Genomic DNA, 57,671 nt, shown 5'->3' with positions numbered 1-57,671 from the left:
TCCTCGAACGGCTGCATGACGATGCCGAGCTCGTCCTGGTAGGCGCGCACCAGCTCCTGGGCGTCGTAGGGCCCGTAGAAGTCCTCGCCCTGGCTGTTCTTGCCCGGTCCCGCATGGTCGCGGCCCACGATGAAGCGCGAGCAGCCGTGGTTCTTGCGGATGATGGCGTGCCACACGGCCTCGCGCGGACCGCCCATGCGCATGGCCAGGGGCAGGAGGCTGAGCTGGGTCGTCTGCTCGGGGAAGTGCTTGATCACCTCCTGGTAGCAGCGCACGCGCACGAAGTAGTCCACGTCCCCGGGCTTGGTCATGCCCACCACCGGGTGAATGAGCAGGTTCGCCTCGCCCTTCTGGGAGGCGCGCTTGGCCAGCTCCACGTGGGCCCGGTGCATGGGGTTGCGGGTCTGGAAGGCGACCACGTTGGTCCAGCCCATCTTCGCGAACCAGTCGCGCAGCTCCCGGGGCGTGTGGCGCAGCTGGTTGAACGTGTGATGGGGCGGCGCCTCGATGCCCTCCAGGGGGCCACCCAGGTACACCGGGTGCGTCTGGTGGAACAGCCGGAACACCTCCGGGTGCGCGTCGTCCGCGGCGCCGAAGACCTGCTCGGCCTGCTTGCGCATGTCCGGGCGGTAGAGGTCGTCCACGGTCATCACCGCCAGCACCATGCCCTCGGGATGGCGCAGGGCGATGCGGTCGCCCGGGCCGAGGTCGCCGGCGAAGGCCTCGGTCACGTCCAGGTTCACGGGGATCGGCCACAGCGTGCCGTCGGCCAGGCGCATGTCGGCGCAGACGCGGTCGTAGTCCTTCTGCCGCAGAAAGCCGTCCAGCGGCGAGAAGCCGCCGTTGAGCAGCAGCTCGATATCGCAGACCTGGCGGTCGGTGAGATCCCACGACGGCAGCGACGCCGCCTCGCGGCGCAGCTCCTCGGCGCGCGCACCGTCCACCAGCAGCTCCCTGAGCGTGCCTCCGTGGGGCTGCGTCAGGTCCTTCCAGCCATCAGTCATCGCTTGTTACCTCGTGCAATCGTTCCGGATTCCGTTGCGCCCGCGTGACCCGGCCCGGGCGCCGCTGTTCAGAAGCCCCAGATCAGGGGAATGAGGACCACCGCGACCAGGGCCGTCACCAGGTTCAGGGGCAGCCCCATGCGCAGGAAGTCGGAGAAATGATACCCCCCGGGCCCGTACACCATGAGATTGGTCTGGTAGCCGATGGGCGTGGCGAAGCTCGCCGACGCCGCCAGCATGATCGCTACCACGAACGGCATGATACTGACATCCAGGTCCGCCGAGACCGCCAGGGCGATGGGGAACATCAGCAGCGCCGCCGCATTGTTGGTGATCACCGAGGTGAAGCCCGCGGTGAGCAGGTAGACGGCTGCCAGGTTCAGCAGCGGCTGATCCCCGACCAGGCCGATCACGCCCTGGGCGATGGCGGCCGCCACCCCGGTCTTGTCCATGGCCACGCCGAGCCCGAAGGCCGCGGCGATCACCAGCAGGACGGACCAGTCGATGTTGCGCCGGGCGCTGTCCACGCTGCAGCAGCCGGTCACCAGCATGCCGGCCGCGGCCACCAGCGCTGCTTCCAGCATGCTGAGCAGCCCCGTCCCCGCGGTCACCACCATGATCCCGAGCATCAGCAGGGCCGCCGGCGCGCGCTCGTGGCGGGGCGGCGAGGAATCCTCCACCTGGCTCACCAGGAAGAAATCCCGACTGTTGCGCTGCTTCTCCAGGAACGACGGCCGCGCCTCCAGCAGCAGCGTATCCCCCGGCTGGATGACGATATCGCCGATCTTGCCGCCCAGGCGCTCGCCGTTGCGGGCCACCGCGATGACCACGGCATCGTAGCGCGAGCGGAAACCGCCGTCGCGGATGGTGTGGCCCGCCACCGGACAGCTCCCGGAGACCACGGCCTCGACCATGGTGCGCTGGGAGCGATGCCCCTCGAGCTTGAACACCTGGTCCGTGGCAGGAGTCAGGCCGCGGATCTTCTGCAGCTCCACCACCGAGTCCACCACCCCCACGAACACCAGCCGGTCGTTGGCCTGGAGCTTCTCGCTGGGCGAGACCGCCGGCAGCACCGTGCCGTCGCGATCGATCTCCGCCAGGAACATGCCCGAGAGATGGCGCAGCCCGGCCTGCTCGATGCTGCGCCCCACCAGCGGCCCGTCCGGGTCCACCAGCATCTCCACGCTGTACTCCCGGGGGTCGGTCATGCCGCTCATGGGCGGCTTGCGCTCCGGCAGCAACCAGCGCGTGGTCAGCAGGATGAACGCCAGCCCCACCACCGCCACGGGCACGCCGACCCAGGCCAGGTCGAACATGCGCAGCCCGGTACCGGTGCGCTCGGCCAGCAGGCCGTTGACCACCAGGTTGGTACTGGTGCCGATGAGCGTGCAGGTCCCCCCGAGAATGGCCGCGTAGCTCAGGGGAATCATGAGCTTGGAGCTGGACAGGCCGAACTTGCGGGCCCACTCGTTGACCGCCGGGATGAGCATGGCCACCACCGGCGTGTTGTTGAGAAAGGCGCTGAGAAACGCCACCGGCCCCATCAGCTTCACCTGGGCGCCGGGCAGCGACCGCGGACGGCCCAGCAGCCGCTGGACGATCCAGTGAATGCCTCCGGTCTCCTGGATTCCCGAGACCACCACGTACAGCACCGCAACCGTCACCAGCCCCTGGTTGGCCAGCCCGCCGAAGGCTTCTTCCGGGCCCAGCACGCCGGTGACCAGCAGCAGGGCCACGCCGCCGAGGAAGACCATGTCCGCCGCCAGCCGCGTGAGCACGAGCACGCCCAGCACACCGGCGACAACGGCAATGGTCAACCAGGCCTCCCAACCCAAGGCGGCTTGCTCCTCTGGACTTCGTCAGCGTCGGCACCGGCGGGGCCGACCGCGTCGATCGCGGGGAAAGCGGCGACTCTACCGGCGCCTGATTAGAAGTGAAAGGAATGAATGGTCATACGGTCAGGCGCGCACGGAATATGGCGCTCAGATCGCCGTGACCACGCTCTCCCCCCGGCCAATGGCATAATACGTGAACCCGGCATCCACCATCCGCCGCGGATCATAGAGGTTGCGCCCGTCCACCAGCACCGGCTGCCGCAGGCCGTCGCGGATGCGCTCGAAATCCGGGCTGCGGAACTGCTGCCACTCGGTGCACACCACCAGCGCATCCGCACCCTGAAGGGCCTCGTAGGGCTGGCGGTACAGGGTGAGGTCGTCCCGGTCCCCGTAGATGCGGTGCGTCTCCTCCAGGGCCTCGGGATCATAGGCCTGGACGCGCGCGCCCGCCTGCCACAGCGCCTCCATGAGCGTCCGGCTGGGGGCCTCGCGCATGTCGTCGGTATTGGGCTTGAAGGCCAACCCCCAGATGGCGATGGTGCGCCCCTCCAGGTAGCCGTGGAAATGCGCGTGGAGCCGCTGGAACAGCACCTGCTTCTGCCGGGCGTTCACCGCTTCCACGGCGTCCAGGATCATGGGCGCGTACTCCACGTCCCGCGCCGTGCGCGCCAGGGCCTTGACGTCCTTGGGGAAGCAGGAGCCGCCGTAGCCGCAGCCCGGGTAGATGAAGTGATAGCCGATGCGCGGATCGGAGCCGATGCCGTGACGCACCGCCTCGATGTCGGCGCCCAGGCGCTCCGCCAGCCCGGCGAGCTCGTTCATGAAGCTGATCTTTGTGGCCAGCATGGCGTTGGCGGCGTACTTGGTCAGCTCCGCCGAGCGCACGTCCATGACCAGGACCTTTTCCTGCTTGCGGCCGAAGGGGGCGTAGAGGTCGCGCATGAGCTGCGTGGCCCGCGGGTCGTCGCTGCCCACCACCACGCGGTCCGGCTTCATGAAGTCGCTGATGGCCGCGCCTTCCTTGAGGAACTCGGGATTCGAGACCACGGCGTAGGGCACGTCGACGCCGCGCTCGGCCAGGGCGTCCTGCAGCGTCGCCCGCACGCGGTCGGCGGTGCCCACGGGGACCGTGGACTTGTCCACGATCACGCGGTAGTCGGTCATGTGCTCGCCGATGGAGCGGGCCACCTGCAGCACGTAGCGCAGATCCGCTGAGCCGTCCTCGTCGGAGGGTGTACCCACGGCGATGAACTGGAACAGGCCGTGGGCCACGGCCTCGCCCACGTCGGTGGTGAACCGCAGGCGCCCGGCCTCGCGGTTGGTGGTGATCATGTCCTCCAGGCCGGGCTCGTAGATCGGCACCTCGCCGCGGTTGAGCCGCGCCACCCGGTCGCCGTCGATGTCCACGCACAGGACCTCGTTGCCCGTCTCCGCGAGGCAGGTACCGGTCACCAGGCCGACGTAGCCGCTACCGTAGATGGTGATCTTCATGGGCGTCGCTGCCTCCTTCAGACCCGGTAGTAGTCCCGGTACCAGTCCACGAACCGGCGTACGCCCTCTTCCACGGGCGTATCCGGGCGGTAGCCCACGTCACGGACCAGCTCTTCGGCGTCCGCCCAGGTATCGGGCACGTCGCCCTGCTGCATGGGCAGCAGCCGCTTGTCCGCCTCGCGCCCGAGGCACTCCTCCAGCACCCGGATGTAGCGCATCAGCTCCACCGGGCGGTTGTTGCCGATGTTGTACAGCCGATAGGGTGCGGCGCTGCTGGCGGGATCCGGGGCATCCCCGCTCCAGTCGGGGTCCGGCGCGGCCACGTGATCCGTTGCGCGCACCACGCCCTGGGCGATGTCGTCGACGTAGGTGAAGTCCCGCCGGTGGTTGCCGTAGTTGAAGACATCGATGGGCTCGCCGGCGAGAATCGCCCGGGTGAACAGGAACAGCGCCATGTCCGGGCGGCCCCAGGGGCCGTAGACGGTAAAGAAGCGCAGCCCGGTCACCGGCAGGCCGTAGAGATGCGCGTAGGTATGGGCCATGAGCTCGTTGGCCTTCTTCGTGGCCGCGTACATGGACAGGGGATGGTCCACGTTCTGGTGCACGGAGAACGGCATGGCCGTATTGGCGCCGTACACGGAGCTGGTGGAGGCGTACACCAGGTGCTCGACCTGCGTGTGGCGGCAGGCCTCGAGCACGTTCATGAAGCCCACCACGTTGCTGTCCACGTAGGCGTGGGGATTCTCCAGGGAGTAGCGCACGCCGGCCTGGGCGGCCAGGTGGATGACCCGCTCGAAGCGCTCGTGCCGGAACAGCGCCATCATGCCCGCCTGATCGGCGACATCCAGGCGCACGAAGCGGAAGCCGGGATGCGGCTCGAGCCGCGCCAGGCGCGCTTCCTTGAGGGAGACGTCGTAGTAGTCGTTGAGATTGTCCAGGCCGACGACGGTGTCACCGCGCTCCAGCAGGAGCTGTGCCACGTGGAAGCCGATGAACCCCGCCGCCCCCGTTACCAGTACCTTCATGCTGCGCCAGTCCCTGTCCCCGCGGAGAAACCCGCCCGGCTGGGGTATGCGCCGGGCGGGGAGTCCGTATGGTACCGGGACGGCGTCGCTTCAGCTACCGCTCAGAAGAGCCCCACCACCTGCTCGTTCTCGTCGATATCGATGTGCGCCGCCGCCGGATCGCTGCCCAGGCCGGGCATGGTCCGGATGTCGCCGCACAGGGCGTAGACAAAGCCGGCACCGGCGGACAGCCGCACCTCCTTGACCGGCAGGGTCCAGCCCGTCGGCGCCCCCTGCTGGGAGGCATCCGCCGACAGCGACAGGTGGGTCTTGGCGATGCACACCGGCAGCTCGCCGTAGCCCTGGTACTGGTAGCTGTCGATCTGCTTGCGCGCCTCGGGGCTGAAGACAACGCCATCGGCGCCGTAGATGCGCGTGGCGATGCGCTTGATCTTATCGTCCAGGGCCATCTCGTCCGGGTACAGGTAGCGGAACTCGCTCGGCTCCTCCGCTGCCTCCGCCACCGCCTCAGCGAGCTCGGCCGCCCCCGAGCCGCCATCGCGCACGTGGGTGCACAGCGCCACCCGGGCGCCGGCGGCCTCGGCCACCTCGCGGATGGCCGCGTGCTCCGAGGCGAAGTCCGACGGGAAGGCGTTGATCGCCACCACCGGCGAGATGCCGTGGGCCCGGATGTTCTCGATCTGCTTGCGCAGGTTGGCCGCCCCGGCGTGCACGTCGTCCGGGTTCTCCACCGTCATGGCCTCGGGCAGGGGCCGCCCCGGCACCACGCTGAACCGCCCGGAATGGAACTTGAGCCCGCGCACCGTGGCCACCAGCACCGCTGCATCCGGCTCCATGCCCGACGCCCGGCACTTGATGTTGAAGAAGCGCTCGGCGCCCATGTCCGCACCGAAACCCGCCTCCGTGACCAGGAAGTCATTGGCGTGCAGGGCGATGCGATCGGCGACGATGGAGGAGTTGCCGTGGGCGATGTTGCCGAAGGGCCCGGCGTGCATGAGCGCGGGCGTGTGCTCCACCGTCTGCAGCAGGTTGGGCTTGAGCGCGTCCCGCAGCAGCACGGTCATGGCCCCGGCGGCGCCGATGTCCTCGGCGGTGACCGGCTGGTTACTGCGGGTGTAGCCGACCACCATCCGCCCCAGGCGCTGGCGCAGGTCGCTCAGCGAATCCGCCAGCGCGAGCACCGCCATGACCTCGGAGGCGGCGGTGATCTCGAACCCCGTCTGCCGGGTGAAGCCGTCCGCCTGTGAGCCGAGGCCGGAGACGATGTTGCGCAGGGAGCGATCGTTGATGTCCATGGACCGCTTCCAGGTGATGCGCTGGGGATCCAGATCCACGCCGCGCCGGTGATGCAGGTGGTTGTCGATCATGGCGGCGAGCAGATTGTGCGCCGCCGCCACCGCGTGGATGTCGCCGGTGAGATGGAGATTGATCCGCTCCATGGGAACGACCTGGCTGTAGCCGCCGCCGGCGGCGCCGCCCTTGATCCCCAGGGTCGGCCCCATGGACGGCTGGCGCAGCGCCACGGTCGCGGTGCGCCCGGTATGGTGGAAGCCCTGGGCGAGCCCGATGGAGGTGGTGGTCTTGCCCTCGCCCAGGGGCGTGGGCGTGATCGCCGAAACCACGACGTATCGGCCCCGCGGCCGTTCGGCCAGCGAATGCGTCGCCGCCAGGTCGATCTTGGCCACGTCGAAGCCGTAGGGCTCCACGTGGTCCGGATCCAGCCCCATGGCTGCCGCGATTTCCGCGATGGGCCGGCGCGGCGTGTGCCGGGCGATCTCCAGATTGCTCGGCGGCACGTCCGCGACAGCCGCTTCCACCTCTTTCATGCTCGTTGCCATGTTCCCTCCTCGTCGGGCGCTTGGTGCTCAACCGTGCAGCTGGGATTATCCGGGCACCCGCGGCGAATCGATTACTCGTGGGCGCCGTTCACGCGTTTGCCAGCGACAATGTCCCGTGATTGCTAGACTTAGGCGATGCGGAAAGTACGGATTTCGGGGCGTTCCGCCGCCGCCGGGCAACCGGGAGGCGTTAACAGACAAGCGGTGAGGACGTCGCTGCGGGATAACTCCGATGCGTGTTCAGAAAACAAACGTGCTTCCACCGAAACTGTCAAAAGGGACAGGCAACCAGGCCGCAAGGAGGAGACGTCCATGCCGCACAATGGCCGCCCGGCGAACATCCCGCAGCGCATCGGGTTCCTTCTGGTCCCCGGGTTCTCGCACATGGCCTTTACATCCGCGCTGGAGCCGCTGCGGATGGCCAATCAGCTCGCCGAGCGGGATCTCTACTCCTGGTCCATCATCAGCCGGGACGGTCAGCCCGTGGCGGCAAGCAACCACCTGCAGGTCGCCGCGGATGCCAGCCTGCGGACGGCGCCGGAGCTTGACCTGATCATCGTGTGCAGCGGCATCGATGTGCAGGAGCACCTGGACCGGGACGTGCTTACCTGGCTCCACCGGCTGGGCACGCGGCACGTTCCCCTGGGCTCGGTGTGTACCGGTGGCTACATCCTTGCGCGGGCGGGCGTGCTCAACGGCTACCGCTGCACGCTGCACTGGGAGCACATCTCCAGCATCCACGAGGCCCTGCTGTTCCCGGAGGTGGAGTTCTCCTCGGAGCTGTTCGTGCTGGACCGGGACCGCTACACCTGCTCCGGCGGCGTGGCGCCCATGGACATGATACTCACCCTCATCGCCCGGGAGCACGGTGCGCAGCTCGCCGAGAACATCGCCGAGGAGTATCTCCACGAGCGCATCCGCGACTTCACCGAGCGCCAGCGCACGCCGCTGAAGGTGCGCCTCGGCACCAGCCAGCCCAAGCTGGTGGAGGTCGTGACCCTCATGGAGGCCAACCTCCACGAGCCCCTGACGCTGGACGAGCTGGCCTCGCATGCCCGGCTGTCACGCCGGCAGCTGGAGCGGCTGTTCCAGCGCCATCTGGGGTGCGCGCCCACGCGCTACTACATGGACCTGCGCCTGGCCCGGGCGCGGCAGCTGCTGCTGCAAACGGAGATGCCCATTACCGACGTGGCGCTGGCGTGCGGCTTCGTCTCGCCGCCGCACTTTACCAAGTGCTACCACGAGCGCCAGGGCCGCTCGCCCTCGGAGGAACGCCGCCTGCGGCGGCAGCGCCTGCTGTCCGGCTCGGCCAACGGGCCCCAGGTGACGCCGGTGACCCCCGACACCATCGAGGACACCGGCGAGATCACCCAGCTGGACAAGGTCGAATAGCGTTGCGCACCCCGCGCCCCACGGCGCGGGCATTCAGTCGTCGTCCGATGCCACCGACGGGCGGATGACGAACTCACAGGCCTCGGCGCCGCCTGCGGCGCAGCACCGTTCCTCGGCGACCGGGGCGTAGTCCGGATCCGGACAGGCCCAGCCCATGGCCCCCTCCAGCCACGCCAGGAAAGTCCGGCACGCCGGCGGCCGGGCACCGGGGATGGCGGCAAAGGGCGAGTTGTAGACCCGCACCCCGGCGCCGCAGTCCTCGGGGCGACAATAGAGCAGCTCGAAGCGCCCCCACCCGCGATGGGCGAGGCTGTCCAGGTACCGCGTCAGCACCGTCACCCCGTCCGCACCGGTTGCGCGGGCCTCCTCGCGGCACCACTCGCGCGCGGCCTGCCGCGCCGCCGCCTGCCAGGCTGCCTCGCCTGGGCCGCCGGCGACGGCCCCCTGGAGGCGGGCCATCTCCGCGCGAGACAGCATCAGCACGGGGCTGCCGTGCAGCCACGACTCGCCCCGGGAGGCATCGAGTTCCACGGGTACGCTGGACGTTGCGGTCATGTCCCCTCCTGGCCCCTGCGGGCTGCTTCGGCGGTGCCCGGAGCAAGCCGGGCACCGGCGCACGGATGATTCCACCGTAGTGAATGCGTCTCCCGGCCCGCTGCCCGCGGGCGACGGTCCCTTGCTCGCCTGCGACAGCCCGCACGACACCGTCTTTGCCCGCGGCGACGCCCCGGCCGGCACTGGCGCAGCCAGGCAAGTGGCTGTCGTCCCGGGGGCGTTACGCCGCCGGTCGCGGCGCTAGTGTCCCCATCGAAGGCACGCGCCGTGCCGGCAGGGACCGGCGGACGCTGCACCGCATCCACGCACTTGCCGACCGAGGACCAACAACATGTGGCAGGCAACAGCGGAGACGATCACCGGCATGCCGCGGGGCTGCGAGGCCCTGGCACAGCCTCGCTACGAGGTCATTCCGATCCGCGGCGTCATGGACGAGACGCGCCGGCTGCCGCGGGGTGCCACCGTGACCGTGACCTGTTCGCCGAAGCACGGCATCGACGCGACCCTGGAGGTCGCCGAGGGCCTGGCCGCCGAGGGCTACGATGCCGTCCCCCACGTGGCCGCCCGGCTGGTGCGCGACCGCGGCGATCTGCGGCGGATTGTCGACCGCATCCACGCAGCGGGCCTGCACGAGGTCTTCGTCGTCGGCGGCGACGCGGCCGAGCCGGTCGGCCCGTACCCCGGAGGACTGGAGCTGCTGCGCGCCATGGCCGACAGCGGCAACCGCCCGCGGCGCATCGGCGTCCCGGCCTACCCGGAGCCGCACGCCAGCATTCCGTCTCCGGACCTGGCGGCGGCGTTCCGCGCCAAGAACGACCTGGCCGACTACGCGGTCACCCAGATCTGCTTCGAGGCGCGCACCGTCCTGGACTGGCTGAGCCGGGAGCAGGAGGCGGGGTTGCGGCTGCCGGTGTACCTGGGCCTGCCCGGGGTGATCGACCGCAAGCGCCTCATGGGCCTGGCGGTGCGCATCGGCCTGGGTGCATCCACGCGCGTGCTGCGGCGGCAGGCGGGCCTGGCGTCGCGGCTCCTGGGCGGCAGCACCTACCGTCCGGACGATCTGGCCGAGGAGCTGGTTCCGGCCTTCGACGGCCCACAGGGCAGGCATCTGGCCGGCTTCCACATCAACACCTTCAACCAGGTGGATGCGAGCCTGAACTGGGTGAACCACGTGACCGCCGATCTGTGCCGGCGCTACGCGGAACCGACCGAGAGCCCGGCAATGGCCGGCGCAGTCGCCCAGGAATACTCGGTGTAGCCCTCCCCGGAACAACCCCGCGCCCGGCGCGGGGTTTCTGTTGCCCGGAAACATAACACTGTTATTATAATAACGACGTTACCAATACAAAGGAGGAGCTTCGCCATGCCCACGGTTCTCTACGAGAAGGACGGCCGCATCGCCCGCATTACCCTCAACCGCCCCGAGGTCATGAACGCCATCAACGACGAGCTCCCCCGGGAGCTCGCCGACGCCGTCGCCCGGGCCAACCGCGACCCGGACGTCCGCGTGATCATGCTCAGCGGCCAGGGCCGGGCGTTCTGCGCCGGCTACGACCTGACCTACTACGCCGAGGCCAACGGCTCCGGCAACATCACCCAGGAAATGCCCTGGGATCCCATGCAGGACTACGCCTTCATGAAGGGCAACACCGAGCTGTTCATGAGCCTGTGGCGCTCCTACCGGCCGGTGATCTGCAAGATCCACGGCTACGCCGTGGCGGGTGGTTCGGATATCGCCCTGTGTTCAGATATCATCCTCATGGAGGACACCGCCGAGATCGGCTACATGCCGACGCGTGTGTGGGGCTGCCCGACCACCGCCATGTGGGTCTACCGGCTCGGGGCCGAGCGCGCCAAGCGCATGCTGCTCACCGGCGACCGCATCAGCGGCAGCGAAGCGGAGCGGCTGGGGCTCATCTACCGGGCGGTGCCGGCGGACGCACTGGACGCGGAAGCGGAAGCCCTGGCGCAACGCATGGCCACGGTGCCCGTGAACCAGCTCATGATGCAGAAGCTGGTGATCAACCAGGCCTACGAGAACATGGGGCTGGAGACCACGCAGATGATGGCCACGGTGTTCGACGGCATCACCCGCCACTCCCCGGAGGGCGTGAACTTCAAGCACCGGGCCGAGCAGGTCGGATGGAAACAGGCTGTACGGGAACGCGATCAGGGAAGTTATGACTGGACCAAGAATCAACCGTTCAACGGGGACGAACGATAAACCCAGCATCGCCACGGGCACGGAAGCGTCAGCCCATAGCGGCCAGGGACAGGCCGCGGACCGCCGTGAGGCCATCGTTGCCGCGGCGGCCCGGGTATTCCAGAGCCACGGTCTGGCCGGGGCATCCATGCGCCTCATCGCCCGGGAGGCCGGATGCACCACGGGAGCCATCTACCCGCACTTCGGCGGCAAGGAGGCCCTGTACGCGGAAGTCCTGGCCCAGTCCCTGCGGGCGCTGTACGACAGCGTGCGACGCGCCGCGCAGGAAGTGCCCGAGCCCCGGCGCGGGCGCGCCGCGGTCCAGGCCTTCTACGAGTACTATCGCGCCCGTCCGCTGGAGCTGAGCCTGGGGCTGTACCTCTACCAGGGGGCCCGCCCCGTGGGCCTGACCCGGGAGCTGGACCATTCGCTGAACCGCTCGCTGGAATCGGTCTTCCGCGTCATCACCGAGGCGCTCGCCGCCGGCGGCCACGACCAGCCCCGCATGCGGGCCACCGGCGGCGTGTCCCACGCCGTGGGCGTGCTCATCATGAATCAGACGGGGCGCCTGAAGGTGCTGGACACGGATCCCGACGAGCAGATGGCGTTCTATCTGCGGGACCTGTAGCCGTCGCGGAACGGGACTACTGGCCGGCCACCATGACGTCATCGACCAGCAGCGAGCCCGTACGCACGCTGCCCCGGGTATCCAGGTCCGCGCCCACCGCGCGGATGTTGCGGAACATCTCGCGCAGGTTGCCGGCCACGGTGATCTCCTCCACGGGGTGGACGATCTCGCCGCCGGCCACCAGGAACCCGGCGGCGCCGCGGGAGTAGTCGCCGGTGACGCCGTTGACTCCCTGCCCCATGAGCTCCGTGACCACCAGGCCGTCGCCCATCTCCCGGAGCAGGCCCTGGAAGTCCAGCGATCCGGGGGTCACGGTGAGGTTGTGCACGCCGCCGGCGTTGCCGGTGGTGGTCATGCCCAGCTTGCGCGCGGAATAGCTGTCGAGGACGTAGCCCTGCAGCACGCCGCGGTCCACCAGGACCCGCTCCCGGGTGGCCACGCCCTCGTTGTCGAACGCCGCACTCCCCAGCGCCCGCGGCAGGCGGGGATGCTCGCTCAGGGTGACGTGCTCCGGGAAGACGCGCTCACCGAGGCTGTCCAGCAGGAACGACGCCTGCCGGTACAGGCTGGCGCCCCGGACCGCGCCCAGGAAGTGGCCGATCAGCCCCCGCGCCATCTCCGGGACGTACAGCACCGGCATGCGGCCGGTGCCGATCTGCCGGCTGCCCAGCCGGCGCACGGCGCGCTGCGCCGCCTGCCGCCCCACCGCCTCCGGCGCCTCGAGCTCGTCGGCGTGGCGGCCCACCGTGTACCAGAAATCCCGCTGCATGCCGTCGCCCTGGTCGGCCACCACCACGCAGTTCATGCCGTGGCGGGTACCGGCGACGCCGCCGAGAAAGCCGTGACTGTTGCCGTACACCCGCATCGACCGCCCCGTGCTCACGCCTGCCCCCTCGGAGTTGCGGATGCGCTCGTCGGCTTCCAGCCCCGCCGCCTCGCAGGCAACCGCCAGCTCGATGGCCCGGTCGGGCTCGAGATCCCAGGGGTGGTCCAGATCCAGATCCGGGATCTCCTGCGCCAGCAGCGCCGGGTCCGCCAGCCCCTGGGCCGGGTCCTCCGAGGTGTAGCGGGCGATGCTGCACGCCGCCGTCACCGTGTCCCGCACCGACTGCGCCGAGAAATCCGCCGACGCCGCCGTGCCCTGACGCTGGCCGAAGTACACGGCCACCGCCAGGGAGCGGTCGCGCTCGTGCTCCAGCGTCTCCACCTCGCCCCGGCGCACGTTCACCGACAGCCCGGTCCCCACGCTCACGGAGGCCTCCGCGCTGCTGGCCCCCTGGCGCTTGGCCTCGTCCAGCACCTGCTGGACGATCTGCGCCAGCTCATCTTTCGCGGGCAACGCAGCACTGGCTGTCACGGTTGGTGTGGTCATGCGTTTCCTCCCGATGGAGTGCTTACAGTCTCATCCAGCCCGAAGCGCGGCCCGGAGACTCGTGTGCGCCGAACATGCCGTGCGCGGGCCGGGGAAATGTCGGTCTATGCCTCGGTACCGCCAACGGTCAGGGCATCCACCTTGAGCGTGGGCTGCCCCACGCCCACGGGCACGCTCTGCCCCTCCTTGCCGCAGACCCCGATACCGGTGTCCAGCTCCAGGTCGGTGCCGACCATGCTCACCTGCTTGAGCACCTCCGGGCCGTTGCCGATGAGCGTCGCGCCCTTGACCGGCCGCGTGACCCGGCCGTTCTCGATGAGATACGCCTCGTTGGCCGAGAACACGAACCGCCCCGAGGTAATGTCCACCTGCCCGCCGCCGAAGTTCACCGCGTAGATGCCGCGGTCCACGGAGCGGATGATCTCCTCCGGGTCGTGCGGTCCGGCGAGCATGTAGGTGTTGGTCATCCGCGGCATGGGCAGATGGGCATACGACTCGCGCCGGCCGTTGCCCGTGGGCTGCATGCCCATGAGCCGCGCGTTCATGCGATCCTGCATGTAGCCCACCAGGCGGCCCCGGTCGATGAGCACGGTGCTCTCCGAGGTCGCTCCCTCGTCGTCCACGTTCAGCGAGCCGCGCCGGCCGGGCAGCGTGCCGTCGTCGACCACGGTGCACAGCTCCGAGGCCACCTGCTCGCCCAGCCGCCCGGCGAACGCCGACGTGCCCTTGCGGTTGAAATCCCCTTCCAGGCCGTGGCCCACCGCCTCGTGGAGCAGCACCCCGGGCCAGCCCGGCCCCAGCACCACCGGCATGGTGCCGGCCGGCGCCTCCACCGCCTCGAGGTTCAGAAGCGCCTGGCGCACGGCCTCCCGGGCATACCCCAGGGCCCGGTCGCCGTCGGTGAAGAACGCATAGCCGTGGCGCCCGCCGCCGCCGGCAAGGCCGCTCTCCCGGCGGCCGTTGTGCTCCGCCAGTACCGAGACGTTGAGCCGCACCAGGGGGCGCACATCCGCCGTCAGCCGGCCCTCGTGATCCGCCACCAGGACCACGTCGTGCTCGCCGGAGAGGCTCACCATGACCTGATCCACCCGCGGATCCTGCGCCCGCGCCTCGGCGTCCACGCGCCGCAGCAGATCCACCTTGTCGGCGTCGCTCAACGACTTCAATGGATCCTCCGGCCCGTACAGGTCCAGGCCGCCGCCCCGCCGCCAGGCCTGGATGCGGCCGGCGCCGCCGGTGCGGGCGATGGCCCGGGCGGCCCCCGAGGCTTCCATCAGCGCCGGCATCACGATCTCGTCGGAGTAGGCAAATCCTGTCTTGTCGCCGCTGACCGCGCGCACGCCGACGCCCTGATCGATGGCGTGGCCGCCCTGCTTGATCAGGCCGTCCTCCAGCACCCAGGTCTCGTGACGGCTGGCCTGGAAGTAGAGGTCCGCGGCATCGATGCCGGGGCCCATGAGCCGCGCGAAGACGTCCTCCAGCGCGTTCTCGCCGAGCCCGGCGGGTTCCAGCAGGCGCTCGGTGGCAATGGCGACGGTTGATTCCATGGTCAGTCAGGCCTCCTTCTGGGCGAAATCGCTGGTGTCGCCGGTCAACGCGCCCACGGGATGGACGGCATCCGGACACGCCAGGCGACGGTGGCGCAAGGCCGGAAAACGGGAACGCACCTCATTGATGCGCCGGCGATCGATCTCCCCGAGCACGACCCCGGAGCCGCGCGCAAGGCTGTCCTGGACGCTGCCCCAGGGCTCCAGCACCAGCGAGTCTCCGTGGGTTTCGCGGCCGTTGACGTGGTAGCCGCCCTGGCCCGCGGCGACCACGTAGCAGAGGTTCTCCACCGCCCGCGCCTGCAGCAGCGGCCGCCAGTGCACCGCGCCCGTACGCGCCGTGAACGCCGACGGCACGACGAAGAACTCGGCGCCGCGCGCCGCCATGGCCCGGAACAGCTCCGGGAAGCGCAGGTCGTAGCACACGGCCACGCCCATGCAGCCGAACGGCGTATCCACGGTCACCACCGCATCGCCCGGCTCCAGCGTGTCCGATTCCGCGTAGGCGGCCTCGCCGGACACCTCCACGTCGAACAGATGCAGCTTGTCGTAGCGGGCCACGCGCACGCCGCGGTCGTCGTAGACCGGGCAGGCGGCCCGGGCGCGGGCGGGGTCCCGCCCGCGCAGGGGAATGGTGCCGCCCACCAGCCAGACGCCGTGACGGGCCGCCTGGCCCGCCAGGAAATCCTGGATCGGACCGGCCCCGTCGGCTTCCACGTGGGCGAGCTTGTCCGTGTCCGAAAGCCCCATGATGGCGACATTCTCGGGCAGCACCACCAGCCGCGCGCCGGCGTTCGCGGCCATGCCGATGAGCCGCCCGGCCTCGTGCAGGTTGGCCTCGACGCGGGGCCCGGATGCCATCTGGACCGCCGCGACCCGGGCCCGCTCCGTGGGGGATGCCGTCATTGTCGTCGCCTCCCGTGGTTGCCGCATCCATTGTACGCACGCACGGGCGCGACGTCCCGGTACGAACCCCGTGCGGCTACTGCAGCGGCGCGCCGATGGCCGGCGGGTCGCTCTGCCCGGGCGGCGGCAGGGGCTCCAGCACGGGATCGGTCCACGGCCCGGTGAGCCGGTAGCGAAGCTGCGCCACCTGGTCGAGCTGGTCGCTGAATACCTGCTGGGCGAGCAGCATGGCGGCGGCGCCGGCCGGCCCGCCGAAAACACCACCGAGCAGGGGCAGCGTCGTGGAGGCCTTCGGCGTCACGGTAATGACCTGATCGTAGGCACGGGCGGCGATATCCACGCTCCCGGTCGCCTCGACCCGCGCCGAGGGACCCTCCATGACCATCTTCTCGGGCTCGGCGATGCCATTACGGATGGTGAGATCGGCATCGATGCGGTCGAAGGCGAAGCCTTCCTCGAACACGTCGGAGAAATTGAGCGCCAGGCGCCGCGGCAGATTGGCGACGCTGAGCAGGCCGAAGACCCGGCCGGCACCCGGCTCCACCTGGGTCAGGTAGCCGTCGCGCAGGAACAGCTCGAACTCCCCGGACAGCGTGTCCAGCGCCGGCGGCAGCGGCGCCGAGCGCATGCTGAGATCCACGCTGCCGCGGCCGCTGCCGTCGCGGATGACGTCCTGATAGCCCAGCCCGGCCAGCAGGGCGCCCATGTCGTCGCTGCGGACGTCCAGCGCCAGCTCCGTGCGCTCGCCGCCGGCGTCCCGTCGCCAGGCGGCGCGGCCGGTGACGCTGTGATGATCGCCCCGGAGCAGGATATTGCCCAGGGCGTAGCCGTCCAGGTCGCTGTCGCCGAGCACCTGGAGACGCCCCAGCGGCATGCCGTTGAGCACCAGCTCCTCGACGCGCACACGCAGGCCCGGCAGCGCCGACGGCTCCACTCCGGCGAGCGGCTCGCGCCCGGAACCGTCCGCGGCCTCGGCAGCGGCCCCATCCGGCAGATCCAGGTGCAGGCGGTCCAGGTCCGCCTCCACGGCCAGCTCGGCGGAGGCCGGCCACTGCAGCGTACCCGCGAGCCCCTGCCCGGCGAGCTCCAGGGTCCAGCCGGTGACGTCGCGCTGGCCGCGGACCCGCTGATCCGTCCACGCCAGGTCGCCGACGGACAGGGTGCCCACGGTCACGTCCACGGCATCCACCACCGGCCCGTCGGACATCCCGTCGCCGGCGCGGTCGCCGAGCCAGCGGCGCCACGCCAGCACATCCAGCGCCGGCAGGGCGCCGTCGAGCCGCACGCGGCCGGACTCCGGCAGGGTGGCCGGCTCGCCTCCGAAACGCACCGCGCCGCGGCGCAGGCCGCCATCGGCGCCCACGTCCAGGCGGGCGTCGACGTCGTCACCGTAGCGCACGTGCAACGGCGCCATCGCGCCGGCGTTGACCGACGTCGCCACCTCGACGGCGCGCGCCGCTCCGGCCTCCTTGCCGAACGGCGCCGGGACGGTCACGGCCATGCCCTCCAGGTCGCTGCTCGCGCGCAGGGTGATGCCCGGCGCGCGTTGTTCACCGTCCCGGCCGAAGGCCGGGAAGCCGGCACGTACTTCCGCCGCCGCCCGGCCCCGGAGCATGCCTTGCGGCAGGGACAGCACGGATGCCAGGGGCTCGGCCGCAAGCTCCGGCAGCACGGCGGTCGCATGGATCCGCGGGCGCTCCACGTCGACGCCGTCCGTGCTCAGGTCCAGGCGCAACGGGCTGCCCAGGAACCGCCCGCGGACAGCCTCGGCCTCGATGCCGCGCCGGTCGAACCGCACCTCGCCCCGCAGCCCTTGCACGGACAGGCCCTGCTCCGGCAGGCGCAGCCGTCCGCCGTTGAGCTGCAGGCGTCCGTTCAGCGTCACCGGACCACCGCCCAGGGGCACTGCCAGGTCCAGCGCCAGGTCGTGCTCGCCGTCCAGGCGCAGTGGGGGCACCGACGCCAGCAGCTCGCGGGACGGCGGCATGGCGCGCAGGAAATCCAGGTAGGCATTCCCGGGCCCGCTGGCCCGGCCCTGCACCTCCAGGCGGCCGCCCTCGAGATCGCTGATGCTCGCCCGGGCCTCGCGGATGGTCGCCTCGCCCATGCGCCCGTGGGTAGCGTCGATGCGCATGGACCGCCCCTGGAATCGCAGGCGGCCGTCGAGATCGGTGAGCGACGGCCAGTCCCGCAGAAACGCCAGGCTCGCCCCGGTGACGTCCGCGGTGACCTCGAACCGCCCGGTGCCGTCGTCATAGGGGAAGCGGTCCGCGGGCCCGTGGATGAGCACCTCCGCCCGCTCGGCCGTGCCCGCGACGATGCTGCGGTCCAGCCAGTCCACCAGGTCCGGGGGCAGAACGCCCGCGGGCAGGTAGCGCCCGGTGTTGACGGCATTGCCCGGCCGGCCCTCGACACTGGCACGCACATCCAGGAACGGCGCCGCGCCCGGCGTCTTGTCCACGCGTACACGGCCGGTCACGGCGCCGTCCTCGTTGTCCACCGCCACCGAATGCAGGTTCACCATCCAGCCGTCCGCGCCCAGGCGCCAGTCCAGGCGTGCCTCCAGGCTGGCGAAGGGGATGGGCTGCCGGAACAGATACGGCAGCTCGGCACTGCCGCTGCTCGCCCTGAGCGTGACGTCGCCGCGGCGCTCGCGGCCGTCGCTCTGCGGCACGCCGCCGGGGAAACGCGCCCACGCCTCCAGGGAGCCGCCCAGGGCCACATACGGGGCTGCCTCCGGGCGACCCAGCAGTCGCTCCATGACCACCGGTTGCACGGATTCCCCCCGGAGGTAGACCTCCAGGGGGCCTTCCGTCACCGGCGCCGCGGCGGTCTCCGCCCACCGGGTGACGAAACGGACACGCTCGCCCCACGCCTCGGGCAGCGTGGCCGTGCCGGCGAACCGTCGCTGCCCTTGGTGATCGTCCACCGCCGCGTCGACCTCCGGGAACCGGTAGGTGCGCCCGTGGATGCGGTCGCGCAGCTCGAAATAGCCGTCGGCGATGCGCAGCCGCCCCGGCTGGGCCATGAGCGCATCCAGGATTTCCAGCCCGGGATCGCGGGCGGCCAGCCCCGCCAGGCGCAGGCTGCCGTCCGCCTCGCGCACCGCGGCAACGCGGGGCTCCACGATCACCAGGTCGCGCACGCGCGGGGCGCCGGCGAGCAGCGAGGCGTACAGGTCCAGGTTGATCTCCAGGCGCGGCAGGGACAGCCGGTCGACCCCCTCACCCAGGCGCACCCCCTCCAGCGTGATGCGCAGCTCGCTCCAGACCCACGCGGCGTCCAGCGCACGGATCTCCACGGTCTGCTCGATGAGCGCGCCGATGCGGTCCTCCACTTCGGCGCGGTATTCCGGGAGGAAATGGACGCCCGCGCGCACCAGCGCCAGCGCCACGGCGAGCAGCACCACCGCGGCCGCCAGCACCGCCGCGAGCAGGCGCAGCAGCTTGCGGAGCAGGGTCACGGCCGCGCTCCCGGGGCACGAGGCCTACCGGCACGGCCGGGTGCACGGGGACAGGAACAACACAGGCGATCGGTCATGGCACGGTACTGTCGCAGCGAAGCATCCGGGCGGCGGGCCCGTTCGGGCGGTCCCGCTACATCAGGACGACGTCGAACTGGTCCTGGGCGTACAGCGGCTCGGCCTGGAAGGTGATGGGGCGGCCGATGAACTCCTCCAGCTCCGCCACGCTCCGGCTCTCGTCCTCGAGCATCAGGTCCACCACCGGCCGGGCGGCAATCACCAGCAGCTGATCCGCGTCGAACTGCCGCGCCTCGCGGATGAGCTCCCGGAAGATCTCGTAGCACACCGTCTCCGGGGTCTTGATGAACCCGCGGCCGCCGCAGGTGGGACAGGCCTGGCAGAGCACGTGCTCCAGGGACTCCCGGGTGCGCTTGCGGGTCATCTCCACCAGGCCCAGGGCCGATACGCCGCTGATCTGCGTGCGCGCGTGGTCCTTCTCCAGGCTCTTCTCCAGCGAGCGCAGGACCTGGCGCCGATGCTCGGCGTCCTGCATGTCGATGAAGTCGATAATGATGATACCCCCCAGGTTGCGCAGCCGCACCTGGCGGGCGATGGCCTGGGTGGCCTCGAGATTGGTCTTGAAGATGGTCTCTTCCAGGTTCCGCCGCCCCACGTAGCCGCCGGTATTGACGTCGATGGTGGTCATGGCCTCGGTCTGGTCGATCATCAGGTAGCCGCCGGACTTGAGCTCCACCTTGCGCGCCAGGGCCCGCTGGAGCTCCTCCTCGACGCCGTAGAGGTCGAACAGCGGCCGCTCGCCGGGGTAGGCCTCGACCCGGGCGCTCATCTCCGGGAAGAACTGGTCGCAGAACTCCAGCACACGGTAGTAGTTCTCCCGGGAGTCCACCCGGATGCGTTCCACCTCGCTGCTCATGGTGTCGCGCAGGGAACGCAGCACCAGGGGCAGGTCCTCGTGGACGCAGGTCCCGGCGGGCGCCTCCCGGGCGCGGCCGGCGACGTTCTCCCAGAGCTTGCAGAGAAAGCGCCGGTCGGCCTCCAGGCCTGCCTCGGGAGCGCCCTCGGCGGCGGTACGGACGATGTAGCCGCCGGTATCGCCCTCGTCCAGAAAGCGCTGGCCGATCAGGCGCAGGCGCTCGCGCTCCTCGGCGTTCTCGATGCGGGCGGACACCCCCAGGTTGCGGCTGCGCGGCAGAAGCACCAGGTGGCGCGAGGGGATGGTGAGATGCGTGGTCAGCCGCGCGCCCTTGCTGCCCATGGGGTCCTTGAGCACCTGCACGATGACCTCCTGGCCGTCGTGCAACAGCTCCTGGACGTCCGGCACGGGTCGCCGCAGGCGGGTCTCGCCGGTGTCGCTGTCGGGGGCCACCGCCACGTCCGCGGCGTGCAGGAAAGCGGTGCGCTCCAGGCCGATCTCCACGAACGCGGCCTGCATGCCCGGCAGCACCCTCTGGATGCGGCCCTTGTAGATGTTGCCCACGATGCCCCGGCGCTGGTCGCGCTCGACCGCCACCTCCTGCAGCACACCGTTTTCCACGACGGCGACACGCGTCTCCTGCGGCGTGCAGTTCATCAGGATTTCCTGGGCCATTACCAGTGCCGACGGTAGTCGATGCCGAACTCGTCCAGCAGGTCCGCGGTCTCGAACAACGGCAATCCCATGACACCGGAGTAGCTGCCCTCCAGGTGCTCGACGAACACGCCGCCGATGCCCTGGATGGCATAGGCACCCGCCTTGCCCTCGGGCTCGCCGGACGCCCAGTAGCGCTCGATCTCCCGGGCATCGAGCTCGCGGAACTGCACCCGGTTGACGCTCAGGCGGGTGGCCTCGCGGTCATCCACCATGGCCACGCCGGTGAGCACGCGATGCTGCTGGCCGGACAACGCCGCGAGCATGCCCAGTGCATCCTCGCGGTCGCGCGGCTTGCCGAGGACCTGGCCGTCCTGGACGACGACGGTGTCGGCGCCCAGGACCGGCCCGACGCCGCTGCCGGCGACCTGGGCCCAGCCGGCACGGGCCTTCTCCAGGGCCACGCGGATGACGAACACCTCCGGACTGTCATCCTCGTCCCAGCGTTCGTCCACGGCCACGTCCAGGGGTGCGTAGGGCAGCCCGATCTGCTGGAGGAGCTCCCGCCGGCGGGGGGAGTGCGAGGCCAGGTATATGTCCGGCTGCGTGTCGGAAGCCATGGTGATGCACCTCGAAGAATGGGTTCCCAAGCTGTTGCAATCGCGTCCCCGCCCGCCCCCTTATCGGTGATAGGGATGACCGGCGAGGATGGTCCATGCCCGGTAGAGCTGCTCCGCGACCAGCACGCGTACGAGCATGTGCGGCAGCGTCAGCGCCGACAGCGACCACTGCTGCTGCGCCGCGGCCAGGCACTCCGGCGCCAGCCCGTCCGGGCCGCCCACCAGCAGCGCGACATCCCGGCCCTGGTGCAGCCAGCCGCGCATGGCCTCGGCCAGCGCCGGCGTATCCACCGCCCGCCCGCCGCCGTCCAGGGCGATGATCCGGGCGTCCCGCGGCACCGCCTGGAGAAGCCGCTGGCCCTCGACCTCCCGGGCGCGCTCCGGCCGTCCGCCCCGCCCGCGGTCCCCGGGCTGGACCTCGCGCAGCTCCAGGCGCAGCTCCCGGGGCATGCGCCCGGCGTACTCGGCATAGCCGTCCGCCACCCACCGGGGCATCTTCTGCCCCACCGCCGTGAGCTGGACGCGCATGGCTCAGCCGGGCAGCTCGCCGGCGGACGACGCCGGCTCCTCGGCGTCCTCGATCCCCCAGATCCGCTCCAGGCGGTACAGGTCCCGCATCTTCGGCACCATCACGTGGACCACCACATCGCCCAGGTCCACCAGCACCCACTCGGCACTGTCCTCGCCCTCGACGCCCAGCGGACGCATGCGGTAGGTCTTGGCATCCTCGACAACGCGATCCGCGATGGCCTTGACGTGGCGGCCCGAGTTCCCCGAGGCCACCACCATGACATCGGTGATCCCCGTCTTGCCGCGCACGTCCAGGACCACCGGGTCCACGGCCTTCATGTTTTCCAGGGCGGTGAGCACCACATCCCGCAGTTCCGCCCAGTCCAGCGTCTCGACATGATCGGGCGCGCTGATGATCCACCTCCACGGCGGTTTCCGCCGCCGACTCGTCCCCTGCTCAGCCGGCGCTGCCGCCGGCACCGTACAAGCCCTTGTCCCGTATATACTCCCATACCGCATCGGGTAACAGGTAGCGTCCGGAGCGCCCGGCGGCCAGGCGCTCACGCAGGTCCGTGGCGGATACCGCCAGGGGCGTGACCTCCTGGAACAGCACGCAGCCCGCGGGGTGGTCCCGCAGGGCGCTCCAGGTCTCCACCTGCCGGCCCTGCAGCCAGTCCCGCAGCGGTTCCGGCGCATCCAGAGGGGAGTCCGGCCGGGCCATGACCACGATGTGGGCGCGCTCGCCCAGCTGCTGCCATCGATCCCACTGGGGCAGCGTGACGAAGCTGTCGGTGCCCAGCAGCAGCACCAGGTGCGCGTCCGGGAACTCCTCGTGCAGGGAGGCCAGGGTGTCCACGGTGTAGGAAGGACCGGCGCGCTGCAGCTCGCGGTCATCCACCACGAAGCGGGGCTCGCCGCGGGCTGCCAGGTCGAGCATGGCCAGCCGCTCGGACGCGGTGACGCTGGGATCCCCCCGGTGGGGCGGAATGCGGCAGGGGATCAGGTGCAGCCGCGCCAGCTCGCCCTGCTCCACCACGTCCAGCGCCACCCGGAGATGGGCGTTGTGCACGGGATCGAACGTCCCGCCGAACATGCCCACGAGTGCCGTCAAACCGCGGTCTGCCCCCATCCGTGCTCAGCCGCGTACATGGCCGTCTCCCAGCACGATCCACTTTTGCGAGGTGAGCCCTTCCAGGCCCACGGGACCGCGGGCATGGAGCTTGTCGGTGCTGATGCCGATCTCCGCGCCCAGGCCGTACTCGAAGCCGTCGGCGAAGCGCGTGGAGGCATTGACCATCACGGAGCTGGAGTCCACCTCCCGCAGGAAACGCTGCGCCCGGCTCCAGTCCTGGGTGACAATGGCCTCGGTGTGCCCGGAGCTCCAGGTGGCGATGTGCTCCAGGGCCTCATCCAGCCCGGACACCACGCGCACCGCCAGCACCGGGGCCAGGTACTCCGCCGCCCAGTCGTCGTCGCCGGCCGCGGCCATGCCGGGCACGCGCCGGCGGCTGGCCTCGCAGCCGCGCAGCTCGACACCGGCCTCGAAGAAGCGCTCGGCCAGGCGCGGCAGCAGCGTGTCCGCCACGGCCTCGGCCACCAGCAGCGTCTCCATGGTATTGCAGGTACCGTAGCGCTGGGTCTTGGCGTTGACGGCCACGTCCACCGCCTTGTCGGCATCCGCGGCATCGTCGATGTAGACGTGGCAGACCCCGTCCAGGTGCTTGATCACGGGGACGGAGGCGTCACGGCTGATGCGCTCGATGAGCCCCTTGCCGCCCCGCGGGACGATGACGTCCACCGTCCCGGTCATGGTGATCAGGCGGCCGACGGCGTCGCGGTCGGTGGTGGCGAGCACCTGCACCGCGTCGCCGGGCAGCCCGGCGGACTCCAGGCCGGTGCGGATGCACTCGGCGATCGCCCGGTTCGAGTGCACCGCCTCGGAGCCGCCCCGCAGGATGGCGGCGTTGCCGGATTTCAGGCACAACCCGGCAGCATCGGCGGTCACGTTGGGGCGCGACTCGTAGATGATGCCCACCACGCCCAGCGGCACGCGCATGCGCCCCACCTGGATGCCGGAGGGCCGCTGGCGCAGCTCGTCCACCGCGCCCACCGGGTCCGCCAGCGTGGCGATCTGGCGCAGCCCCTCGGCCATGGCGTGGATGCGCTCCGGCGTGAGCTCCAGGCGGTCGAGCAGCGACGGCTCCAGCCCGGCCTCGCGGCCGGCCGCCATGTCCCGGGCGTTCTCGGTCGCCAGCTCGGCGGCGCGGGCATCGATGGCGTCGGCGATGGCCGCCAGCGCCGCGTTCTTCTCCGCCGTGCTCGCCCGGGCCATGGCCCGGCCCGCGGCCCGGGCGGCGACACCGACGCCGGCCATGTACTCGGCGACGTTCGCCGTCGTCTCCGCTGTCGCACTCATGTCTCTCTACCGCCCCTGATGCTGCCCTGGTCCGCCCGTCACGCGACGGGAGCACGGCGGGCCCCGGTGGCCCGCGCGCCGTACCCGCCGGCGACGGCAATACTCAATTGTAACAATTCGTCCCAGGCCCTTCCCGGGGCGACGCCCTTGATGACCCGATCCACCCGCGCGCACCGGGCCAGCAGCGCCTGCCAGCGGCGCGTGCCGCCGCGCCCCGCGGCCCGCTGGATCTGGGCCTTGCGCGGGCCGAACACGCCGTTGCGCCGCAGCACGTCCTCGCCCCGCCCGCCGGCCGCGCGGAGCTGGCAGACCACGCGGATCTCCCGTGCCAGGGCCCACAGGACGAGGGTGGGCTCGACATCCTCCTCGCGCAAGCCGGAGACGATGCGCACGCACCGCGCCACGTGGCCCTCCAGCGCCGCGGCGGTGAGATCGAACACGTCGAAGCGGGCGCTGTCGGCCACCGCCCGCCGCACCGCATCGGCGTCCACCTCGCCGGCGGGGACCAGCAGCTTCAGCTTCTCGATCTCCTGCACGGCGGCCAGCAGGTTGCCCTCGCTGCGCTCGGCCAGCAGCCGCACCGCGTCGCGGCTGGGCTGCAGGCCCGCCCGGCGCATGCGCTGATCCAGCCAGCCGGGGAGCTGCCGGGTATCCAGGGGCCACACCTGCACCACCGCGCCGGCCCGGTCCACGGCGTTCACCCACGACGCCTTGCGCGTGTTGCCGTCCAGCCGCGGAGCCGTGATCAGCAGCACAGTGTCCTCCGGCGCCCCGGCGCAGTAGTCGCTGATGGCCCGCGCGCCGGCCTGGCCCGGCTTGCCCGTGGGCAGCCGCAGCTCGACGATGCGCCGCTCGGCGAACAGCGACAGGTTGTCCGTGACGCCGGCCAGCCGCTGCCAGTCGAAGCCGGCGTCGGCCTCCAGCACCTCGCGCTCGTCGTGGCCGGCGGCCCGGGCGGCGGTACGCACGGCATCCGCCGTCTCGCCCAGCAGCAGCGGCTCGTCACCGGTGATCAGCCAGACCGGCGGCAGCTGCCGGGCCAGTACCTCGTCCACCTGTTCCGGCTTCAGGCGCATGCATCCTCCTGCATTCCCGGGATCGGACCGGCTACCCCCGGTCCCTATTCGCCCAGCGTCGCCTGGACGCGCTCCGCCAGCAGAAAGGCGACATCCCGGCGCAGCTCGTCCACGAGGGCGTCCTCGCGGCCCTCGCTGCCCAGGACCTCGCTGCGGTCATAGCGGTACGCGCGCAGCTGCTCGAAGGTATCCGGCCCGGCGATGGTCTCGCCCGCGGCGTTCTCGATGGACCAGCGCACGCGATAGCGCAGCTCGTACTCTTCCATGCGGCCCTCGCCGCCGAAGCTGATCTGCTGCCGGGAGCGGCTCTCGCTGGCCACGACCAGCCGCGGGCCGTCGCCGCTGTCGCGCACCTCCGCCCCGGCCGCCTGCAGGGCCTCGCGGACCCGGCGGATCAGCTCGCCCTGGCCGATGCGGCTGTCCAGCACCACGGCCATGCCTTCCAGGGACGCCGTCCCCGGGGCCGAGCCGCGCAGGTGCCAGCCGCAACCCGCCAGGGCCGTAACCAGTACCGCCAGCAGGAGCGCCCGCGCGACGCGGCGGGCCGCCCGGATCGACGGGGTGTCAGCCGACAACCACATTCACCAGCCTTCCCGGTACGACGACGACCTTGCGCACCGTCTTGTCCGCGATGAACCGCTGGACATTGTCCTCCGCCAGCGCCGCCTCCTCGATGGCATCCCGGGCGGCGTCCGCCGGCACCTGGATGTTGCCCCGGAGCTTGCCGTTGACCTGCACCACAAGGCTCAGGGTGTCCTGCACCAGGGCGCTGTCGTCCCATTGCGGCCAGGCGGCATCCACCACCGCCTGGTCGTGGCCGAGCTCCTGCCAGAGGCGGTGGCAGATGTGCGGGACGATGGGCGCGAGAATCAGCACCGACGCCTCCAGGCCCTCCTGCAGCACGGCGCGGCCGGCGTCGCTGTCGTCCTCCACCGCCTTGTACAGGGTGTTCACCAGCTCCATGACCGCCGCAATGCCGGTGTTGTAGGTATACCGGCGGCCGATGTCGTCGCCGGCCTTGCGGATGGTCTCGTGGGTCTTGCGCCGCACCTCGCGCTGGGCATCGCCGAGAGCGGCGGCATCCAGCGCCGGCGCCGGGTCGCGCTCGACGTGCATGCGCACCAGGTGCCAGAGGCGCTTGAGGAACCGGTAGGCTCCCTCCACCCCGGAGTCGGACCACTCCAGGGACTGGTCCGGCGGCGCGGCGAACATGGTGAACAGCCGCACCGTGTCGGCGCCGTAGCGCTCCACCAGGGCCTGCGGGTCCACGGTATTGCCCTTGGACTTGGACATCTTGGCCCCGTCCTTGAGCACCATCCCCTGGGTGAGCAGATTGGTGAACGGCTCGCCGGCCGTGGCCAGGCCCTGGTCCCGCAGGACCTTCTGGTAGAAGCGGGCGTAGAGCAGGTGCAGGATGGCGTGCTCGATGCCGCCGATGTACTGCTCCACGGGCAGCCAGTACTCCGCGCGCTCGTCCAGCATGGCCCCGTGGTTGTCGGCGCAGGCGAAGCGCGCGAAATACCAGGAGGACTCCATGAAGGTATCGAAGGTGTCCGTCTCCCGCTCGGCGTCGCCGCCGCAGTCCGGGCACGTGGTGCGGTACCACTCCGGCATCTGCTTCAGCGGCGAGCCGGCGCCGTCGAAGGCCACCTCCTCCGGCAGCTCCACCGGCAGGTCGGCATCCGGCACGGGCACCTGGCCGCAGGACGGGCAGTTGATGATGGGAATGGGCGCGCCCCAGTAGCGCTGGCGGGAGACACCCCAGTCGCGCAGGCGGTAGTTGGTCTGGCGCTCGCCGATGCCCTGCTGCTGCAGCCAGTCCGCGATGGCCTCGAAGGCCTGCTCGGAGGTCATGCCGGTATAGGCGCCGGAGTTCACCAGCACGCCCTTGTCGGTGAACGCCTCGCGGCTGACGTCCGCCTCGCCGCCGTCCGCGGGCGCGATCACCGGCACGATGGGCAGCCCGTACTTGCTGGCGAACTCCCAGTCGCGCTGGTCGTGGCCGGGCACGGCCATGATGGCGCCGGAGCCGTAGGTCATGAGCACGAAGTTGGCGATCCAGATGGGGATCTCGGCGCCGGTGAGCGGGTGCACCGCGCGCAGGCCGGTATCCAGGCCGCGCTTTTCCATGGTGGCCACCGTGGCCTCGGCAACGCCGGCCTTGTTGCACTCGGCCACGAACGCGGCGATCTCCGGGTCGGCCTGCGCCAGCTCCTGGGTGAGCGGGTGCTCCGGCGCCAGGCCCATGTAGGTGACGCCGTAGAGGGTGTCCGGGCGGGTGGTGTAGACATCCAGCGCCCGGTCGCGGCCGACCACGGGGAACTCGAGCTCCACGCCCTCGGAGCGGCCGATCCAGTTGCGCTGCATGGCGCGCACCTGCTCCGGCCAGCCCGGGAGCTCGTCCAGGGCCTCCAGGAGCTCGTCGGCGTAGTCGGTGATGCGCAGGAACCACTGGGGAATGGCGCGGCGCTCCACCGTGGCCCCGGAGCGCCAGCCCTTGCCGTCGACCACCTGCTCGTTGGCGAGCACCGTCTGGTCCACCGGGTCCCAGTTCACCGTGGCCGTGGCGCGATAGGCGAGCCCCTGGCGGTAGAGCCGGGTGAACAGCCACTGCTCCCAGCGATAGTAGGACGGGTCGCAGGTGGCGAACTCCCGGGACCAGTCGTAGCCGAACCCGAGCTGCTTGAGCTGCTCGCGCATGGCGGCGATGTTCTCGCGGGTCCAGCGGGCCGGCGGGACGTTGTTCTGCATGGCCGCGTTCTCCGCCGGCAGGCCGAAGGCGTCCCAGCCCATGGGCTGGAGCACGTTGCGCCCCTGCATGCGCTGGTAGCGCGTCATGACGTCGCCGATGGTGTAGTTGCGCACGTGCCCCATGTGCAGCTTGCCGCTGGGGTACGGGAACATGGACAGGCAGTAGAAGGTCTCCCGCCCCGGCTCCTCGCTCACCTGGAACGTGTCATGGTCCTCCCAGTAGCGCTGGGCCTCGGCTTCGACGATCTCGGGCTTGTAGGCGTGGTCCATACTCTTAACTGACCTTTCAGGAAGTAACGCTCGACTTCTCGGTGGACGCGGAAAGCCCGGCATTATACGGCAATCGGGGCGCTGCTGCCGATGCCCCGGCCGCGGGGCTTGTGGCGCGGCGGCCAGACGCTGCAATCTACGGGTGCGGGCAGTTCGATACCATAGGCCATCATGCCGCCACGGGAGCCATCATGAGCGACGAGCAGGATCCGAAGGAACGACGCCAGCGGGAAGGCTACGAGAAGATGCTCCAGCGCGTCACCGAGGCGCTGGAGGAGGCCGGCGAGGAGGCCCGCCCGCGCCTGCGGCAGGCCCTGGACTGGGCGCGCCAGAAGGCCGTCGAGCTGGAGGAGCTGACCAGCGAGGAGGCGGAGCGCATCAGCGAGTACCTCCGCCGCGACGTCGAGGACGCGGCGCGCTTCCTGGACCGCGACAGCCGCGACGAGGACCTGCGCGGCTGGTTCCGCATGGACATGCAGTTCATCGGCTCCTGGCTCTATGACCGCTTCAGCATGGCGGCGGACCGTACGCGCCTGGAGCTGCTGGAGCTCAACCGGCAGTGGCAGGAGGCCGGCACCTACCACACGGGCGAGCTCACCGGCCCGGGCGAGCTGCGCTGCCTCGGCTGCGGCAAGGCCATGCATTTCCGCCAGGCGGGTCATATCCCGCCCTGCCCCGCATGCCGGGAGACCCGCTTCGAGCGGGTGACGGACTGATGGCGGTCGGCGTCCGGACCGGGGCCGGCCCGTTCCGGTCCCGCTAGCGCGATGGCGTTTCCGCAGCCCCCGGCGGTCACGACGGAAGGCGGCACGCCCCGCCGCCTGGGCGTGGAGCTGGAGTTCGCCGGCCTGGATCTGGAGACCGTCTCGGCCACCGTCATGGCCGTCCACGGCGGTCGCCTGGTGCGCGACAGCCGCTTCTCCCACCGCATCACGGACACCCCCTGGGGCACGTTCACCACGGAGATCGACACCGCCCTGCTCAAGCAGGGCAGCTACCTGGACCTGCTGGAACGCCTGGGCTTCAGCAATGTCCGCGAAGCGGCCTACCGCGAGCGCGTCGACGACCTGCTCGCCCGCGTCGCCGGCGTCATCGTGCCCCACGAGGTGGTCACGCCGCCCATCCCGTTCGCGGAGGCTCACCGCCTGGAGGAGCTGCGCCGGGCGCTCCAGGCCGCCGCGGCCCAGGGCACCCGGGCATCGCTGTTCTACGCGTTCGGCCTGCATCTCAACCCCGAGGCCGCCTCGCTGGATGCCGGCAGCCTGGTTGCCGTACTGCGGGCGTTCCTCCTGCTCTCCGACTGGCTGTACCTCCGCGGCGGCGTGGACTGGAGCCGCCGGGTCACGCCGTACATCAGCGACTTCCCGCTGCCCTACCGGCAGATGATCCTGGCGCCGGACTACTGCCCGGACCGGGAGCAGCTCATCGGCGACTACCTGCACCACAATCCCACGCGCAATCGCGTGCTGGACATGCTGCCCCTGTTCCGCCACATCGCGGGGGACAGCGTGGTGGACGAAGTCCCCGAAGCGCATCTCGTGCGCGCCCGCCCGGCATTCCACTACCGCCTGCCGGACTGCCGCATCGACGAGCCGGCCTGGACCCTGGCGGGCGAGTGGCAGGGCTGGGTCGCGGTGGAGTGGCTCGCGGCCCGGCCCGGGCGCATGCAGCGCATGACCGAGGCCTACCTGCAGCGCCGTCCGCCGGGCTTCACCCGGGTGGACCAGGACTGGGCCGAGCAGACCCCGGACTGGCTCGCGGAATGAGACCCGTCATCGGCGTCACCGGACCCAACCGCGGCGGCGAGGCCGCGTGGCTGTGCACCCGCCTCGCCGTCCGCCGGGCCGGCGGCCGGGCCGTACGCATCACCCCCGCCCGTCCACTGGCGGTGGAGGCCCTGGACGGGCTGATCATCGGCGGCGGCGCGGACGTGGACCCGGGCCTCTACGGCGAGGAACCGGAGCACCCCGGCTTCCGGGCCCTGCGCCGGAGCAGCCGGAACCTGCCCCGTTTCCTGGTGACGCTGGCGCTGTTCCCGCTTCTTTGGGCACTGCGGCGACTGCTCAGCACCCGTGACACCCTGGCCGCGGACACGGACCGCGACGCGCTGGAGATGCGCCTGCTCACCCGGGCCCTGGAGCGGGAGCTGCCGGTACTCGGCATCTGCCGGGGTGCGCAGCTGCTGAACGTGATCCGGGGCGGCAGCCTGTACCAAAGCCTGGAGGCGTTCTACAGCGAGTCGCCGAACCTGTGGACTATCTGGCCCCAGAAGCCGGTGCGCATCACCCCGTCGAGCCGCCTGGCCGCCGCCCTGGAGCGCACGTACTGTTACGTGAACTCCCTGCATCGCCAGGCGATCCGCACGCCGGCGCCCGGCCTGGAGGTGGTCGCCCGGGAGGACAGCGGCGTCATCCAGGCCATCGAGGACCCGAATGCGCCCTGCGTTGTGGGCGTGCAATGGCATCCGGAGTACCTGCCGCAGAAACGGGAGCAACGCGCGCTCTTCCGGCAGCTGGTCCGGGTTGCTGCGGATACCTTCCACGCACGGTCAACCCCCTGATCCGCCAGGGGATACCGCCGCACCCCGCGGCAGCTCGCGGCGCCCCGCCCCCGGAGCCGTCCGGCCGGCAAGCCCGGCGATTCATAGCAATCATGAAATATCCTCAACAAACCCGCCGCACCGCCTTCACAGGGCGCTTCACGGGCCACCGGGGCCCGCCGTGCCGCGGCTGCAGCCGGACTCACCCCTCGTACCTCCGCCGACAATCGTTATAATGGCCGATTCCGATGAGCTTCCATCGCAACCACACGAGAACGAATGACTAATCGAACCGACGCACTCAAGAAGGCGATCAGCGAACGCATTCTCTTTCTGGATTGCGGCATGGGGACCAGCATCCAGCAGTATCCGCTCACCGAGGAGGACTTCCGCGGGGACCGGTTCCAGGATCACTCCGGCGATGTCCAGGGCAACAACGATCTGCTGGTACTGACGCGTCCGGACATCATTCGCGAGATTCACGCGGACAACCTCGCCGTGGGCGCGGATATCGTCGAGACCAACACCTTCAGCTCGACCACCATCGCCCAGGCCGACTACCACATGGAGCACCTGGTCCACGAGCTGAACGTGGAAGCCGCGCGCATCGCGCGCGAGGCCTGTGACGCCGCCGAGGCAGAGAACCCGGACTGGCCGCGGTTCGTCGCCGGCGCGCTGGGCCCCACCAACCGCACCGCCTCCATCTCCCCGGACGTCAACAACCCCGGCTACCGCAACGTCACCTACGCCGAGCTCCGCCAGGCCTACCTCGAGGCGGCCCGAGGGCTGGTCGAGGGCGGCGCGGACCTGCTGCTCATCGAGACCATCTTCGACACGCTCAACGCCAAGGCGGCCATCCACGCCACCGAGGACCTCTTCGACGAGCTCGGCTACCGCATGCCGGTGATGATCTCCGGGACCATTACCGACGCCTCGGGCCGCACGCTCTCCGGGCAGACCACCGAGGCGTTCTGGAACTCCGTGCGCCACGCGAACCCGTTCACCGTGGGGCTGAACTGCGCCCTGGGCGCCGAGCAGATGCGGCCGTTCGTCGAGGAGATCTCCCGGGTGGCGGATACCTTCGTCGCCGTCTACCCCAACGCCGGCCTGCCCAACGAGTTCGGCGAGTACGACCAGTCTCCCGAGGAAATGGCGAAGTACGTCAAGGACTTCGCCGAGAGCGGCTTCGTCAACATCATCGGCGGCTGCTGCGGGACGACGCCGGAGCACATCAAGGCGCTGCGCGAGGCCACCAAGGATCTGCCGCCGCGGCCGGTGGCCGAGGTGGAGCGCGCCCTGCGGCTGTCGGGCCTGGAGCCGTTCAACCTGGGCAAGGACGGCTCGTTCGTGAACATCGGCGAGCGCACCAACGTCACCGGCTCGGCGCGGTTCAAGCGGCTGATCAAGGAAGGCGACTACGACACCGCCCTGGAAGTGGCCAAGGACCAGGTGGAGGGCGGCGCCCAGATCATCGACGTCAACATGGACGAGGGCATGCTGGACGCCGTCCAGGCCATGCAGGACTTCCTCAAGCTGGTTGCCGCCGAGCCGGACATCGCCAAGGTGCCGATCATGATCGACGCCTCCAACTGGGAGGTGCTCGAGGCCGGCCTGCAGTGCACCCAGGGCAAGGCGGTGGTCAACTCCATCTCGCTGAAGGAGGGCGAGGCGCCGTTCCTGGAGCAGGCCGAGAAGCTCAAGCGCTACGGCGCCGCCGTGGTGGTCATGGCCTTCGACGAGGAGGGCCAGGCGGACACCTACGATCGCCGCATCACGATCTGCGAGCGCGCCTACAAGCTGCTCACCGAGAAGGCCAACTTCCCGGCCGAGGACATCGTCTTCGACCCCAACTGCTTCCCGGTGGCCACGGGCATCCCCGAGCACAACAACTACGGCGTGGACTTCATCGAGGCCACCCGCTGGATCAAGGAGAACCTCCCCTACGCGCGGGTCTCCTGCGGGCTGTCCAACCTGTCGTTCTCGTTCCGCGGCAACAACGCCGTGCGCGAGGCCATGCACTCGGCCTTCCTCTACCACGCCATCAAGGCCGGCCTGGACATGGCCATCGTCAACGCCGGCCAGATTGAGGTCTACGACGACATCGACAAGGAGCTGCTGGAACACGTCGAGGACGTCATCCTCAACCGCCGCGACGACGCCACGGAGCGCCTGCTCGACCTAGCCGAGAGCTACAAGGACCAGGGCGGCAAGAAGAAGGAAGAGGATCTGGCGTGGCGTGAGCAGCCGGTGGAGAAGCGGCTCGAGCACGCCCTGGTCAAGGGCATCGTCGACTACGTCGAGGATGACACCGAGGAGGCGCGCCAGGCGTTCGACCGCCCCATCGAGGTCATCGAGGGCCCGCTCATGGACGGCATGAACGTCGTCGGCGATCTTTTCGGCGACGGCAAGATGTTCCTGCCCCAGGTGGTGAAGTCCGCCCGCGTCATGAAGAAGGCCGTGGCGGTGCTGCTGCCCTACATCGAGGCCGAGAAGAAGGAGGGCGAGAAGCCCGCGGCGCACATTCTCATGGCCACGGTGAAGGGCGACGTCCACGACATCGGCAAGAACATCGTCGGCGTGGTGCTCCAGTGCAACAACTTCAAGGTCACCGACATCGGCGTCATGCAGCCCGCCGAGGTCATCCTGGACACCGCCGAGAAGGAGGACGTGGACATCATCGGCCTGTCGGGGCTGATCACGCCGTCGCTGGAGCAGATGGTGCACGTCGCCAAGGAGATGGAGCGCCGCGGCATGAAGCAGCCCCTGCTCATCGGCGGCGCCACCACGTCCCGGGTGCACACGGCGGTGAAGATCGACCCCCAGTACACCAACGAGGTGATCTACGTGAAGGACGCCTCGCGGGCCGTCGGCGTCGCCTCGAACCTTCTCAGTGACACCCGGCGCAAGGAGTACGTGGACAAGCTCAAGGAGGAGTACGACAAGGTCCGCGAGCAGCACGCCGCCCGGCAGAAGAAGCAGAAGTGGGTGTCCATCGACAAGGCGCGCGACAACCGCACCCCGGTCGACTGGGACGCCTTCGAGCCGGTGACGCCGAACCAGCTCGGCATCCAGGTGCTCGATGACTATCCGCTGGAAGAGCTGACCAAGTACATCGACTGGACGCCGTTCTTCAAGAGCTGGGAGCTCGCCGGCAGCTACCCGAAGATCCTCGAGGACGAGACCGTGGGCGAGCACGCCCGCAAGCTCTTCGAGGACGCCCAGGCGATGCTCAAGCGGATCGTCGACGAGAAATGGCTCACCGCCCGCGCCGTGTTCGGTCTCTGGCCGGCGAACGCGGTGGGCGACGACACCGTGCTCTACACCGATGACACGCGCCGGGAGGTGCTGGCCACCCTGCACCACCTGCGCCAGCAGAACGAGAAGCCCGAGGGCCGGCCCAACCAGAGCCTGGCGGACTACGTGGCGCCGAAGGACAGCGGCAAGCCCGACTACATGGGGGCGTTCGCCGTCACCGCCGGCATCGGCATCGACGAGCACATCCAGCGCTTCGAGGCCGACCATGACGACTACAACAGCATCATGGTCAAGGCGCTGGCCGACCGCCTGGCGGAGGCCTTCGCCGAGCATCTGCACGAGCGCGTGCGCAAGGAGTTCTGGGGCTATCAGCCGGAAGAGGACCTGGCCAACGAGGACCTCATCAAGGAGCGCTACCAGGGCATCCGCCCCGCCGCCGGCTACCCGGCCTGCCCGGACCACACGGAGAAGGACATCCTCTGGGAGCTGCTGGAGCCGCAGGACCGCATCGGCCTGACGCTCACCGAGAGCAAGGCGATGGTGCCGACCGCCGCCGTGAGCGGCATCTACATCGGCCACCCGGAGAGCCGCTACTTCGGCCTGGGCAATATCTTCGAGGACCAGGTGGACGACTACGCCAAGCGCAAGGGACTGTCCAAGCGGGAGCTGGAAAGCTGGCTCGCCCCGAACCTGGGCTACGAGGCGGACGACTAACCCGTGCCGAGCCGGCCTGAAGGGCCGGCCCGGCACGTTTTCAGTTTCAGCCGCCGCGGAAGCGGCGCTCGGCGATGCGGTCGGCGATGACCTCCGGCGGCTCGCCGGCGGCGGCCGCCTCGCGGAAGACCTGCTCCAGGGTATCGCCGATGGCGAGGACGCGCTCGCGGACCTGCTGCGCGTCGTAGCTGCCCCACTGGGCGCCCACGTCGATGACGCCGCCGGCGTTGATGACGTAATCCGGCGCGTACAGGATGCCGCGGCGGTGCAGCGCCGCGCCGTGCCCGGGGCGCTCGAGCTGATTGTTGGCGGCGCCGGCGATCACCCGGGCGCGGATCTCCGGAAGGGTGTGGTCGTTGATGGGGGCCCCCATGGCGCAAGGGGCGAAGACGTCGGCGTCGGCGGCGTGAATCGCCTCCGGCGCCACGGCCCGGGCATCGAAGTCCGCCACTGCGCGCTCGACGGCGTCCCGGTGGATGTCGCTGACGATGAGCCGGGCGCCGGCGGCGTGGAGATGCCCGGCCAGCCGGGAGCCGACACTGCCCAGTCCCTGGATGGCCACCACGCACCCCTGCAGGCTGTCCCGCCCCAGGGCATGGCGCACGGCCACCTGGATGCCGGTGAACACGCCCAGGGCGGTGGCCGGTGACGGATCCCCGGAATGCCCGTCCGCGCCCGCCAGCGGAATCCCGGTCACGTAGCGGGTCGCCTCGGACAGCACCCGCAGGTCCGGTACGCCCACCCCGGAATCCTCGGCGGTGATGTAGCATCCGCCCTGGCGCTCCACGAAGCGCCCCATGGCCCGCATGAGCTCCGGTGTCCGGTCGCGGCGGGGGTCGCCGATGATCACCGCCTTGCCGCCGCCGTGGGGCAGGCCGGCCATGGCGTTCTTGTAGGTCATCCCCCGCGACAGGCGCAGCACGTCGGTCAGCGCCTCCGCCTCGGAGGCGTACGGCCACATGCGCAGCCCGCCCAGCCCCGGGCCGAGGCGCGTGTCGTGCACGGCGACAATGGCGCGCAGCCCGCTCACCGGCTCGCGGCCGAAGGCCACGTGCTCGTGCCCGTCATAGTCCGGATGATCGAAAACGCCCATGGCATCCCTCCCCACGCTCTCGTTCCAGAAAGGTCCGTAGCGGGCATTGCATCGCGAATGCGATCCCGGGATCCGCGTTTCCTCAGTCGTTGACGCCGGTCTCCTCGAGGAGCCGCTCCGCGTCCACCGCCACCAGCTCCAGACGCCCGAGCTCGTGCAGACCGTTGCTGCGGATCATGCCCTGGATCTCCTCGACGTAGGCCTCCCCGCGCTCGGAGTACTCCACCAGGCCGGTCGCCAGGCGCAGCCCCGAGAGCCCGTCGCCGTTTTCGCGCAGCCGCATGCGCAGCCGCCGGAGGCTATCATAGGCCGATCCCACGTTGATCGTGTAGATGTAGTTGCGCACCGACGCCCGCAGATCCCGGAAGATGCGCACGAAGTGGGTGGCATCCGCCGCGCGCTGCTCCGGCTTCAGGCCCCGCTCCTCGCGCCAGGTCCAGATGCCGAAGAGGTTGTTCGCCTCGCGGGTGAACCGCGAGCGCCCCCAGCCGCTCTCGTTCGCCGCCTGGGCCAGCGCCATGCTCACCGGGACCACGTCGATCCGGCGCAGCATCTCGGTACGGAACGCCTCGCTGTTGATCCCGCCCTCCACGCGGAAGCGATCGGCCAGCGTCTCCAGCAAGCGGGCCTGCCGTGATTCCGGGGCGACCTCGCCCTGATCGAAAATCATACGCACCCGCTCCCGGGTCGCCCGCATGATCCGGTTCTCCGCCAGGACCATGGGCAGCAGCGCCCGGAAGAACAGCGCCTTGCGCTCGTCCACCGAGAGATCGTCCAGCGGCGGGAACGCGCTCACCGACACCGCCGGCACCTCGCCGGCCGGCGGCCATGAGTAGCCCAAGGTCTCGAACGCGGCATCCAGCTCGGCCGCTGTCTCCGCGTCCAGGGCAACCATGGGCGGGAGGACGTCCTGGCGCTCGTCGTAGGTAATGTCCGCCGGCAGCTCCGGGATATCCTCGGGGAGCTCCTCGTCCTCGCGGAGCATGCTGGTCGGCGGGGGCGCGGTCTGCCCCTGCAGAAGCGTCCAGGTGGTCACGGCCGCGAGGACGACGGCCACGCCGCTGCCGGCGGCGACGGTTCGGCGATGATTGCGAAGCCTGCTGCGGATGTCCTGGTACAAGAGCCCACCCTCCATCGTATTCGTTATCGATCACTTGCTTGCGGACGGTTCGCCGCGGGCGCGCCGGGGAGCGCGGGTCAGTCGACCCCGGACGCCGACACATGCGAGCACCCTACCATGCTCCCGGCGACGGACACGGTGGCGTACAATCACGGCAGGAGCGACGTCGAACCATCCCAGCAAGCGCGAGGCCCATGCCCATGCAGCCGGACCAACCGACCGGGGATCTCATGCTGCGCACCCTGGCCATGCCCGCCGACACCAACCCGTCCGGCGACATCTTCGGCGGCTGGCTGCTGTCGCAGATGGACGTGGGCGGCAGCCTGCTGGCCGCCGAGCACGCCGGCAGCCGCGTGGCCACGGTGGCCGTGGAGTCGATGAAGTTCCACCTGCCCGTCTACGTCGGCGACGTGCTGTGCTGCTACGCGACCCTGCAGCGCGTCGGCCGCACGTCCATGACCGTCGACGTCCAGGCCTGGGTCCTCCGCGGCGGCGGCCAGCGGGAGCGTCTGCTGGTCACCGACGGGCAGTTCACCTACGTCGCCATGGACAGCGACCGGCGGCCGCGCGAGGTTCCGCCCATGCCGTCCGGCAACCCGACCTGAGAGGCTGGCAAGCGCCATGACGGTCACCATCGACACCATCCGGCAGGCGGCGAACGCCATCCGCGGCGGCGTCCACCATACCCGCTGCGATCACGCCCGCACGCTGTCGCAGATGACCGGCGCCGAGCTGCATCTCAAGTTCGAGAACCACCAGTTCACGGCCGCGTTCAAGGAGCGCGGCGCGCTGAACCGGCTGCTCGCCCTGACCCCGGAGGAGCGTCGCCGGGGCGTGATCGCCATGTCCGCCGGCAACCACGCCCAGGCCCTGGCCTACCACGCGGGCCGGCTGGGCATCGCCGCCACCATCGTCATGCCGCGCCATACGCCCAACCTCAAGGTCACCAACACGCGGCGCTTCGGCGCCACCGTGCACCTGGAAGGGGCCGGCGTGGCGGAGGCCGGCGCCCACGCGGAGCACCTGGCCGCCGAGCACGGCTACGTCTTCGTGCATCCCTACGACGACGAGGCGGTCATCGCCGGCCAGGGCACCATCGCCCTGGAGATGCTCGCCGACGTCGCCGGGCTCGACACGCTGGTGGTGCCCATCGGCGGCGGCGGCCTCGTCGGCGGCATGGCCGTGGCCGCGCGCGCGATCAAGCCGGACATTGAGATCATCGGCGTGCAGACGGAGCGCTTCCCGGCCATGAAGCAGGCCTGTGCCGGCGAATCCATCGCCACCGGCCCGCCCACCATCGCCGAGGGCATCGCCGTCAAGCAGCCCGGGGCGCACACCCTGCCCCTGATCCGGAACCTGGTCTCCGAGATCGTGCTGGTGGACGAGCCGGACCTAGAGCAGGCCATCCTGCTGCTGCTGGAGATCGAGAAGACGGTGGTCGAGGGCGCCGGCGCCGCCGGCCTGGCCGCGGTTCTCGCCCATCCGGAACGCTTCCGGGGACGCCGCGTGGGGCTGGTGCTGTGCGGCGGCAACATCGACCTGCTCGCGCTGTCGTCGGTGATCCAGCGGGGCCTGGTGCGTACCGAGCGCGTCGCCCGGGTGCGCGTGGGGGTGCCGGATGTCCCCGGCGCCCTGGCGGACCTCACCCGCCTGCTGGCCGATCACAACGCCGGCATCATCCAGATCGCCCATCAGCGCCAGTTCACCGACCTGCCCCTGCGCGCCGTGGAGGTGGAGGTCACTCTGGAGACCCTGGGCGGCGACCATCTCGCGGAGGTCCTCGCCGCCCTCCGCGACAGCGGCTACGACCCGGTACGGCCGGATCTGTCCGATCTCCATCCGGACGAGCGCCGGAGTACCCAGTGAGCGCATCCGCCGCGCCCGGCGCCGCATCCGCGGACGACCGCCGGGCCCGCCGGCTGCCCGCCCTCGCGGCCATTCTCGCCATATTCACGGCGATCTTCGCCAGCAACGTCCCGACGCCCCTGTACGGCGTCTGGCAGGCGCAATGGGGATTCTCCGACGGCGCCCTGACCGCGATGTTCTCCGTGTACGTCGTCGGCGTGGTCGCCGCCCTTCCCACCATCGGCGCCCTGTCGGACCTGGCCGGACGCCGGCAGGTCCTGGTCCCCGGGCTGCTGTGCATGGCCGCCGCCGCGCTGGTCTTCGCCAGTGCCGGCGACATCTACTGGCTGGGTGTCGGCCGCCTGCTCACCGGCCTGGGCACGGGCATCGTGACGGGGTCCGCCACGGCGGCCCTGGTGGAGCTGGACCCCGACAACAACTGGGCGCGCTCCGCGGCGATCTCGGCCATGACGCTCACCGCCGGCGCCACCGCGGGCCCGCTGGTGAGCTCCGCGGCCCTGCGCTTCGACCTCTGGCCCACGGCGGGCCCCTTCGCGGTGGTCGGTACCGTGGCCGCGGCCACCATCGTGCTCATGGTCACCGTGCGCTGGCCGGCGCACCTGGGGCAGCGCCGCCCGGGATTCCGCCTGCGGCACTGGCGCCCGACCCGCCTGTCGGTGCCCCGGGAGATCTTCGGCAGCTTTGCCCTGGCGGGGGCGGCCATGTGCCTGGCCTGGTCCACGGGCAGCCTGTACGCCGCCCTCGGGCCGTCGCTGGCCGTGGAGCTGGCGGGCATCGACGATCGCGCCCTGGCCGGGCTGTACGCCGCCGCATTCCAGCTGGTCGCCGGCGTGGGCCAGTTCCTCGCGCGCCGCCACCACCCGGAGCAGCTGCTGTTCACCGGCCCGCTGATCCTCGGGGCCGGGATGAGCATCGGCGTCGTCGGCATCCTGCTGACGTCGCCGCTGGGCTTCGCCCTGGGAACGGTCACCACTGCGTTCGGCGCGGGCGTCACCGCCATGGGCGCGGTGGCCACCATCAGCCGGGAGGCACCCATCGATCGCCGGGGCGAGGTGGTCTCCAGCTTCTACGTGCTGGCCTACCTGACCATGGCATCGGTGGTTCTCGGCGTCGGCACCGCCAGTGACGGGTTCGGCCTGGAGCCCACCATGATCGCCCTGGGTGGTCTCACCCTCGCGGCGGCCGGTATCTTGGTGCGGGCCGGCGTACGCAGCGGCCGCGCCGGTTGGTCGGCACCCGCCGCCGAGGCGAGCCGTTCCCGTGCCTGACCCGTATTCACCCGCAACCGAGGCAACCCCCATGCAATACCTGCATACCATGGTCCGCATCAGCGACCTCGACGAGTCGCTGGATTTCTACTGCAACAAGCTCGGCATGGTGGAGATCAGCCGCCGCGAGGTGGAGGCCGGTCGGTTCACGCTGGTCTTCCTGGCGGCGCCGGAAGACGAGCCGCGCGCCCGGCAGGACAAGGCCCCCATGCTCGAGCTGACCTGGAACTGGGACCCGGAGGAGTACACCGGCGGCCGCAACTTCGGCCACCTGGCCTACCGCGTGAAGGATATCTACGCCCTGTGCCGGTCGCTCATGGACGCCGGCATCACCATCAACCGCCCGCCGCGGGACGGCCGCATGGCGTTCATCCGCTCGCCGGACGGCATCTCCATCGAGCTCCTCCAGGAAGGCGAGGCGCTGCCCGAGCAGGAGCCCTGGGCGTCGATGCCGAACACCGGCACGTGGTGACGTGCCGGAGGCGCGGACCACGGCAATCCAACCAGCCGTAGGAGCGACGTAAGTCGCGACCATTGCAGAGGACGGTGTTCACGGGAAGTCGGGGCTGAAGCCCCTCCCACAATGCTCCCGGGCGGCACCATGCCGGCATGTGTGGGAGCGGCTTCAGCCGCGACCTTGCAGTGAATCGAGTCCTCTGGAAAGTCGCAGATGAAGCCGCTCCCACAGCATTCGGCGTTCCAGAGCCCGTGATGCGGGGTGTAGGAGCGACGTGAGTCGCGACGTTCCAGTGCGTCCTGTTCTCTGGAAGGTCGCGACGGACGTCGCTCCTACGACCGCGTCGGGTCCTCGCTCACCTGCACCAGGAGCTTGCCGAAGTTCTTGCCGCTGAGCAGGCCCTGGAACGCCGGAACCGCGTTCTCCAGGCCCTCGACGATATCCTCCCGGTACTGGATGGTGCCGTCCTTGACCAGCGGCGCCACGGTCTTGAAGAACTCCCGGCGGCGGTCGGCGTGGTCGAACTGGATGAAGCCGCGCACGGTGAGCCGCTTGGTGAGCACCTGTCGCATGAACGCCGGCAGCAGGTTCGGCCCCGCCGGGGCGTCGGTGTCGTTGTAGTGGGCGATGATGCCGCACACCGGCACCCGGGCGAACTCGTTGAACAGGGGCAGCACCGCCTGCTGCACCTTGCCGCCGACGTTCTCCCAGTAGACATCGACGCCGTCGGGGCAGGCGTCGGCGAGATCCTGCTCGAAGCTCGCCGCGCGGTGGTCGACGCAGGCGTCGAAGCCCATCTCCTGGGTGACGAACCGGCACTTGTCCGGGCCGCCGGCGACCCCCACCGCGCGGCAGCCCCAGTGCCGCGCGAGCTGGCCGACGACCTGCCCCACCGCCCCGCTCGCCGCGGAGACGACGACGGTCTCGCCCGCCTGCGGCCGGCCGTGCTCGACCATGCCGACGTAGGCGGTAAACCCCGGCATGCCCAGCACGCCCACCGCGGTGCTGATGGGGGCATCGTCGGGGTTGAGGCGCTTGACGCCCTGCGGGTCCACCGCCGCATAGGTCTGCCAGCCGGTATGGGCCAGGACCAGGTCACCGGCCTGCCAGTCGGGGTGCCGGGACTCCACCACCTCGCAGACGGTGCCGCCCTCCATGACCGAGCCCACCTCCACGGACTTGGCATAGGACTTGGCGGCGCTCATGCGGCTGCGCATGTACGGGTCCAGGGAGAGATAGATGGTACGCAGGAGCACCTGCCCCTCGGCCGGGTCGGGCATGGGCCCCTCCTCCAGGCGAAGGTCGTTGTCGTCGGGCATGCCCTCCGGACGCCGCGCCAGGATGATGCGGGGGTTGCTGCTCATGGACTTCTCCTCGATGCTGGTTCGTCACGACAGGGTAGCAGCGTCACGTTCAGATTGACCTGTATCAACCCTGACATCGGGCACGTGGTGCCTACTGTCAGGCGTGGCGGGATATACTGGCAGCAACAGCGCCGAGGACTACCATGCAACAGCGGGTCGAGGACCTGATCGTCCCCGTGGACGGCTCCGAGCACGCCGATGCGGGCGTGCGCTACGCGGCGCGCCTGGCCCGGGCGCTGGATGCCGAGCTGCATTTCGCCCACGCCTTCCCGGGCTCGATCCAGGCCCTCATGGAGCGGCTGGGTACCCAGCCCCATCAGGCCAGCGCCGAGCGGCTGTCGGCGGAGGCGTTCGAGACGCTGCGCAACGGCAGCGCCCGGCGGGCCTTCCAGCAGGCCCGGGAATACCTGGAGCCAGGACAGGTCGCCAGCGAGCACGTCCTCGACGGCGAGCCCGCCGAGGCCATCGCCGCGTTCGTGGGGGACGGCAGCGGCGTCCAAGTGGTCATGGGACGGCGCGGGCTGGGCCGGGTGCGCGAGCTGTTCATGGGCAGCGTCAGCGAGCGGGTCATCCATCGCCTGGCGGTGCCGGTCACCGTGGTCACGGCCGGGCATGACGGCGGCCCGACGGAGGCCGGCGGCGCCGCGCCGCTGATCGTCCCCGTCGACGGCTCGCCGTCCGCGTGCCGGGCGGCGGCCCACGCGTCATCGGTGGCGGCCCGCACCGGCGCCCGCATCTACCTGGTTCACGCCTTCCCCGGATCCACGGCGGAGGTGCCGCTGCTGTCGGGCGACGGCGGCGGCACGGCGGAGGTCGGGCCGTTCGCCGAGGAGGCCTTCGCCCGCCTGGGGGCGGACAACGCCCGCGAGGCGTTCGCGGCGGCCCGGGACGCCATGACCGACACCGGGGCCAGCGCGCCGGAGGTCGTCGAGCTGCAGCGCAGCGGCGGGCCGGCCCGGGCGGTCATCCAGCTCCTGGACGAGCTGGGCCCGGCGGAGGTCGTGGTGGGCCGGCGCGGGCTGGGCCGCGTGCAGGAGCTGCTGGTGGGCAGCGTCAGCCAGCGCCTGCTCCACGGCACGCGCTGCCCGGTGACGGTGATTGGGTGATTGGAAGTTTTCAGTTGGCAGTTTTCAGTCCGGCTTCGGCGTGGTGAGCGAAATGAGCCGGTATGCTTGGCTTCGTCAGGGTTGCGGTGATTGCGCCGGGCTCGGCTGATTCCGAACCGCCAACTGAAAACTGAACACTGGAAACTGAAAACTCCCCGAACACGTCCAACCGAACACCTCCTTCCTCCAGACCGTTATACTGCCCGTCTTCATTCCGGCCGAGGCAGATCGTGCATGTCCCATGACGTGATCCGCATTCAGGGCGCCCGCCAGAACAATCTCCGCAACCTCGACCTGGAGCTGCCCCTGGGCGAGCTCATCGTGGTCACCGGCGTGTCGGGCTCGGGCAAGTCGTCGCTGGCCTTCGACACCGTGTACTCGGAGGGCCAGCGGCGCTACGTGGAAACCTTCTCGCCGTACGCGCGGCAGTTCCTGGATCGCATGGACAAGCCCGCGGTGGACGCCATCGAGGGCATCCCGCCGTCCATTGCCATCGACCAGAACAACCCGGTGCGCACGTCCCGCTCCACCGTGGGCACCATGACCGAGCTCAACGACCACCTGAAGCTGCTGTTCGCCCGCGCCGCCCGCCTGTACTGCCGGGGCTGCGGGCGCGGAGTGCAGCGTGACGACCCCGAGAGCATCGCCGCGCGCCTCATGGCCCGGACGGACGGCGAGCGGGTCATGGTCGTGGCCGCGGTGACGGTGCCGGCGGGGCTGACGCCGGCGGAGCTCCGCGACCTGCTCGAGCGCCAGGGCTATACGCGCTTCCACGCCGTCGCCGACGAGCGCATCGAGGTGGTGGTCGACCGGGTTCGGGTGCAGGCGGACCGCCGCGACCGCCTCGTGGACGCCCTGGAGGCGGGCCTGCGGCTGGGCCGCGGCAGCGTGGCGGTGCATCCGCTGGATGCCGACCGCAACGCCCTGCCGCCGTGGCGCTTCTCCGAGGACCTGCACTGCGCCGACTGCGACATCCACTACCAGGAGCCGTCCTCCAGCCTGTTCTCGTTCAACTCGCCGGTGGGCGCCTGCGAGACCTGCCGCGGCTTCGGCCGGGTCATGGGCATCGACTACGGCCTGGTGATCCCCGACGAGACCAAGAGCCTGGCCGAGGGCGCCATCCGCCCCTGGCAGTCGGGCCGCTCCGCGGAGTGCCAGCGGGACCTGCTGCGCTACGCCCGCCGCCGCGGCGTGGCCGTGGACATCCCCTGGAAGGACCTGCCGCAGGCGGACCGCGACTGGGTCATCGAGGGCGAAGGCGACTGGGACGAGGACCGCTGGTACGGCGTGCGGCGCTACTTCGACTGGGTCGAGTCCAAGAGCTACAAGATGCACATGCGGGTGCTGCTGTCGCGCTACCGCAGCTACGACCGCTGCCCGGACTGCGACGGCGCGCGGCTGAAGCCGGAGCCGCTGCTGTGGCGCGTGGGCGGCCACGACGAGGTGGACCGGGTGCTGCGCCGGGAGGCGCGGTGCCGGCCCCGGGGCGCATCGCTGGACGAGACCGCCTTCCTAGGCCTGCCCGGGCTCAACCTCCAGGACATGATGACCCTGCCGCTGGGCCGGCTGCGCACGTTCTTCGATCACGTGGAGCTGCCCGCGCCGCTGGACGAGGCGGCCAGCCTGCTGCTCGACGGCATCCGCGCGCGCCTGCGCTACCTCGACCAGGTGGGCCTGGGCTACCTGACCCTTGACCGCCAGTCGCGCACGCTGTCCGGGGGCGAGGTCCAGCGCATCAACCTGACCACCGCCCTGGGCACGTCGCTGGTGAACACCCTGTTCGTGCTGGACGAGCCCAGCATCGGCCTGCACCCGCGGGACATGGGGCGCATCATCGACGTCATGCACCGACTGCGGGATGCCGGCAACTCCCTGCTGGTGGTGGAGCACGACCCGGACGTCATGCGCGCCGCCGACCGCATCCTGGACATCGGCCCGGGCCCCGGGGAGCGCGGCGGCAACATCGTGTGCTTCGGCACGCCGGACCAGGTCGCCGCCGACACCGCGTCGGTCACCGGCGACTACCTGGCCGGGCGCCGGCAGGTGGGCACCGCCCGCGACGGCGCCCGGCGCGGACGCCCGGACCGGTGGCTGGGCCTGCGCGGCGCCAGCGCCCACAATCTCCGCGGCCTGGACGTGGACATCCCGCTGCAGCGGCTGGTCTGCGTTACCGGCGTTTCCGGGTCCGGCAAGTCCACCCTGGTCACGGAGGTGCTCTACCAGGCCCTGGCCCGGCGCAAGGGCCACGCCATCCCGCCGTCCGGCGACTGCGACGAGCTCCGCGGCGACGAGGCGCTGCAGGACGTGGTGCTCGTGGACCAGTCGCCCATCGGCAAGACCACCCGCTCCAACCCGGCGAGCTACGTGGGCGCCTTCGAGGCCATCCGCAAGGCGTACGCCGCCGAGCCCCTGGCCAGGGAGCGGGGCTACAAGCCGGGGACGTTCAGCTTCAACGGCGGCGCCGGGCGCTGCCCCACCTGCGGCGGCAACGGCTTCGAGCACGTGGAGATGCAGTTCCTGAGCGACGTCTACATCCGCTGCCCGGACTGCGACGGCCGCCGCTACCGCGACGAGGTGCTGGAGGTGAAGCTGCCGCCGGCGCCCGGCTACGACGACGCGCCGCGCTCCATCGCCGACGCCCTGGACCTGACGGTGACCGAGGCGACGCAGTTCTTCGGCGACAACGGCGAGATCCTCAACCGCCTGGAGCCCCTGGAGGCGGTGGGGCTGGGCTACCTCAGGCTCGGCCAGCCGGTGCCGACGCTGTCCGGCGGCGAGGCCCAGCGCGTGAAGCTCGCCGGCCACCTGGGCGAGGCCGCCCGCCGCCGCAAGGGGCGCGGGGCGACGCTGTTCCTGTTCGACGAGCCCACCACCGGGCTGCACTTCCGGGACGTGGACGTGCTGCTGCAGGCCTTCGGGCGCCTCCTGGAGGCAGGCCACTCCCTGGTGGTCATCGAGCACAACCTGGATGTCATCGCCGCCTCGGACTGGCTCATCGACCTGGGGCCGGAGGGCGGCGATGCCGGCGGCACCATCGTCGCCAGCGGAACGCCCGGCGACGTCGCGGCCGTGGCGGCGAGCCACACCGGTACGGCGCTGCGGAGCCACCTGGCGGCGAATCCCGCTGTAGGAGCGGCTTCAGCCGCGACCGCGGAGGACACTGGCGCTCGCGACTCGACGGTCGCGGCTGAAGCCGCTCCCACAGGGGAAGCCGACGCCGCTGAGGGTGAACCCGGCGTCGCGGCTGAAGCCGCTCCCACAGGCACTGCTGAGGTCGCCGAGGCGCCGGCTCCCTACATCACGAAGGACGCTATCACCATCCACCACGCCCGGGAGCACAACCTCAAGAACATCGACGTACGCATCCCGCGCAACAAGCTCAGCGTCATCACCGGCCTGTCCGGCTCCGGCAAGAGCACGGTGGCCTTCGACATCCTGTTCAACGAGGGCCAGCGGCGCTACCTGGAGTCCCTGAACGCGTATGCGCGGCAGATCGTCCAGCCCGCCAGCCGGCCCGACGTCGAGGCCATCTTCGGCATCCCGCCGACGGTGGCCATCGAGCAGCGCACCAGCCGCGGCGGGCGCAAGTCCACCGTGGCCACCATGACCGAGGTCCACCACTTCCTGCGGCTGCTCTACGTCAAGCTCGGCACGCAGTACTGCCCGGACTGCGACGTGCCCATCCAGGCACAGAGCCCGGCGGCCATCGCCGCGCAGATCCAGCGGGACCACCGCGGCGCCGAGGTCACTCTGCTGGCGCCGCTGGTGGTCGCGCGCAAGGGCGTGTACACGGACCTGGCCCGCTGGGCCGCGAACAAGGATTTCAGCCACCTGCGGGTGGACGGCGAATACCTGCCGACGGACGACTGGCCGCGGCTGGACCGCTTCCGGGAGCACGACATCGACCTGCCCGTGGCCACGATCACCGTGGACCCGGCCGGCGAGGCCGCGCTGCGCACGGCGGTGGATCACGCCCTGGAGTACGGCAAGCACACCCTCAAGCTGGCGGCCGCCGGCGACGGCGACGTGGTGTTCTCCAGCGAGCGCGCCTGCCCCGGCTGCGGGCGCAGCTTCGAGGAGCCGGACCCGCGGCTGTTCTCGTACAACTCCAAGCACGGCTGGTGCCCGTCGTGCTTCGGCACCGGCCAGGTGCTGCCCGGCTTCGACGCCGAGCAGACCGGCGAGGAGAGCGCCTGGACCGGCGGCGATGAGGAGCCGGTCACCTGCCCAACCTGCCGTGGCCACCGGCTGAACCCCGTGGCCCTGGCGGTTCGCTTCCGGGACCGGTCCATCGCCGAGCTGTCGGCGCAGTCGGTGACCGCCGCCGCCCGCTGGGCCGAGACGCTGGAGCTGCAGGGCCGGGAGGCGGAGATCGCCCGCGACATCCTGCCGGAGCTGCGCAGCCGGCTGGACTTCCTGCAGCAGGTGGGCCTGGGCTACCTCGCCCTGGACCGCGGCGCGCCGACGCTGTCCGGCGGCGAGGCCCAGCGCATCCGGCTCGCCGCGCAGCTCGGCTCCAACCTCCAGGGCGTGTGCTACGTCCTGGACGAGCCCACCATCGGGCTGCATCCGCGGGACAACCGCATGCTGCTGGAGACGCTGGAGCGCCTGGAAGGCAAGGGCAACACCATCGTGGTGGTGGAGCACGACGAGGACACCATCCGCCGCGCCGAGCACGTCATCGACCTGGGCCCGGGCGCCGGGGTCAACGGCGGGCGCGTGGTGGCCGAGGGCACGGTGGACGCGCTTCTGGCCAACCCCGAGTCGGTCACCGGGCGCGCCCTGTCGAACCCGCTCCGCCATCCGCTGCGGGGCGAACGGCGCGCCTTCCCGGCGGAGCACACCGTCACCGTCCACGAGGCCCGGCTGCACAACCTGGCCGGCGAGAGCGTGGACTTCCCCCTGCAGCGGCTGATCTGCGTCACCGGTGTCTCCGGCAGCGGCAAGTCGTCGCTGGTGCGCGGCGTGCTCCAGTCCGGGCTGCGGCGCCTGACCACCCGGCGCCGCGACCAGGCCGCGCCGGCCCTGGACGGCTGCCGCGGGATCACCGGCGCCGAGCACGTGGACCGGGTGCTGGAGGTGGACCAGACGCCCATCGGCAAGACGCCGCGCTCCTGCCCGGCCACCTACATCGGCTTCTGGGACGATATCCGCCGCCTGTACGCCAACACCGAGGAGGCGCGGCTGCGCGGCTACGGCCCCGGGCGGTTCTCCTTCAACACCCGCGACGGCCGCTGCCCGGGATGCGACGGCCAGGGCGTGAAGAAGGTGGAGATGAACTTCCTGCCCGACGTCACCGTGCCCTGCGAGCTGTGCTTCGGCATGCGCTTCACCCCGGAGACCCTGGCGGTGACTTACCGCGGCCACTCCATCGGCGACGTCCTGAAAATGAGCGTGGACGAAGCGGTGGAGTTCTTCGCCGCCCACCCGAAGATCCACCATGCCCTGCAGCTCCTCCAGGCCGTGGGGCTGGGCTACCTGACCCTGGGCCAGCAGAGCCCCACCCTGTCCGGCGGCGAGGCCCAGCGCATCAAGCTGGTCACGGAGCTGGCCAAGGCGCGCCCCAACACCGGCGGCCGGCAGCAGCCGCACACGGTCTACGTCCTGGACGAGCCCACCGTGGGTCTGCACATGGCCGATGTGGAAAAGCTCATCCACGTCCTCCACCGCCTGGTGGACGCCGGCCACACCGTGGTGGTCATCGAGCACAACCTGGACCTCGTCGCCGAGGCGGACTGGCTCATCGACCTGGGCCCGGAGGGCGGCGACGCCGGCGGCCGGGTCGTGGCCCGCGGCGTCCCGGAGGACGTGGCCGCCAAGGACGGCTCGCACACGGCCCGGATCCTCGCCGAGTTCCTCGGCGGCCCGTCACCGCGACGGGCGGTACGGTAGCGTGGGGCCTCCGGGCAATGCGCTCCCTGCCGCCCGGCTCGCGCCCGGAGGTTCCACCCCCGGCGTCACCCCACGGGCTTCCCCGCCGCTTGGTCATGCCTTCAGCCCATCTACACTGAGAGGGAAAGGCTGCCAAGGCAACAGTGACGGGAGGAGACAACCATGGCTGCATACAAGATCGTCGAGATCATCGGCACGAGCCCGAAGTCATGGGAGGATGCCGCCAACAACGCCGTCCAGGTCGCACGCAAGTCCATCCGCCACATGCGCGTCGCCGAGGTGCGGGAGTTCGACCTGAACCTCAACGAGGACGGCTCCATCTCCGAGTACCGCGTCAAGGTGGACGTGTCCTTCAAGTACGAGGAAGGCTGATCGAACCTCCCCGCCAGCATCGCCCGGGGCGCCCTGAAGCGCCCCGGGCGCCGCGGCTTCGGCAATGAATCGATTCCATCTATCATTGCAATCCCGAAACTGCATTGGCATCTATCGCCACCATGGTTTATAACGTCGCCCAGTCAGGCGCGCCGCACGAGGTAGGTGGCTCACTCCCCTGGCAGGAGTGAGAATGCCGCGCCGGGACTTCGACAATGCCGCAACATTCCGGAGAGAACGCTATGGGCAGCAACGAGACCGCAGGCAAGTGCCCGGTTGTGCACGGTGCCAACACCGGGGTCGGCAAGAATGTCATGGAGTGGTGGCCCAACAGCCTCAACCTGGACATTCTCCACCAGCATGACCGCAAGACCGATCCCATGGATGACAGCTTCAACTATCGGGAGGAAGTCAGGAAACTGGACTTCGACGCGGTCAAGAAGGACGTCTGGAACCTGATGACCGAGAGCCAGGACTGGTGGCCGGCCGACTGGGGGCATTACGGTGGCATGATGATCCGGATGACCTGGCACGCCGCCGGCAGCTACCGGGTCGCGGACGGCCGCGGCGGTGCGGCCACCGGCAACCAGCGCTTCGCGCCCATCAACAGCTGGCCGGACAACAACGACACGGACAAGGCGCGCCGCCTGCTGTGGCCGATCAAGAAGAAGTACGGCAACAAGCTCAGCTGGGCGGACCTGATCGCGCTCGCCGGCAACGTCGCCTATGAGTCCATGGGCTTCAAGACGTTCGGCTTCTCCTTCGGCCGCGAGGACATCTGGCATCCCGAGAAGGACACCTACTGGGGCAGCGAGAAGGAGTGGCTCGCCACCAGTGACAACCCCAACAGCCGCTACGACGCCGAGCGCAATCCGGAGTCGCTGGAGAACCCGCTGGCGGCGGTCATGATGGGGCTGATCTACGTCAACCCGGAAGGCCCCGACGGCAGCCCGGATCCGCAGGAGACGGCCAGGGACCTGCGCGTGACCTTCGGTCGCATGGCCATGAGCGACGAGGAGACCGTGGCCCTCACCATCGGCGGCCACACGGTCGGCAAGTGCCACGGCAACGGTAACCCCGACCACCTGGGCCCGGAGCCGGAGGCGGCCGACGTGGAAGAGCAGGGCCTGGGCTGGAACAACAAGGTCGAGCGCGGTATCGGCCGCGACAGCGTCGTCAGCGGCCTGGAAGGTGCCTGGACGACCAACCCCACCCAGTGGGACCACGGCTACCTGGAGATGCTGTTCAACCACGAGTGGCAGGTGGTCAAGAGCCCGGCCGGCGCCAACCAGTGGGAGCCGGTGGACATCAAGGAAGAGGACATGCCGGTGGATGTGGAGGATCCCTCGATCCGCCGCAAGCCGATGATGACCGACGCCGACATGGCCATCAAGGTGGACCCGGAGTTCCGCGCGATCGCCGAGAAGTTCCGGCAGGATCCGGACCTGCTGGACGATGCGTTCGCCCGGGCGTGGTTCAAGCTGATCCACCGGGACCTGGGCCCGAAGGAGCGCTACATCGGCCCGGACGCCCCCACCGAGGACCTGATCTGGCAGGATCCGGTGCCCAAGGGCAGCACCGATTACAACGTCGAGGCGGTCAAGCAGAAGATCGCGGACAGCGGGCTGAGCATCAGCGACATGGTCGCCACGGCCTGGGACAGCGCCCGGACCTTCCGTCAGTCCGACAAGCGCGGCGGCGCCAACGGCGCCCGCATCCGCCTGGCCCCGCAGAAGGACTGGGTGGCCAATGAGCCGGAGCGGCTCGCCCGCGTTCTCAAGGTGCTGGAACCCATCGCGGCCGACAGCGGCGCCAGCCTCGCGGACGTGATCGTGCTGGCCGGCAACGTCGGCATCGAGAAGGCGGCGAAGGCGGCCGGTCACGACATCGCCGTGCCGTTCAAGCCGGGCCGCGGCGATGCCAGCCAGGAGATGACGGACGTGGACTCCTTCCAGTGGCTCGAGCCGCTGTCGGACGCCTATCGCAACTTCCTCAAGAAGGACTACACCGTCCCGGCGGAGGAGCTGATGCTCGACCGCACCCAGCTCATGGGCCTGACCGCCCCCGAGATGACGGTGCTGGTCGGCGGCATGCGGGTGCTCGGCACCAACCACGGCGGCACCCGGCACGGCGTGTTCACCGACCGCGAGGGTCAGCTGACCAACGACTTCTTCGTCAACCTGACGGACATGGGCTATCGCTGGGTCCCGACGGGCGAGAACCTGTACGAGATCCGCGACCGCAGGACGGACCAGGCGAAATGGACCGCGACCCGCGTGGATCTCGTGTTCGGCTCCAACTCGATCCTGCGCTCCTACGCCGAGGTCTACGCCCAGGACGACAACCAGGAGAAGTTCGTGCGTGACTTCGTGGCCGCGTGGAACAAGATGATGAACGCGGACCGCTACGATCTCGCCTGATCGCGGCGGACCCAGCTGAAGGTGATTGCACGGGGGACGCATTGGGCGTCCCCCGTTTTTTGTGGGCCGGATGTCGCGGCCTGCAGCGTCGCCTCACCCGCGATTCAATGTCTTCCCCGCCATGATTGGTCCCGCCGTAGGAGCGGCGTCAGCCGCGACCCGTTCCAGGGAACCAGGTTCACTGGAAAGTTGCGGCTGAAGCCGCTCCTACAACATCCAGCGTTCCGGAGCCCGTATCACGGGTTCCGGGATGTTGTGGGAGGGGCTTCAGCCCCGACGGTTCGGGCGCTCTGCGACGGTAGCGGCCGACGCCGCTCCTACGGCGGGTTGATCAGGGCGCTTGCGGGACTACGACCGGTCCAGGCCGTTGTACTCCGGGAACTCGGAGGCATAGCACGTCGGCGAGGCGGAGCCGCCCGGGGCGAGACGCTCGCGCAGCACCTCCCGCAGGACCACGGCATTGTTGTGCTCGCGGTCGCGCGCGGCGAACACCAGCGTCAGCGGCCCGTCGCCGGCCCGGTCGAGAATGCGGTGCAGTGCCGCGGCAGCATCCGCGAGCTCGGCGCGGTAGCGCTCCCGGAAGCCCTGCCAGCGCTCCGGGTCATGGCCGAACCACTTGCGCAGCTCGGTGGACGGCGCCACCTCCTTCTCCCACAGGTCGATGGCCGCATCGGCCTTGCGGACGCCGCGGGGCCATACCCGGTCCACCAGCACCCGGGTGCCGTCCTCCGGTTCCGCGGGATCATGAACGCGCTTGATCCGGATCTCCGTGGTCATGGCGCATCCCCCGTGTCATGCCGTGGTGGCTTCCTCGAAACCATAGACCATGAGAATGAACGCGTAACGGTAGGCGACCTCCTCCAGGAAGTCGAAACGCCCGCCGGGCCCACCGTGGCCCGCACTCATGTTGGTGCGCAACAGCAGGAGATGGTCGTCGGTCTTGAGCGTACGCAGGCGGGCCACCCACTTGGCCGGCTCCCAGTAGGTCACGCGCGGGTCCGACACGCCCGCCGTCACCAGAAGATGCGGGTAGGCCTGGGCGCGGACGTTGTCGTACGGCGAGTACGACAGGATGGTGTAGTAGGCGGCCTCGTCGGCCGCCGGATTGCCCCACTCGGGCCATTCCGGCGGCGTCAGCGGCAGGCTGGCATCCAGCATGGTATTGAGCACGTCCACGAAGGGCACATCCGCCACGGCGGCGTGAAACAGCTCCGGTCGCTGGTTGACGGCCGCACCCACGAGCATGCCGCCGGCGCTGCCGCCGTGGGCGGTGATGCGGCCGGCGCCGGTATAGCCCGCGGCGATCAGGCCCTCGGCGGCGGCGATGTAGTCGCTGAAGGTATTGGTCTTGCGCTCCAGCTTGCCGTCCCGGTACCAGCGATCGCCCCGGTCCTTGCCGCCGCGCACGTGGGCCACGGCATACACGAAGCCCCGGTTGACCAGGCTCAGGCGCAGCGGCGAGAACCCCGGCAGGTCGATCATGCCGTAGGAGCCGTAGCCGTAGAGCAGCAACGGCGTCTCCGGGTCCGGGGTCACGTCCCGGTGGTGGAACAGCGACACCGGCACCTGCTCGCCGTCCGGTGCCGTTGCGTGCAGGCGCTGGATCACGTAGGCGTCCGGATCGTGGCCGCTGGGGATCTCCTGCTCCTTGCGCAGCCGCTGCGTGCCGGTGGCCATGTCGTAGTCGATCACCCGGGCGGGCGTGCTGAAGGAGCTGTAGCTCAGCCGCAGCGTGGTGGTATCGAACTCGAACCCGGCGATCATGCCCAGGTCGTAGCAGGCCTGATCGAAGGCCACCGGGTGCTCGGTGCCGTCGGCGAGCCGCCGCACGACGATGGCGGGCAGGGCGTCGGCGATCTCCAGGCGGACCAGGTAGTCCCGGAACAGCAGCAGGTCCTGGATCAGGTGCCCCGGGCGGTGCGGCACCAGGTCCCGCCAGTGCTCCGGCGCAGGGGCGTCCAGGGGTGCCGTGACGACGCGGAAGTCCTCGGCGTCGCGGTTGGTGAGCAGGATCCAGTGCTCGCCGTGATCGCTGGCGGCGTACTCGACCCCCGGCTCCCGCGGCAGCAGCAGGCGCGGTGCGGCATCCGGCTCGGCCGCGGGGATGACGCGGAGCTCGGTGGTGACGTGGTCGTGGCTGGTGATGACGATGAAGCGCCCGCTCTCGGTCTTGTCCACGTCCACGAAGAAGCCGTCGTCGGGCTCCTCGTAGACCAGGCCGTCGTCAGCGGGGTCATCGCCCAGCACGTGCCGGTACACCCACTTGGGCCTGTGCTCGGCGTCCAGCACCGTGTAGAACACGCTCCGGGCGTCCGCGGACCACTCGAAATCGCCGCGGGCGTCGCTGATGCGTTCCGGGAGATCCGTCCCGGTGTCCAGGTCCCGGAAGCGCAGCACCCAGCTCTCCGCGCCGGTGGTATCCACGGCATAGGCGAGCCGGCGGTGGTCCGGGGCATGCTCCGCGGCGCCGAGGCGGAAGTAGCTCGCGCCGTCGGCCTCCCGGTCGCCGTCCAGCAGCACTTCCTCCGGCGCATCCTCGGACCCGTGCCGGCGGCACAGCACCGGGTGCTGCCCGCCTTCGCGGTAGCGGCCGTAGTAGTGGAAGGCGCCGTCGCGCATGGGCACCGAGCTGTCGTCCTCGCGGATGCGACCGCGCAGCTCGCGGAACAGCCGCTCACGGAAGCGCCTGGTCGGTGCCATGACCGCGTCGGCGTACGTGTTCTCGGCTTCCAAATGGGCGCGGATGGGCTCCGCGAGCCTGTCCGGATCCCGCATCGCCTCGCGCCAGTCGGCGTCCCGCAACCAGGCGTAGGGGTCCTGGCGCCGGTGGCCGTGGGTTTCCACGGTCACCGGCGCCTCTTCGGCCCGGGGGGCCGGCGGCAGATTCGTGCTCATCGGGCGCGACTCACTCTCTGTACGGGGCCGGCAACAACCGCAACCGGCGCCTCAGGCGTTGCCGGGGGTCATGTCGTTGGGCGATTCGAAGTACTCGCTGGAGCGGGCCAGCTCGTCGGCGAGCTGCTGCAGCGCCTGCAGGCGCCACTCGGCCGTGCGCAACGGGGCACAATCGGGGCACCGCGGGTCATCGCAGGGCTGCCGGGTGTACAGCCAGTAGTGTATGGCTCCGGAGAGAAGGCCGTCGGCGATATCCTGGACGCTGGCCTCCTGCTCCTGGTCGGCGATCTGATTGCCCAGATCGACGGTGGCCTGCGCGGCCTGGTCGATGACTTGCTCTTCGTCCTGCATGGACCACCCGTCTTGGTCGGAAAGGCGGAACCGCAACGGATTCCGGGTGTGACCGCGCAGTGTACTAACCTTGCGGCGGGTCGTGCCACGTTCCGGGAACAAAGGGTCCTGAATCGACATCCCCGTACGCGGGCCGGCGGCAATCTTGTGCACACCCCGCGAGGCGGCCTGTCAAGGCCCGCGGCATGTCATACAAAGCTGTCACCGATCCGTCAAGGGTTTGCAACGATATGCACAACTACCTGTTTTACGGGAATAAAAATCAGCTGCCGAAAACTTCATCAATCTGAAACAAAGCCGCCAACCATGGGAGCTGACGCCGCGCTTGCAGAGATTATCCACACTCTTATCCACAGCTTCTGTGGACAACGCGGGGCCCCGTTCATGACCGCCTGAATCATGGCAACATACGCACTTTCAGCAGCACCCACCTTTCAGGAAATACTGGTACTGGAGAACAACGGATGGAGACCATTGACTGGGATCAATTTCAGGCGGTGGAGATGCGCGCCGGAACCATCACCCACGCCGAAACCTTCCCGGAGGCACGCCGGCCCGCCTACAAGCTGACGGTGGACTTCGGCCCGGAGCTCGGCAGCCTGCGATCCAGCGCCCAGGTGACCGACCGCTACACGCCGGAGGACCTGGTCGGGCGCCAGGTCCTGGCCGTGGTCAATTTCCCGCCCAAGCAGATCGGGCCCATGCGCTCGGAGTGCCTGGTCACGGGCTTCTATGCGGACGACGGCAGCATCGTCCTGGCGGTACCGGACCAGCCGGTGCACAACGGCGCGCGGCTGGGCTGACACCAGGGCAAGTGTGACGATTTCCGTAGCCATGCCGCCGGTTTTCTGCTTTAGTCTTGCCATGGAACATGCTTGGAGGGAGCGAGCGTGGGCAACGGAGCGCCGAAGACACAGGCCGGGGGTCGGTGGACGGGTGCGATCACCCGGGATCTCCCTTCCGCGGACCTGACCCCCGTACTGGACTGGCTGTGCGCGGATACCGCGGCGGATGCAGGGGTGATCGTCCACGGTACGGACAGCGCGCCGCGCCTGCTCGGCGCCACCCGCACGCCCGTTCCCCTGGAGCCTCTGCTGGCCGGGCTCGCCGGCGGCGCGAGCGTGCAGCAGCGTCACGTCACCACCACCGCCGAGCTCGGATGCCCGGGACCGCCGCGGGCGCTCCGGGTCATTCCCCTGCCCGGGGACGAGCCGCTGCTGCTGTGCCTGCTCGGCTCATCGGCTCCCGGAGCGACACCGCCGGCATACCCGGGGCCCGCGCCGCTGGGCGCGGTGCGCAACCAGGCCCACGCCCTTCTCCGGGCGCGGGACGAGGCCCGCCTGCAGACCGGGCAGACGGCCCGCGCCGAGCTGCTGCAGGAGACGCTGGACGGACTCGATGAGCCGCTGTGCACCTGCGACCGCCAGGGCCGTATTCTGGCCGCCAACGAAGCGCTGAAGCAGCTGCTGGGACACGGTGACGGCAATCTCGTCGGCCGCGGGTTGCAGCGCTTCCTGGGCGGCGACACCACGGCGTTCATGGAGCACCTCCGTCATCCCGGCGAGACCACCCCGCTGGCCTCCGGCGATGCCTGGCAGCTGTATGACGACAGCGGTCAGCCCGTGGAGGTTACGGTGCGCCGCACCCGGCTCCGCCGCGACCATGGCCCGGATCGGGTGCTGCTGCGCTGGACGCCCGTCATCCAGGAGCACGGCCGGAGCTTCCTGCGTGACGCCCGGGCCACCATCCTGGAGCGTGTGGCGCGGCGCGAGCCCGTGACGGCGACGCTGGGAGCCATCTGCGAGCTCGCCGAGGGCCATTTCCCCGAGACCATCGCCGCGATCTCCATCCCCCGCCCCGAAGGCGACCGGCTCGTGGTGGCGCCGGACATGCCGGAGCATTTCCGCCGGGCCCTGGAGGAGCACCACGGGTTCGATGCCGATGAGAGCCTGTGCGCCACCGCCATCCACACGGGGGAGCGCCAGGTCTGCACCGACACACGGACCGAGGATCGCTGGCCCGACTACGGGTGGTTCGCCGTCGCGCACGGCATCCACGCCATCTGGAGCGAGCCGCTCCGGGGCCGTGACGGCGCGATGCTGGGGGCGCTGACGGTGTTCCGGCACAGGCCCGGCGCACCCGACGCCCGCGAGATCGAGGCGCTCAAGCACCTCGCCGAGCTCGGCGCCGTGGCCGTCACCCACGCCCGCTTCCTGGAGCAGCTCGAGGCGCAGGCATTCCACGACGGCCTCACGGGGCTGCCCAATCGCCGTCTGCTCAGCGATCGGCTGGCCCACCAGATCGCCATGGCCCAGCGGACACGACGGCCCATCGCGGTGTTCCTCCTGGACGTGGACGGATTCAAGAACGTCAACGACGAGCTCGGCCACGAGGAGGGGGACGCCTTCCTGTGCCGCCTCGGCGAGCGGCTGGCCGGTGTCCTGCGCCCGGGGGACACCCTGGCGCGCC

At 70.3% G+C, this 57,671-nt stretch carries 43 protein-coding genes (2 of these 43 running past the window's edge); 18 read left to right on the top strand and 25 right to left on the bottom strand.

Features of this window, described 5'->3' with window-relative positions; genetic code table 11:
* The 5 genes from QWY84_RS06970 to QWY84_RS06950 all read right to left on the bottom strand — a co-directional run.
* On the bottom strand, positions 1-1,004 hold the 5' portion of the coding sequence (locus QWY84_RS06970) for a bifunctional sulfate adenylyltransferase/adenylylsulfate kinase (protein ID WP_290201803.1). It extends 727 nt beyond the left edge of the window; the window shows 1,004 of its 1,731 coding nt (coding positions 1-1,004); the start codon lies at positions 1,002-1,004; its stop codon lies beyond the left edge, outside the window.
* 68 nt (positions 1,005-1,072) lie between these two features.
* Positions 1,073-2,839 carry an SLC13 family permease gene (locus tag QWY84_RS06965; protein ID WP_290201800.1) on the bottom strand — a complete coding sequence of 589 codons (1,767 nt, stop codon included), beginning with the start codon at positions 2,837-2,839 and terminating at the stop codon, positions 1,073-1,075.
* Positions 2,840-2,986: 147 nt separating this feature from the next.
* Positions 2,987-4,330, bottom strand: coding sequence for a UDP-glucose dehydrogenase family protein (locus tag QWY84_RS06960; RefSeq protein WP_290201799.1), 1,344 nt, complete (start codon positions 4,328-4,330; stop codon positions 2,987-2,989).
* Positions 4,331-4,347: 17 nt separating this feature from the next.
* On the bottom strand, positions 4,348-5,355 hold the full coding sequence (locus QWY84_RS06955; protein WP_290201798.1) for an NAD-dependent epimerase: 1,008 nt from the start codon (positions 5,353-5,355) through the stop codon (positions 4,348-4,350).
* Positions 5,356-5,456: 101 nt separating this feature from the next.
* The gene (locus QWY84_RS06950) at positions 5,457-7,193 is read right to left on the bottom strand and encodes a formate--tetrahydrofolate ligase (protein WP_290201797.1); all 1,737 of its coding nucleotides are present in this window, start codon (positions 7,191-7,193) and stop codon (positions 5,457-5,459) included.
* Positions 7,194-7,505: 312 nt separating this feature from the next.
* On the opposite strand from QWY84_RS06950, the gene QWY84_RS06945 reads away from it, so the two are divergent.
* Entirely contained in the window at positions 7,506-8,585 is a 1,080-nt protein-coding gene (locus QWY84_RS06945) for a GlxA family transcriptional regulator (RefSeq protein WP_290201796.1), read from the top strand.
* A 33-nt stretch (positions 8,586-8,618) separates the two neighbouring features.
* Here the strand turns inward: QWY84_RS06945 and QWY84_RS06940 are convergent, their stop codons facing one another.
* On the bottom strand, positions 8,619-9,140 hold the full coding sequence (locus QWY84_RS06940; RefSeq protein ID WP_290201795.1) for a DUF5943 domain-containing protein: 522 nt from the start codon (positions 9,138-9,140) through the stop codon (positions 8,619-8,621).
* 331 nt (positions 9,141-9,471) lie between these two features.
* Between QWY84_RS06940 and QWY84_RS06935 the strand changes: the two genes are divergently transcribed.
* The 3 genes from QWY84_RS06935 to QWY84_RS06925 all read left to right on the top strand — a co-directional run bounded on the left by QWY84_RS06935 (position 9,472) and on the right by QWY84_RS06925 (position 11,971).
* Positions 9,472-10,398 (top strand): methylenetetrahydrofolate reductase, encoded by a 927-nt coding sequence (locus QWY84_RS06935; RefSeq protein ID WP_290201794.1) that lies wholly within the window; start codon positions 9,472-9,474, stop codon positions 10,396-10,398.
* 105 nt (positions 10,399-10,503) lie between these two features.
* Positions 10,504-11,364: a crotonase/enoyl-CoA hydratase family protein gene (locus QWY84_RS06930; RefSeq protein ID WP_290201793.1), complete on the top strand. Its 861-nt coding sequence runs from the start codon at positions 10,504-10,506 to the stop codon at positions 11,362-11,364.
* Positions 11,321-11,971, top strand: coding sequence for a TetR/AcrR family transcriptional regulator (locus QWY84_RS06925; protein WP_290201784.1), 651 nt, complete (start codon positions 11,321-11,323; stop codon positions 11,969-11,971). Before QWY84_RS06930 ends, QWY84_RS06925 begins: the two co-directional genes overlap by 44 nt.
* 16 nt (positions 11,972-11,987) lie before the next feature.
* Here QWY84_RS06925 and pmbA read toward each other — a convergent pair whose 3' ends face one another.
* The 13 genes from pmbA to leuS form a co-directional block, all read right to left on the bottom strand.
* Complete coding sequence (gene pmbA / locus QWY84_RS06920) at positions 11,988-13,343, bottom strand: metalloprotease PmbA (RefSeq protein WP_290201783.1); 1,356 nt, start codon at positions 13,341-13,343, stop codon at positions 11,988-11,990.
* Positions 13,344-13,447: 104 nt separating this feature from the next.
* Positions 13,448-14,890, bottom strand: a complete 1,443-nt coding sequence (gene tldD / locus QWY84_RS06915; protein ID WP_290201782.1) for a metalloprotease TldD — start codon at positions 14,888-14,890, stop codon at positions 13,448-13,450.
* A 6-nt stretch (positions 14,891-14,896) separates the two neighbouring features.
* On the bottom strand, positions 14,897-15,796 hold the full coding sequence (locus QWY84_RS06910; RefSeq protein ID WP_290201781.1) for a carbon-nitrogen hydrolase family protein: 900 nt from the start codon (positions 15,794-15,796) through the stop codon (positions 14,897-14,899).
* Positions 15,797-15,872: 76 nt separating this feature from the next.
* On the bottom strand, positions 15,873-19,259 hold the full coding sequence (locus tag QWY84_RS06905) for a YhdP family protein (RefSeq protein WP_290201780.1): 3,387 nt from the start codon (positions 19,257-19,259) through the stop codon (positions 15,873-15,875).
* 133 nt (positions 19,260-19,392) lie between these two features.
* Positions 19,393-20,868, bottom strand: coding sequence for a ribonuclease G (gene rng / locus QWY84_RS06900; RefSeq protein ID WP_290201779.1), 1,476 nt, complete (start codon positions 20,866-20,868; stop codon positions 19,393-19,395).
* On the bottom strand, positions 20,868-21,467 hold the full coding sequence (locus QWY84_RS06895) for a Maf family protein (protein ID WP_290201778.1): 600 nt from the start codon (positions 21,465-21,467) through the stop codon (positions 20,868-20,870). Before QWY84_RS06895 ends, rng begins: the two co-directional genes overlap by 1 nt.
* 60 nt (positions 21,468-21,527) lie before the next feature.
* Positions 21,528-21,995 (bottom strand): 23S rRNA (pseudouridine(1915)-N(3))-methyltransferase RlmH, encoded by a 468-nt coding sequence (gene rlmH, locus QWY84_RS06890; protein ID WP_290201776.1) that lies wholly within the window; start codon positions 21,993-21,995, stop codon positions 21,528-21,530.
* Positions 21,996-21,998: 3 nt separating this feature from the next.
* Positions 21,999-22,364, bottom strand: a complete 366-nt coding sequence (rsfS, locus tag QWY84_RS06885; RefSeq protein ID WP_290202693.1) for a ribosome silencing factor — start codon at positions 22,362-22,364, stop codon at positions 21,999-22,001.
* Between the two features lie 70 nt (positions 22,365-22,434).
* On the bottom strand, positions 22,435-23,070 hold the full coding sequence (gene nadD / locus QWY84_RS06880; protein ID WP_290202692.1) for a nicotinate-nucleotide adenylyltransferase: 636 nt from the start codon (positions 23,068-23,070) through the stop codon (positions 22,435-22,437).
* Positions 23,071-23,112: 42 nt separating this feature from the next.
* A complete protein-coding gene (locus QWY84_RS06875; protein ID WP_290201775.1) occupies positions 23,113-24,393 on the bottom strand; it encodes a glutamate-5-semialdehyde dehydrogenase in 1,281 nt (426 codons plus the stop codon).
* Between the two features lie 38 nt (positions 24,394-24,431).
* Complete coding sequence (gene holA / locus QWY84_RS06870; RefSeq protein WP_290201774.1) at positions 24,432-25,469, bottom strand: DNA polymerase III subunit delta; 1,038 nt, start codon at positions 25,467-25,469, stop codon at positions 24,432-24,434.
* A 44-nt stretch (positions 25,470-25,513) separates the two neighbouring features.
* On the bottom strand, positions 25,514-26,050 hold the full coding sequence (locus tag QWY84_RS06865) for an LPS-assembly lipoprotein LptE (RefSeq protein ID WP_290201773.1): 537 nt from the start codon (positions 26,048-26,050) through the stop codon (positions 25,514-25,516).
* A complete protein-coding gene (gene leuS, locus QWY84_RS06860; RefSeq protein ID WP_290201772.1) occupies positions 26,034-28,490 on the bottom strand; it encodes a leucine--tRNA ligase in 2,457 nt (818 codons plus the stop codon). Before leuS ends, QWY84_RS06865 begins: the two co-directional genes overlap by 17 nt.
* A gap of 191 nt (positions 28,491-28,681) precedes the next feature.
* Between leuS and QWY84_RS06855 the strand changes: the two genes are divergently transcribed.
* From QWY84_RS06855 to metH, 4 genes are all read left to right on the top strand, one after another.
* Positions 28,682-29,206 carry a zinc ribbon-containing protein gene (locus tag QWY84_RS06855; RefSeq protein WP_290201771.1) on the top strand — a complete coding sequence of 175 codons (525 nt, stop codon included), beginning with the start codon at positions 28,682-28,684 and terminating at the stop codon, positions 29,204-29,206.
* A gap of 51 nt (positions 29,207-29,257) precedes the next feature.
* On the top strand, positions 29,258-30,256 hold the full coding sequence (locus QWY84_RS06850; protein ID WP_290201769.1) for an amidoligase family protein: 999 nt from the start codon (positions 29,258-29,260) through the stop codon (positions 30,254-30,256).
* Complete coding sequence (locus QWY84_RS06845) at positions 30,253-31,050, top strand: gamma-glutamyl-gamma-aminobutyrate hydrolase family protein (RefSeq protein WP_290201768.1); 798 nt, start codon at positions 30,253-30,255, stop codon at positions 31,048-31,050. The genes QWY84_RS06850 and QWY84_RS06845 overlap by 4 nt, the downstream gene beginning before the upstream one ends.
* 258 nt (positions 31,051-31,308) lie before the next feature.
* Entirely contained in the window at positions 31,309-34,998 is a 3,690-nt protein-coding gene (gene metH, locus QWY84_RS06840; RefSeq protein WP_290201767.1) for a methionine synthase, read from the top strand.
* A gap of 46 nt (positions 34,999-35,044) precedes the next feature.
* Here the strand turns inward: metH and QWY84_RS06835 are convergent, their stop codons facing one another.
* Positions 35,045-36,091: a Glu/Leu/Phe/Val dehydrogenase dimerization domain-containing protein gene (locus tag QWY84_RS06835; RefSeq protein WP_290201766.1), complete on the bottom strand. Its 1,047-nt coding sequence runs from the start codon at positions 36,089-36,091 to the stop codon at positions 35,045-35,047.
* An 82-nt stretch (positions 36,092-36,173) separates the two neighbouring features.
* The gene (locus QWY84_RS06830) at positions 36,174-37,211 is read right to left on the bottom strand and encodes a glucosaminidase domain-containing protein (RefSeq protein ID WP_290201765.1); all 1,038 of its coding nucleotides are present in this window, start codon (positions 37,209-37,211) and stop codon (positions 36,174-36,176) included.
* Positions 37,212-37,411: 200 nt separating this feature from the next.
* Between QWY84_RS06830 and QWY84_RS06825 the strand changes: the two genes are divergently transcribed.
* From QWY84_RS06825 to QWY84_RS06810, 4 genes are read left to right on the top strand one after another with little or no spacing between them, the layout of a single operon-like run.
* Positions 37,412-37,816, top strand: a complete 405-nt coding sequence (locus QWY84_RS06825) for an acyl-CoA thioesterase (protein ID WP_290201764.1) — start codon at positions 37,412-37,414, stop codon at positions 37,814-37,816.
* Positions 37,817-37,832: 16 nt separating this feature from the next.
* Positions 37,833-39,077: a threonine ammonia-lyase gene (locus tag QWY84_RS06820; protein ID WP_290201763.1), complete on the top strand. Its 1,245-nt coding sequence runs from the start codon at positions 37,833-37,835 to the stop codon at positions 39,075-39,077.
* The gene (locus tag QWY84_RS06815; RefSeq protein WP_290201762.1) at positions 39,074-40,345 is read left to right on the top strand and encodes an MFS transporter; all 1,272 of its coding nucleotides are present in this window, start codon (positions 39,074-39,076) and stop codon (positions 40,343-40,345) included. Before QWY84_RS06820 ends, QWY84_RS06815 begins: the two co-directional genes overlap by 4 nt.
* Positions 40,346-40,376: 31 nt before the next feature.
* A complete protein-coding gene (locus tag QWY84_RS06810; protein WP_290201760.1) occupies positions 40,377-40,817 on the top strand; it encodes a VOC family protein in 441 nt (146 codons plus the stop codon).
* A 317-nt stretch (positions 40,818-41,134) separates the two neighbouring features.
* On the opposite strand, the gene curA is transcribed toward QWY84_RS06810, so the two are convergent.
* Positions 41,135-42,166, bottom strand: a complete 1,032-nt coding sequence (gene curA / locus QWY84_RS06805; RefSeq protein ID WP_290201759.1) for an NADPH-dependent curcumin/dihydrocurcumin reductase — start codon at positions 42,164-42,166, stop codon at positions 41,135-41,137.
* A 143-nt stretch (positions 42,167-42,309) separates the two neighbouring features.
* Here curA and QWY84_RS06800 point away from each other — a divergent pair, with 143 nt between their 5' ends.
* From QWY84_RS06800 to katG, 4 genes are all read left to right on the top strand, one after another.
* Complete coding sequence (locus QWY84_RS06800; protein WP_290201757.1) at positions 42,310-43,272, top strand: universal stress protein; 963 nt, start codon at positions 42,310-42,312, stop codon at positions 43,270-43,272.
* A 234-nt stretch (positions 43,273-43,506) separates the two neighbouring features.
* On the top strand, positions 43,507-49,164 hold the full coding sequence (gene uvrA / locus QWY84_RS06795; RefSeq protein WP_290201756.1) for an excinuclease ABC subunit UvrA: 5,658 nt from the start codon (positions 43,507-43,509) through the stop codon (positions 49,162-49,164).
* A gap of 162 nt (positions 49,165-49,326) precedes the next feature.
* Positions 49,327-49,536, top strand: coding sequence for a dodecin family protein (locus QWY84_RS06790; protein WP_290201754.1), 210 nt, complete (start codon positions 49,327-49,329; stop codon positions 49,534-49,536).
* A 242-nt stretch (positions 49,537-49,778) separates the two neighbouring features.
* A complete protein-coding gene (katG, locus tag QWY84_RS06785; protein ID WP_290201753.1) occupies positions 49,779-51,956 on the top strand; it encodes a catalase/peroxidase HPI in 2,178 nt (725 codons plus the stop codon).
* 348 nt (positions 51,957-52,304) lie between these two features.
* On the opposite strand, the gene QWY84_RS06780 is transcribed toward katG, so the two are convergent.
* From QWY84_RS06780 to QWY84_RS06770, 3 genes are read right to left on the bottom strand one after another with little or no spacing between them, the layout of a single operon-like run.
* Complete coding sequence (locus tag QWY84_RS06780; protein WP_290201752.1) at positions 52,305-52,733, bottom strand: DUF488 domain-containing protein; 429 nt, start codon at positions 52,731-52,733, stop codon at positions 52,305-52,307.
* A gap of 15 nt (positions 52,734-52,748) precedes the next feature.
* Complete coding sequence (locus QWY84_RS06775; protein ID WP_290201751.1) at positions 52,749-54,851, bottom strand: S9 family peptidase; 2,103 nt, start codon at positions 54,849-54,851, stop codon at positions 52,749-52,751.
* A gap of 51 nt (positions 54,852-54,902) precedes the next feature.
* Positions 54,903-55,202, bottom strand: coding sequence for a hypothetical protein (locus QWY84_RS06770; protein ID WP_290201749.1), 300 nt, complete (start codon positions 55,200-55,202; stop codon positions 54,903-54,905).
* A 464-nt stretch (positions 55,203-55,666) separates the two neighbouring features.
* Between QWY84_RS06770 and QWY84_RS06765 the strand changes: the two genes are divergently transcribed.
* Entirely contained in the window at positions 55,667-56,005 is a 339-nt protein-coding gene (locus QWY84_RS06765; protein ID WP_290201747.1) for a tRNA-binding protein, read from the top strand.
* An 87-nt stretch (positions 56,006-56,092) separates the two neighbouring features.
* On the top strand, positions 56,093-57,671 hold the 5' portion of the coding sequence (locus QWY84_RS06760) for a diguanylate cyclase domain-containing protein (protein ID WP_290201745.1). The gene runs 281 nt beyond the window's last position; only the first 1,579 of its 1,860 coding nucleotides appear in the window; it begins with the start codon at positions 56,093-56,095; its stop codon lies beyond the right edge, outside the window.

The sequence above is a fragment of the Aquisalimonas lutea genome (assembly GCF_030409225.1).
Lineage (GTDB): Bacteria > Pseudomonadota > Gammaproteobacteria > Nitrococcales > Aquisalimonadaceae > Aquisalimonas > Aquisalimonas lutea.
This window is presented reverse-complemented; position numbering and strand designations above follow the sequence as displayed.

Bases quoted from the DNA above. Each gene is read 5' to 3' on its own strand.
- QWY84_RS06800 (WP_290201757.1), top strand. From the start codon at position 42,310: ATGCAACAGCGGGTCGAGGACCTGATCGTCCCCGTGGACGGCTCCGAG.
- QWY84_RS06850 (WP_290201769.1), top strand. From the start codon at position 29,258: ATGGCGTTTCCGCAGCCCCCGGCGGTCACGACGGAAGGCGGCACGCCC.
- QWY84_RS06930 (WP_290201793.1), top strand. From the start codon at position 10,504: ATGCCCACGGTTCTCTACGAGAAGGACGGCCGCATCGCCCGCATTACC.
- QWY84_RS06875 (WP_290201775.1), bottom strand. From the start codon at position 24,393: ATGAGTGCGACAGCGGAGACGACGGCGAACGTCGCCGAGTACATGGCC.
- QWY84_RS06775 (WP_290201751.1), bottom strand. From the start codon at position 54,851: ATGAGCACGAATCTGCCGCCGGCCCCCCGGGCCGAAGAGGCGCCGGTG.
- uvrA (WP_290201756.1), top strand. From the start codon at position 43,507: ATGTCCCATGACGTGATCCGCATTCAGGGCGCCCGCCAGAACAATCTC.
- QWY84_RS06865 (WP_290201773.1), bottom strand. From the start codon at position 26,050: ATGTGGTTGTCGGCTGACACCCCGTCGATCCGGGCGGCCCGCCGCGTC.
- katG (WP_290201753.1), top strand. From the start codon at position 49,779: ATGGGCAGCAACGAGACCGCAGGCAAGTGCCCGGTTGTGCACGGTGCC.
- curA (WP_290201759.1), bottom strand. From the start codon at position 42,166: ATGAGCAGCAACCCCCGCATCATCCTGGCGCGGCGTCCGGAGGGCATG.
- QWY84_RS06770 (WP_290201749.1), bottom strand. From the start codon at position 55,202: ATGCAGGACGAAGAGCAAGTCATCGACCAGGCCGCGCAGGCCACCGTC.
- QWY84_RS06845 (WP_290201768.1), top strand. From the start codon at position 30,253: ATGAGACCCGTCATCGGCGTCACCGGACCCAACCGCGGCGGCGAGGCC.
- QWY84_RS06810 (WP_290201760.1), top strand. From the start codon at position 40,377: ATGCAATACCTGCATACCATGGTCCGCATCAGCGACCTCGACGAGTCG.
- QWY84_RS06780 (WP_290201752.1), bottom strand. From the start codon at position 52,733: ATGACCACGGAGATCCGGATCAAGCGCGTTCATGATCCCGCGGAACCG.
- QWY84_RS06945 (WP_290201796.1), top strand. From the start codon at position 7,506: ATGCCGCACAATGGCCGCCCGGCGAACATCCCGCAGCGCATCGGGTTC.
- QWY84_RS06955 (WP_290201798.1), bottom strand. From the start codon at position 5,355: ATGAAGGTACTGGTAACGGGGGCGGCGGGGTTCATCGGCTTCCACGTG.
- rng (WP_290201779.1), bottom strand. From the start codon at position 20,868: ATGGCCCAGGAAATCCTGATGAACTGCACGCCGCAGGAGACGCGTGTC.
- QWY84_RS06895 (WP_290201778.1), bottom strand. From the start codon at position 21,467: ATGGCTTCCGACACGCAGCCGGACATATACCTGGCCTCGCACTCCCCC.
- leuS (WP_290201772.1), bottom strand. From the start codon at position 28,490: ATGGACCACGCCTACAAGCCCGAGATCGTCGAAGCCGAGGCCCAGCGC.
- holA (WP_290201774.1), bottom strand. From the start codon at position 25,469: ATGCGCCTGAAGCCGGAACAGGTGGACGAGGTACTGGCCCGGCAGCTG.
- QWY84_RS06790 (WP_290201754.1), top strand. From the start codon at position 49,327: ATGGCTGCATACAAGATCGTCGAGATCATCGGCACGAGCCCGAAGTCA.
- QWY84_RS06925 (WP_290201784.1), top strand. From the start codon at position 11,321: ATGACTGGACCAAGAATCAACCGTTCAACGGGGACGAACGATAAACCC.
- QWY84_RS06765 (WP_290201747.1), top strand. From the start codon at position 55,667: ATGGAGACCATTGACTGGGATCAATTTCAGGCGGTGGAGATGCGCGCC.
- QWY84_RS06950 (WP_290201797.1), bottom strand. From the start codon at position 7,193: ATGGCAACGAGCATGAAAGAGGTGGAAGCGGCTGTCGCGGACGTGCCG.
- rlmH (WP_290201776.1), bottom strand. From the start codon at position 21,995: ATGCGCGTCCAGCTCACGGCGGTGGGGCAGAAGATGCCCCGGTGGGTG.
- QWY84_RS06825 (WP_290201764.1), top strand. From the start codon at position 37,412: ATGCAGCCGGACCAACCGACCGGGGATCTCATGCTGCGCACCCTGGCC.
- QWY84_RS06910 (WP_290201781.1), bottom strand. From the start codon at position 15,796: ATGACGGCATCCCCCACGGAGCGGGCCCGGGTCGCGGCGGTCCAGATG.
- QWY84_RS06835 (WP_290201766.1), bottom strand. From the start codon at position 36,091: ATGGGCGTTTTCGATCATCCGGACTATGACGGGCACGAGCACGTGGCC.
- QWY84_RS06935 (WP_290201794.1), top strand. From the start codon at position 9,472: ATGTGGCAGGCAACAGCGGAGACGATCACCGGCATGCCGCGGGGCTGC.
- nadD (WP_290202692.1), bottom strand. From the start codon at position 23,070: ATGTTCGGCGGGACGTTCGATCCCGTGCACAACGCCCATCTCCGGGTG.
- metH (WP_290201767.1), top strand. From the start codon at position 31,309: ATGACTAATCGAACCGACGCACTCAAGAAGGCGATCAGCGAACGCATT.
- QWY84_RS06820 (WP_290201763.1), top strand. From the start codon at position 37,833: ATGACGGTCACCATCGACACCATCCGGCAGGCGGCGAACGCCATCCGC.
- tldD (WP_290201782.1), bottom strand. From the start codon at position 14,890: ATGGAATCAACCGTCGCCATTGCCACCGAGCGCCTGCTGGAACCCGCC.
- QWY84_RS06855 (WP_290201771.1), top strand. From the start codon at position 28,682: ATGAGCGACGAGCAGGATCCGAAGGAACGACGCCAGCGGGAAGGCTAC.
- QWY84_RS06960 (WP_290201799.1), bottom strand. From the start codon at position 4,330: ATGAAGATCACCATCTACGGTAGCGGCTACGTCGGCCTGGTGACCGGT.
- QWY84_RS06940 (WP_290201795.1), bottom strand. From the start codon at position 9,140: ATGACCGCAACGTCCAGCGTACCCGTGGAACTCGATGCCTCCCGGGGC.
- pmbA (WP_290201783.1), bottom strand. From the start codon at position 13,343: ATGACCACACCAACCGTGACAGCCAGTGCTGCGTTGCCCGCGAAAGAT.